Below are 42720 nucleotides of genomic sequence, written 5' to 3' on the forward strand. Positions count from 1 at the left end.
CGGTGGAGGGGCGGGAAGCGGGAATGCTGCACGACTATGCACTCGCCGTGCTGAACTCCGACGACGCCGAGCTCGTCCGGATCAGCGACAAGGCGCTGCGTGGCGGCTTTGTGCTCCTGGCCCTCGAAGCCGCGCAGCAGGCCGAGCGGTGCCTGGCGGAATCCACCGACAAGCGGAGACTGCTCGCAGTCCAGCGCAAGATCCATAACCGGATGACCGCCGCCGGGATGGCTGCCCACATTGACCTCGTTCGTCCGGAGCAAGACGCGGAACTTACCGCCAGGGAATCCGAAATCCTTGACCTGGTGTCCGGCGGAGCCACGAATGCCGAGATCGCCAGCAGGCTCTGCGTGTCCCAGCGGACCGTGGAAGGGCACCTCTACCGTCTCTTCGCGAAGCTGGGCGTCAGCCGGCGCATCGACCTGATGGACACGAGCGGCGATCCGCTCCCGCCCTGATGCCGGCAGCAGATTCCGCGGTCCCGTTCCGTGGGATGATGGATAGTAGTCCATCTAACCCCGATCCGAGGAGGCCAGCGTGGTTTTTGTGCCCACGTCAGAGTCCCAGGCCGTGCTCACGCCTGCACTGACCGACGACGAGGTGCTGCGGATCCGCAACGACTTCCCCGTCCTCTCCCGGTCCGTCGGCGGGCACCCGTTGATCTATCTTGACTCCGGTGCGACGTCGCAGAACCCCCTCAGCGTTATTGAAGCTGAGCAGGAGTTCTATGAGCAGCGCAACGCCGCCGTGCACCGCGGTGCGCACCTGCTGGCTGTGGAGGCCACGGAGTCCTTCGAAGATGCGCGCGAAACTCTCGCTGCCTTCCTGGGCGCGGGAGCCGACGAGATCATCTGGACCTCCAACGCCACCGAGGGCCTGAACCTGCTCAGCTACGCGTTTCTGAACTCGTCCCTGCCGGGCGCCGGTGCTCCGGCCGCACGGTTCGCACTAGGCGCCGGCGACGAGATTGTGGTCACCGAGATGGAGCACCACGCAAACCTCATCCCGTGGCAGCAGTTGGCGGAGCGGACCGGCGCGAGCCTTCGGTTCATCCCGGTCGACGACGCGGGCGTGCTGGACCTCGAAGCTGCCGGCGGCATCATCAGCCCGGCCACGCGGGTCCTCGCCTTCAGCCACGCCTCCAATGTGCTGGGCACGATCAACCCGGTCAAGAAGCTTGTGGCGATGGCCCGCCAGGTGGGTGCCCTTACGGTGCTGGATGCCTGCCAGTCCGCGCCCCACCTGCCGTTGGACGTGCAGGACCTCGGCGTTGACTTCGCGGTCCTTTCGGGACACAAAATGCTGGGGCCCACCGGCATCGGCGTGTTGTACGGCCGGTCCGAATTGCTGAACGCGCTGCCGCCTTTCCTGACCGGCGGATCGATGATCACCACGGTGACGATGGAGCGCGCCGCGTTCCTGCCTGCCCCGCAGCGGTTCGAGGCCGGCACGCAGAAAGTCTCCCAGGCCATCGCCCTCGCGGCCGCGGCGAACTACCTTACCGAGACGGGGATGGACCGTGTCCACGCCTGGGAATCCCTGCTGGGGCAGCGCCTCGTCGAAGGCCTGGCAACCATTCCCGGCGTGCGCGTCCTCGGCCCGGCGCCCGGACAGGAGCGGATCGGCTTGGCGTCCTTCGACGTCGCCGGTGTGCACGCGCACGACGTCGGACAGTTTTTGGACAGCAAGGGAATCGCGGTCCGGGTTGGCCACCACTGCGCGCAGCCGCTGCACCGCCGCCTGGGCCTGACAGCCAGTACCCGCGCCAGCACGTACCTGTACAACACGACGTCCGATGTGGATGCGTTCCTCGCGGCTGTCGCCGGGGTCCGTGCCTACTTTGGAGCCTAAGGACTGCCGCGCATGAGCCTTGAACAGCTGTACCAGCAGATCATTCTGGAACACGCCAAACTGCGTACCGGCAGCGGACTGGCGGAGACGCCGGTTCCGGCCGGGATGCCGTCAGGCCAGTCCCACCAGCTCAATCCTGTCTGCGGGGATGAGATCACGGTCCGCGTGGCGGTGTCGGAGGGAAAGGTCGCCCAGTTGCGGTGGGACGGGGCCGGTTGTTCGATTTCCATGGCGTCGGCCTCCGTGCTGGCCGACCTTGCCGAGGGGATGGAGGTGGGCAGCTTCACGGAGGTCATTGACCATTTCCGCGAAGTCCTTCGGTCCCGCGGGAAACTGGCCGCAGATCCTGAAATCCTCGGTGACGCGTCAGCCTTTGAAGGTGTTTCGAAATACGCCGCCCGGGTGAAGTGCGCCATGATTTCCTGGGTGGCGGCCGAGGACGCCCTCGCCCAGGCGCTGGCCCCCAGCACACCGGCACCCTAGCCAAACACACAACAGCCCGGCGCCCTGTACGGGCGCCGGGCTGTTGTGCTGAAGGCCTGCGGCCCGGGTGATGCCCGGCTAGCCGATGAGGCCGGCAATCCCGATGGCCGCCGTCGCCGCCCCCAGCAGCAGGGAAATGCTGACGAGAACGACGTGGACGGTGAGGAAACGGGTGGCTTTGCCGTTCGCGTCGCGGGATCTGGGGTCCTTCATCACCCGGCGCAGGAACTGCGGCCAGACCGCGAGGGACCACACGCCGGCCACGATCAGGACGACGGACAGGACTGCCGGCAGCTCCATGCGCTAGTGGCTTTCGAGCCAGGCCTGGGCCTGCGTGGACTGGATGTTCAGGGCCTTGCCCACCATCGGTTCGGCCGCTTCGGCGATCTTGCCGCCCAGGAACGGAACCGAGGACGTCACGGTGCCCTCAAGCTCGATCCGTGTGCTGCCGCCGTCGGAGACCAGACGCTGGACGGCGGTGACGTCCAGCGGGGCGCCGGAGACCTTCAGGGTGATGTTGCTGAGCCGGGAGCCATCGGCGGCGGGGGCGTCCCAGGCCTCGAGCTGCGTCACCTTGAGGCTTTCGCCGACGAACTTCCGGGCGAGGTCCGGCATGCGGGTGGTCGGGATGGTACGCACCGTGGTCGTGTTGAAAGCGCCGGCCGTGTCGCCGTCGACGGCAAAGGATTCGAGAGTGCCGCCGACGAGCTCGCTTGTGTGGCGCAGGAAGTCTTCGTTCACGAAAACAGCGGTGACGCGGTCGACGCTGTGCGGAAGGTTGGTGGATGCACTCAAAGCCATAGGGGGTCCTCCGTGGAGTGGAACTGGTCGATTCGGGCTCCAAACATCCTACGCGGTGTGTCCGGCAGGCTCCGATTCGAGATCCCGGAGATCCTTCGCCGCGGCCGTGATGTTGCGCGACATGGCAGGGAAGATGAGGCTGTGGAACGGCAGGACGGCCAGCCAGTACAACCGCCCGCCGAGACCCTTTGGGAAGAAGATCGCCCGCTGCCGGTACCGGCTGCCGGTTCCCTCCGGCTCCACCGAGAGCTCCAGCCAGGCCCGGCCCGGCGCCCGCATTTCGGCCCGCAGCCGGAGCAGCCGGCCGCGGTCGATCCGTTCGGCCCGCCACCAGTCCACCACCTCTCCTTCGGCCAGCTGATGCGGGTGCCGCCGTCCCCGAAGCAGGCCGGCCCCGCCCGTGAGTTTGTCCAGCCAGCCGCGGACGCGCCACGCCAGCGGCAGCGAATACCAGCCGTTGCTGCCGCCAATCCCTTCGATGATGGTCCAGACGTACTTCGGGTCCACCGGACTGGAGTAGGTGCGCTCGTCGAGGTATACGCGGTGACCGGCCCAATCCGGGTCGCTGGGCAGGGGATCGGCGTCCGCCCCCGCGCTGGCCCAGGTTGTCTCCACCTGGCCGTCGCGCTCCTTGCCCAGGGCAAGGGCCACAGCGCGGCGGTAGGGCGTCAGCCCGCCGTCGGGCAGCGGGATGTACGCATCGATATCGTGTTCCCGGGAGACGGCGTCGTGCTGGAGGGACTCCACGAGCGGGAGGGACATCGACAGCGGAATCGGGGTAACCAGCGCAACCCACAGTCCGGCGAGTTTCGGAGCGGGTACCGGTAACGCGAGGACCCAGCGCCGGGGAAGCCCGGCCTCGGCGGCGTATTCCTGCATCATCCCGGCGTAACTGAGGACCTGGCGCGATCCGATGTCAAAAGTGCGGTTAATCGGGCCTTCGAGCGCTGCTGCGCCGACGAGGTAGTGCAACACATCGCGGACGGCGATCGCTTCGATCTTGTTGCGCACCCAGCTGGGGGCGGGCATCACCGGGAGCGTCTCGGACAAGTGCCGGATCATCTCGAACGACGCCGAGCCGGAACCGATCACGACGCCGGCCTGGAAAACGATGGCGTCCACCGGACTGTCCAGGAAGACCTTGCCCACGGCTTCGCGGGACCTCATGTGGGTGGAGAGTTTGGCACTGGCGGGGTGCAGGCCGCCCAGGTAAACGATCCTGCCCACGCCGGCGTCGGCTGCGGCCCGCGCCGCGGTCCCGGCCATTTCCTTTTCCGTGGCTTCGAATCCCGCCCCGGCGGCCATGGAATGGACCAGATAGTAGAGAACGTCGACGCCGTCCAGGGCCTCGCGCAAGGCATCGCCGTCGTCGAGGCTGCTTTGGACCACTTCGACGTCCGCCAGCCAGGGCACCCCGGCGATCTTCGCCGGCGTCCGGGCCAGGACCTTGACCGTGTGCCCGGCGTCCAGCAGCCGGGGTACCAGCCGCCCGCCGATGTAGCCGGTCGCACCGGTGACCAGCACCGTGCGTGGATTGTCGCTCATGGAGTCTCCTCGGAGGTGGTACAGCGTGGACAGCAAGCTTAGCAATCACGGCGCCGGACCGTTCGGCGAAGCCTCGCCCGCTCCTGTGGCTGCTTCGCAGCCAGATCCCATCAGTCACAGGGAGCATTACGTCTTTCTCTACCACCCTCCGCCTCCGTCGGCCCACACGTCCCAAGAATTTCCAAAGGCACCACGACGAGGCTGTGGCCATCCAGTGCACCGAGCGACCACATTCAGGGGGGAGCCGGCATGAGTAAATGGAGGAAGATCATGGCGAAACATCGCAAGACCCGAGGGGGGGTCGGCAATCCCCCGAATAGAGGGAAGGCACCGGGTGTCACGCGCAAGTTCGCGGCCGGTGCCCTCGCTCTCCTGCTAAGCGCGGGGGTTGTGCCGACTGTTCTGGCGCCGGCGGTATCCGCAGCGCCGACCGGTCAAGGATTCACGCTCAATGCCGGTGACATGCGGTTCATTTTGAAACAGATCAAGATCGCCGAGAACCATGCCACCAAGGAGGACGCCCAGGGCAACGATGTCCCGGGCGCGCCGCTGATGGGCTTGGGGCCCAACCAGATTGCCAACCCGCTGCTGCCCTACGGCCTCCGCACCGTAGACGGCACGGAGAATAACCTGGTGGAGGGCCAGAACGATTTCGGTTCCGCAAGCCGGGTCTTCCCGCGCCTCGCGGATCCTGAGTGGCGCACGCCGGCCGCCGGCCAGAACTACAAATCAGTGAATTCCAACGTTACGGACGGCACCCCGCGTTTCGTCAGCAACGTGATCGTGGACCAGACAGTCACCAACCCGGCCGCCGTTGCCGCTTCCGGCAAGGCGCACCGCACGGTCAATGACAGCCCGACGGCGGTGCCCTGCGATGGCGCAGGCTTGCCGGCGGGCTGCGTGGCCGAGGGTGAGACTCTTGACATCCCGAACGTCACCACCGACTTCGGGCTCTCACCGCCCTACAACGGCATGTTCGCCTTGTTCGGGCAGTTCTTCGATCACGGCGTGGACTTCACGAAGAAGACCAAGAACTACGTCATGATGCCGCTGGCCGAGGACGACCCGCTCTACGTTCCGGGCGGGCGCACGAACTTCATGCTGCTGAACCGGGCCGAGAACCAGGCCGGTGCCGACGGGATCCTGGGCAACGCTGACGACGTCCAGGACGCCACGAACACCGATTCGCCGTGGGTGGACCAGAGCCAGACCTACGCGTCCCACCCCTCGCACCAGGTGTTCCTGCGTGAATACGTCCTGGCCGGCAACAAGCCGGTTGCCACCGGCGAACTGATCGAGGGCGAACCGGGCGGCATGGCCACCTGGGCGCACGTCGAGAAGCAGGCCCGGGAGCTCCTGGGCCTGGACCTGTCGGACTATGACGTGGCTGACATCCCCAAGATCGCAACGGACCAGTACGGCCGCTTCCTGCGCGGGCCCAACGGCCTCCCGCAGTACGAGACCGCCACGGGCCGGGTTGAGGGCAACCTGACCACCCCGGTGGCCCCGCCGGCCAACGTCAAGCGCATCGGCATCGCCTTCCTGGACGACATCGCGCACAACGCGGCGCCGTTCAACTCCCAGACCGGTGCTCCGCTGACAGCCGATGGCGATAGTGACCTCAACCCGGTCGCCCAGCCGTTGGCTACTCCGGGAACCTATGACAACGAGCAGCTGGCGGCACATTTCATCGCCGGCGACGGACGCGTCAACGAGAACATCGGCCTGACGGCGATCCACCAGGTGTTCCACTCGGAGCACAACCGGCTGGTCGGCTACATGCAGAACCTGGTCACGACGCAGAACATCGACCTGAACGAGTGGAAGCTCGCCAACGGGGCGTGGAACGGTGAACGCCTGTTCCAGGCCGCGCGCTATGTCACGGAGATGGAATACCAGCACATCGTCTTCGAGGACTTTGCGCGCAAGATCCAGCCGGGTATCAATGGCTTCAACGTGTTCACCCAGTCGGACACCGGCATCGACCCTGCGATCAAGGCCGAGTTCGCCCACGCCACCTACCGGTTCGGGCACTCGATGCTGACCGAGACGATTGACCGGAAGACCAACAACGGCACCGACATCGGCATGCCGCTGCTGGACGCCTTCCTCAATCCGACGGCCTACTACGCCAGCACCGGGGGCACCCTGAACCCGAAGCAGGCTGCGGGGGCCATCGCCATGGGCATGACGGACCAGGTGGGTGCGGAACTCGACGAGTTCGTGACCGACACCCTGCGGAACAACGTCCTGGGCCTGCCCCTGGACCTTGCCTCGCTGAACCTGGCCCGCGGCCGTGATACCGGCATCCCGTCCCTGAACAACTTCCGCTCCCAGCTGTACAAGAGCACCGGCGAGTCCTCGCTGAAGCCGTACACCAGCTGGGTGGATTTCGGCCAGAACCTGAAGCACCCGGATTCCGTGGTCAACTTCATGGCCGCCTACGGCACCCACCCGACCATCACGGCCGCAACGTCGGTCACCGGCAAGCGGGAGGCTGCCCAGCGGTTGTTCGATATGAACACGGGGGACGCCGCGACACCGGCTGACTCCTTCGAGTTCGTCAACAGCACCGGCGCCTGGGAAACACAGCCCACCGGCCTGAATAACGTCGACCTCTGGGTGGGCGGGCTCGCCGAATACCAGAACCTCTTCGGCGGACTGCTGGGCTCGACGTTCAACTACATCTTTGAACGCCAGATGACGGACCTCCAGGACGGGGACCGGTTGTACTACCTTTCCCGCACCTCGGGCCTGAACCTGCGGACCCAGCTGGAAGGCAACTCCCTGTCCGAGCTCATCATGCGCAACACCGATGCATCGGCCCTCAAGGCTGACGTGTTCGGCGTCGCGGACTGCGAGTTCGAGATGGCCAACATCACCGCAACCACCGGCAACTCGGTGGCCGATGATCCGGCCTCGTCCTGCGACGAAGCGGCGCTCCTCATGCGGATGGCGGACGGTACCATCCGTTACCGCGTCAGCAACACGGTTGACCGTGCCGGGCTGAATGCCCAGGCCACCTACAACGGACGGGACGACGCCGCCCCCCAGGATCCCGCACTGGCGGGGGACAGGATCTGGGGTGGCATCGACAACGACACCATCTGGGGCAACGGCGGCAACGACATCATCGAAGGCAGCGACGGCGCCGACGTCGTGCTCGGCGGCGAAGGCAACGACCGGGTCACTGATTCCCACGGCGATGACGTCCTCAAGGGCGGACCCGGCAACGACGCGATCGACGCCGGACCCGGCCTGGACATCGTCATGTCCGGTGAGGGCGACGACTTCTCCAACGGCGGCCTCAACAGCAACGAAACGTTCGCTGGTGAAGGCAACGACCTGGTCCTGTCCGGCGACGGACCGGACGCAGTGTTCGGCGGCGGCGGCGATGACTGGCAGGAAGGCGGAAACTCCAACGACCTGCTGCAGGGTGACAGCGGCGCACCGTTCTTCGACGACATCAACGCTCCGGGCCACGACGTCCTGATCGGTGATTCCGGTGAGGACGACTACGACGCCGAAGGCGGCGACGACATTATGGTCGCCGGCCCCGGCATCGAACGCAACCACGGTGTCTTCGGCTTCGACTGGGTCACCCACGCCCGCTCGATCGAACCGGCCGATTCGGACATGCGCCAGATCATCGTCGACGGGCCGAACGCCCTCAAGGACCGCTTCCTCCTGGTCGAGGCCCTCTCGGGCTGGGACAAGAACGACGTGCTCCGCGGCGACGACGAGGTGCCGTCCGTGCCCAACACCGAGGTCAACGTCGATGGCCTGACCAACACGCTGGACGCGGCGGGCATTGCGCGGATCAACGGACTGGCGGGCCTGCTGCCTGCGGGTGCCACCACCTTCGGCGCTGGCAACATCATCATCGGCGGCTCCGGCAGCGACGAGATCTGGGGCAACGGCGCCGATGACATCATCGACGGCGACAAGTGGCTCAACGTCCGGCTCAGTGTTGTCAACGCCGCGGGCGAACAGGTCAGGACCGTCACGACCCTGACCGGGCTCCAGGCCGACATCATGGCGGGCAGGATCGATCCCGGCAATGTCAGGATCGTCCGGGAGATCCTCTCCACCCCGGGCGCATCCGATGTCGACACGGCCGTGTTCTCCGGGGCGATGGCTGAGTACGACATCAACACCGTCGACGGCGTCACCACCGTGGAGCATGTAGGCGGCAGGGCGGAGGATGGCACTGACCGGATCACCAACGTTGAGAAGCTGCGGTTCTCCGACCAGACCATCGATGTTGTCCCGGCCGCTGTCCAGGCGCCCGCTGCCCCTGCTGCCCCCACGGCAGTTGGCGGCAACACCACGGCGACGGTGCGCTTCGCGGCACCTGCCGGTGCCGAGTCGATCAACATCGTGGTCCGCACAGGCACCACCGATGTCCGGACCGTCGAAGGCATTGCCGCCACGGAAACGAGCCTGGTGGTGGTGGGCCTGAACAACGGCACCGCCTACAACTTCCAGGTTGAGGCAGTCAATGCAGGCGGCACCAGCGCAAGGTCCGCGGCATCGAATGTGGTGACACCCGCTGCGGCGGTCACGGGTCCGGCTGCGATAGCGACACCTTTGATCGCGGCCCGGGCGGCCATCACGCCGAAGCTGGGGGCAGCCACCGGACCGGTGGTCTGTGGCATCAAGGACGGCGGGTGCTACCAGAAGTTCCAGGGCGGCGACATCCACTGGTCGCCGGCCACGGGAGCGCAGGCAACCTACGGAGCGATCAAGACCCGTTGGGCAAGCCTCAGCTACGAGAACGGCAAGCTGGGCTACCCGACAGGTGGCGAGGTCTGCGGCCTGAAGAACAACGGGTGCTACCAGAAGTTCCAGGGCGGCGACATCCACTGGACGTCCGCCACGGGAGCGCAGGCAACNACAGGTGGCGAGGTCTGCGGCCTGAAGAACAACGGGTGCTACCAGAAGTTCCAGGGCGGCGACATCCACTGGACGTCCGCCACGGGAGCGCAGGCAACSTACGGGGCGATCAAGACCCGTTGGGCAAGCCTCAGCTACGAGAACGGCAAGCTGGGCTACCCSACAGGTGGCGAGGTCTGCGGCCTGAAGAACAACGGGTGCTACCAGAAGTTCCAGGGCGGCGACATCCACTGGACGTCCGCCACGGGAGCGCAGGCAACNACAGGTGGCGAGGTCTGCGGCCTGAAGAACAACGGGTGCTACCAGAAGTTCCAGGGCGGCGACATCCACTGGACGTCCGCCACGGGAGCGCAGGCAACATGGGGTGCGATTCGGACCCTGTGGGGAAGCCTCGGCTATGAGAAGGGCCGGCTGGGATACCCCGTCACGGGCGAGAACTGCGGCCTGGCCGGCGGGGGGTGCACCCAGCGCTTCCAGGGCGGCAACATCAACTACACCCCGGCCAGGGGCGCGTACCTCGGCTAGCAGCACTCGACTCCAAGGAGGATAAAAGACAGGCCCCGGAGCTTCCGGGGCCTGTCTTTGTGCGGGCGGGTCCTGGTGCGCTGTCCTAATGCCGCCGCGTCCTGGTGCAGCGGGTCGAGCCGGCGTCGGGTCCGCACCCCGGCGCGTGCCGCCGGGGGTTACGGGGCGGTAGGCTGGGAGCACCCGGGATTCTCGCGAATTTCGGCTATTCGTGTTGCCTGCAACCCCGTGATCCCTCCAGGAGCTTCCGCCATGAGCCTCAACGGCCCCTCACTCACCGGTCTGCGCCGTGTCCTCGCCGAAGACCGGAATTTCGCCCGCGTCCGGGCCGAAGCCGCCCGCGGGTTCGCCGCGCGCAGCGAGGATTATCAGATCAGCGCCCCCGCCGGCCTGCGCTCGGCGCTGCTCGCGGAAATGGCGGACGGGCTGGAAAACACAGCAGGGGACATCCCGGAGGACGGCGCCAGCCGCCGTGCACCCGTCGTCCTGGCCGTCACCGCCACCGGCCGCGAAGCCGAGGACCTCACCGAAGCGCTGCGCGCGTTCCTCCCCGCCGACGCCGTCGCCGAGTTCCCCAGCTGGGAAACACTCCCGCACGAACGACTCTCACCGCGCTCGGACACGGTAGGCCGGCGCCTGTCCGTCCTGCGCCGGCTCGCGCACCCCGAAACATCCGCCAGCGCCCTGCGCGTCGTCGTCGCCCCGGTCCGGGCCGTCGTCCAGCCGATCGTCGCAGGACTGGGCGAACTGGTTCCGGTCACCCTGAAGGTGGGCCAGGACGTCCCGTTCAGCGATGTGGTCCGCAGCCTCGCGGACGCAGCCTACGCCCGCGTGGACATGGTGACCCGGCGCGGCGAATTCGCCGTCCGCGGCGGGATGCTGGATGTTTTCCCGCCCACCGAGGACCACCCCATCCGGGTGGAGTTCTTTGGTGACGAGGTGGACCAGATGCGCTGGTTCGCCGTCGCCGACCAGCGCTCGCTGACAGCGCCCGGGGTGCACCACCCCACCGAACTGCACGCCCCGCCGTGCCGCGAAATCCTCATCACCCCCTCCGTGATGTCGCGTGCCGCGACGCTGAAGTCCCAGCTGCCGGCCGCCGCGGACATGCTGGAGAAGATCGCCGGCGGCATCGCCGTGGAAGGCATGGAATCGCTGGCCCCGGTGCTGGTGGACGCCATGGTGCCGTTCCTGGACCAGTTCCCGGCCGGTTCCATGGCGGTGGTGATCGAACCGGAGAAGGTCCGGACCCGTGCCCATGACCTCGCCGCCACGAACGAGGAGTTCCTCGAGGCGGCGTGGTCAACGGCGTCCGACGGCGGCACAGCACCCCTTGACCTGAGTTCCCAAGCGTCGGCGGCCCTGCACTCCGCCAGCTTCCGCTCGCTCACCGAAACCCGCTCGGCAGCCCTTGCGCACGAGGTGTCCTGGTGGTCCATCACCTCGCTGGCCACCGATGAAGAGCTGCTTCCCGACGTCGACGTCCTGAACCTGCATGCCCGCGAACCCCGCGGCTACCAGGGCGACGTCGCCGAAATGATGGACTTCATCGGCTCCCACGTCCGCGAGCAGTGGCGGATCGTCGTGGTCACCGAAGGCCCCGGCCCCGCCCAGCGGCTCGCGGAACTCTTCCACGACAATGACATCCCGTGCGCCCGGGTGGACACCCTCGACGACGAGCCCACGGCCGGGCTGATCGAGGTGACCACCGCCGCCGTCGGCCGCGGGTTTGTCCTGGAGCCGCTCAAGCTGGCGCTGCTGACCGAGGCTGACCTGCTGGGCCGCACCTCCGCCGGTTCCACGAAGGACATGCGCCGGATGCCGTCGAAGCGCAGGAACGCCGTGGATCCGCTGCAGCTGGTGGCCGGGGACTCCGTGGTGCACGAACAGCACGGCATTGGACGGTTTGTGGAGCTGATCCAGCGCAAAGTTGCTGGTGGCGGGGATGGTGTGCGCGAATACCTGGTCCTGGAATACGCGCCGTCCAAACGCGGCGCCCCGGGCGACCGGCTCTTTGTGCCCACCGACCAGCTGGACCAGGTCACCCGCTACGTCGGCGGGGACACCCCGGCGCTGAGCAAGATGGGCGGCGCGGACTGGGCCAGTACCAAGTCCAAGGCGCGCAAGGCCGTCAAGGAAATCGCCGGCGAGCTCATCCGGCTGTACTCGGCCCGGATGGCCTCCCGCGGTTATGCCTTCGGCGCGGACACGCCGTGGCAGCGCGAGCTCGAGGAAGCGTTCCCGTACGTGGAAACCCCGGACCAGCTGACCACCATCAACGAGGTCAAGGCGGACATGGAGCGCGAGATCCCCATGGACCGGCTGATCTCCGGCGATGTCGGCTACGGAAAGACCGAGATCGCGGTCCGGGCGGCGTTCAAGGCGGTCCAGGACGGCAAGCAGGTCGCCGTGCTGGTGCCGACCACCCTGCTGGCCCAGCAGCACTATGAGACGTTCACGGAACGGTTCTCCGGGTTCCCGCTGGTGGTCAAGCCGCTGTCCCGCTTCCAAAGCGGCAAGGAAGCCAAGGAGACCGCCGAGGGAGTCAAGGCCGGATCCGTGGACGTGGTGATCGGCACACACCGGCTGCTGTCCAAGGACTTCGGGTTCAAGGACCTCGGCCTGGTGATCGTGGATGAGGAGCAGCGTTTCGGCGTCGAACACAAGGAGGCGCTCAAGAAGATGCGCACCAACGTGGACGTCCTGGCGATGAGTGCCACTCCGATTCCCCGAACCCTGGAGATGTCGCTGACCGGCATCCGCGAGACCTCCACCCTGGCCACCCCGCCGGAGGAACGGCACCCGGTGCTGACCTATGTCGGCCCGTACACGGACAAGCAGACGTCCGCCGCGATCCGCCGCGAACTCATGCGCGAGGGCCAGGTGTTCTTCGTGCACAACCGCGTCTCCACGATCGACCGCACCGCCGCGAAGATCCGCGAGCTCGTGCCGGAAGCCCGTGTGGAAGTGGCGCACGGGCAGATGTCCGAGAGCCGGCTGGAGCAGATCATCGTGGACTTCTGGGAAAAGCGCTTCGACGTCCTGGTCTGCACCACCATCATCGAGACCGGGCTGGACATCTCCAACGCCAACACCCTGATCGTGGACGGGGCGGACAAGTACGGACTCTCCCAGCTGCACCAGCTGCGCGGGCGCGTGGGCCGCGGCCGCGAACGCGCCTACGCCTACTTCCTGTATCCCTCGGAAAAGCCGTTGGGCGAGGTGGCGCTGGAACGGCTCAAGGCCGTGGCCACGCACAACGAGCTCGGCGCCGGCATGCAGCTGGCCATGAAGGACCTCGAGATCCGCGGTGCCGGCAACCTGTTGGGCGGCGAGCAGTCCGGCCACATCCAGGGCGTCGGCTTCGACCTCTACATCCGCCTGGTGGGCGAGGCCGTCGCGGAGTACAGGGGCGAGGCCGAGGAGAAGGCCGCGGAAATGAAGATCGAACTGCCGGTCAACGCGCACCTGCCGCACGACTACGTGCCGGGCGAACGGCTGCGCCTCGAGGCCTACCGCAAGCTCGCCTCGGCCATCACCTACGAGGCGATCGAGGAGGTGCTCGCTGAACTCGTGGACCGCTACGGCGAGCTGCCGTTGCCCGCGAAGAACCTGATCGACGTCGCCCGCTTCCGGGTGGGCGCCCGCGAAGCCGGGCTCAGCGACGTGGCGCTGCAGGGCAACTTCATCAAGTTCTCCCCGGCGCAGCTGCCGGAGTCCAAACTCATGCGGCTCACCCGGATGTACCCCGGCTCGCAGTCCAAGCCCGCCCTGGACGCGGTGCTCATCCCGAAGCCCAAGACCGCCCGGATCGGCGGCCGCGACCTGCAGGACGCCGAAATCCTCGAATGGGCCAATGGCGTCATCCGCAACATCTTCTCCGACGCAGCGGTACCCGTCTCGCCGACGGGGGGCTAACCGTTGATGGGAGGACACCACGCCGCGTCGGGAGCCGCGGCGTGGGTGGCTATCGCCTCGGCGGGGCCGTACGCACTGGGCTGGTATCCGCTGGACGCGACCGGGATAGTGATCGGCGGGATGGCGACGGCGGGAACGGCCCTGGTCTGCGACTGGGACCACCGCTCCAGCACGGTGGCGCATTCGCTGCCGCCGCTGTCGAACGTGATCGCCGTCGGGATCGAAAACGTCTCCGGCGGGCACCGGCAGGGCACGCATTCCCTGCTGGGTGCGGCGTTCTTTGTGCTGCTGGCGGCGCTGGCCGGGCAGTTCCAGCTGCAGACGGACTGGGGGCTGCTGTCGGTGGGCGCCGGGCTGCTGTGCATGTTCATGATCAACATCGCCGCGAAGGCCCTCAAGCTGTTCCCCAAGTACGGCTGGATCAGCAACTGGGTTTTTGCCCTCACCATGGCCGGGCTGGTGACCTGGTTCGCGCCGCACCAATGGACCTGGCTGCCGGTCTCGATGCTGACCGGGGTCCTGGTCCACATCGTCGGGGACATGATCACCACCGGTGGAGTGCCGCTGCTTTGGCCCATCGTGATCAAGCCGCCGAAGCTGTTGCGGAAACTGCCGCTGCTCAGGAACGTCTGGAGGGCCAACGGGGCGTTTTCCATCCCGCTGCTGGGGCGTGCCGGCTCGCGGCGGGAATGGTTCGTGCTGATCCCCGTCAGCGCCTACGCCATGATCGGCATGTTCGGCGCGGCGCTGGCGCTGGCCAAGGTGCACTGGCCGGCCGCCGTCGCCATGGGCACCGGCTTGATCAACGGCCTGTTCGGTCTGCTCGCCGCCGCGTAGCCCGCCGCAGTGCGGCCCACACTGCACTCGCTTAAATGACTGAAGCCCCGGAAGATCCGGGGCTTCAGTTATCTAAGGTTTCCGGTGCTTAGAATTCGCCCGCGGAGTCCGAGCGGCCGGTGATGGTCTGCGGAATCCAGAAGGCCAAGGCGAACAGGACCAGGCAGACGGCCATCGGCCACGGGTTGCCCAGCGTCAGGAAGCTCAGCGAGTACAGGGAAGCGCCGAAGAGGACCATCATGAGGACGAACAGCATGATGCTGGAGCCGAGGCTGTTCTCGTTCTGCGGCGTCGTGGCGGTGGTGGTCTTGCTGGACATTCGTTCCTCCTCGGCCCCGTGGGGCTCAAAACTGTGGCAGCTCCGGTTGTTATCGGATAGCAGTCAGTACGCGGACGAACCCTGTTCACCCTTGACAATCGCGATGCCGGAGCTGGCGCCAATACGTGTTGCACCTGCAGCAATCATAGCCTGTGCGTCGGCGAGCGAACGCACCCCGCCGGAGGCCTTGACGCCCAGGTCCGGGCCCACGGTGCGGCGCATCAGCGCGACGTCGTCGGCGGTGGCTCCGCCGCCGTTGAAACCGGTGGAGGTCTTGACGAAATCGGCGCCAGCCTCCACCGCGGCTTCGCAGGCCAGCACTTTCTGGGCGTCATCCAGCAGCGCCGTTTCGATGATGACCTTCAGGATGGCGCCGCCTTCGTGCACGGCGTCGGCGACGGCGGTGATGTCGTCCACCAGGGCGCCCTTGTCGTTGGCCCGGGCCGCGGCAATGTTGATCACCATGTCAACCTCCTCGGCCCCGTCCAGCACGGCGCCGCGGGCCTCAAAAGCCTTGACGTCACTCGGGGTGGCGCCCAGCGGGAAACCCACGACGGAGCAGGTCAGCACGCCTGAGCCCTTCAGGGCCTTCTTGACCGTCTTGACCCAGACCGGGTTCACGCACACCGACTTGAACCGGTACTCGGCGGCCTCGGCGCACACCTTGAGGACCTCGGCCTCGCTGGCCTCAGGCTTGAGCAGGGTGTGGTCGATGTAGGAGGCGATAGTGCTGGTGGTTGCGGAGGTGGTCTCTCCGGCAGTCGCGGCGGCTTCGTTGCTCATGGTGGTCCCTTCGTGGCTTCTCAGGTTGTCTATCTTGCCACAACGGGGCCTGCCGCAACGGGCACCCGCAGAGGGCAGCCGCCGGGGCTCAGGCGGCTTCCGCGAGGGGCTCCGCCAGGCCGGCCTGGAGCAGCTGGGAGGCGCAGACGGACGCTGCGGACGAGGCGGCCACCAGCAGTCCCAGGCGCACGCCGTCGAACACGGCGGCATCCCCGATGGCCCAGATCCCCGGGACGGACGTGCGGAAGTCGCGGCCGATCACGATCCCGCCCTGGCGGGCGGTTTTCAGCCCGGCGCTGACCGCGAGGGCGTCCCGGGCAATCGGCTCCTCGGCCAGCACCACAAGGTCTCCGGCCATGCTGGAGCCGTCCTCGAACACCACCCCCGCAGCCGCGAGAGTGGAGCCCGCGAGGGTGGGAACGACGGCGGCCGGCCGCTGGGTGGTGCGGATGGGGCGGACACCGCGGGCCCGCAGCACGGCCTCGGCCTGGCCGGCCGCCGTCCCGGTGCCCACCAGGATGCCCAGCGGGCGCCGGCCAAGGTCCCGCGTGACATCCTTGACCGCCTCGCCCAGCAGGGCGGCGTCGTCGATGGTGGCGTAGTTCAGGCACCGGCCTTCCCCTGCCAGCGGCGCGCCGGCGGGTGAGGACCCCGTCGCGATGACCAGCTGGTCGTAGCTGAACTCCAGGCCGTCCGCCGTCGTGACGTAGCGGCTGTCCGGATCGATGTAGCTGGCCGGCTGGCCGAAGCGGACGGAGACCTGCGGGAGTGCGGCGATCTCCAGGAGCTCGTCGGGCGCGTCATCCCGGTTGCTGAGCACCGTGATGCCGCCTGCGAAAGGGGTCCGTGTGAGCTGGCGGACGAGGGCCTGCGCGGCCGGGCCGGCCCCGGCGATGACAATCCGGGGCCGGGCTGCGGAGTCGGCGGAGCCGGCTGAAACGGTGGAGGTGGCGGACATGGTGAGGCCCTTTCGCTGGTGGCCCGTGGTGTGGCCTGACTGCTTGATGGTCCCCAGCGTAGGCGGGTGATCTTTCCGGCGTGTTTCCCCCGTGTTGCAGGATTTTCGCGGTCCGTTCGCCAATGTTTACCGGCCAGTAATGGCGTGGGTCACACCCGGATCCGGTAGCCGCGCTTCACCACGGTTTCCACGAGCCGGCCATCCGGCAGGGCCGAACGCAGCCGGCTGACCGTCATGTCCAGGGCATGGACGGAACCGCGGAGTTCCAGCAGCTCGGACAGCGACTCACGGGACAGCACGGCGCCGCCCGCTCCAAGCAGCGCGCGCAGCAGCAGCAGCGGGGCGGGAGCCAGTTCCACGGCGTCGCCGTCGATCCGCAGTGAACGGCCACGGAGTTCCACGCGGCCCGAGGCGGTATCCAGGCGGCGGACATGGTTCAGGGCCAGGTGCTCCACGACCAGCCGGATCAGGGCGCCCATCCGGAACCGGTCCGGGACCAGCGGCTGCAGGCCGGCGTCGATGAGCGGCTGCGCCGTGATGGGGCCGACGACGGCGGTGGCGACGTTGGTCTTCAGGCTGTCCACGAGCTGTTTGTACAGTCCCATCTCGTGCGCGGTGCTCCACATGGCGTCCACCGCGGGGGCGCTGGTGAAGGTCAGCACGTCCAGGTTCCCGCTGCAGGCGGCCTCGATCAGCCGCGGCAGCCGGTCCGCGCCGTCGGGCTTGACCCAGCGGTACGGCGTCACGGTCAGGACCGTTGCCCCGGACATCCGGAGGCGTTCGAGCTGCCGGACGTCTGTGTAGCCGTGCAGCTGCACGGCGACGGTCTTGCCGCGCACGCCCTCGGCGAGGAGCATGTCCACGAGCGTGGCGGTGGTTTCGTCGCTGCTGATCCCGACATCGGCCAGTCCGGCCGCGCGGACGGCGCCGCGGGCTTTGGGCCCGCGGACGAACATCCGGGTGGCGCCGAGGGTTTCGAGCAGCTGCTCGCCGATCCCGAAGGTGTCTGCGGCCTCGCACCAGCGCCGCATCCCGTAGGCGGTGGTGGCGATGCACAGCTCCGGGCGTGCAGCGATGATGGCGCGCGTGTCCTCGATCAGGCTCAGGTCCTCCTGGACCGGGGCGATCTTCAGCGCCGGGGCGTGCAGCACCTCGGCGCCGCGCCGTTCCAAGGCCTCGATCAGGTCCTGCGACCTGCGGTGCGAGGTCACTCCGATCCGGAAGCCCTCCAGCGGCAGCTCCGCGGCCTCCGGTGTGGGCTCGGCTGCCGTTTCGCGTGCTGTTTCGGTGCCGGGCAGCGCCGGTGTGATGGCGTTGAGCGCGCTCAAGGCCCTCACGCCCCCATCAGGGAAGCAGCCAGGCGGTCAAGTTCGGCTTCCGCCTCCGCGCAGCCCCGGTTGGCCTCGGCCACCCGGACGACGTCGCCGATCACCAGCACGGCCGGGTTGGAGCAATCCGCGGCCGCCGTCGTGATGGTGCCCAGCTCGGCGATGGTGGTCCGCTGGCCGGGGCGGTAGCCGCGCTCGACGACGGCCATCGGCATGTCGTCACGCATCCCGGCCCGGCGCAGGCCGGCGGCGAGCTGGCGCAGGGTGCCGATGCCCATCAGCACCACGATCGTCCCGCCCAGCCCCGCGAGGTGGGTGTGTTCCTTCTCGGTCAGCGGGGCGTGGCCGGAGACCACGGTGAACATGTGGCTGACCTCGCGGTGCGTGACCGGGATCCCGGCCGCGGCCGGGACGGAGATGGCGCTGGTGACACCGGAGATCACCCGGACGGGAACTCCGGCCTTCACGCAGGCAGCCACTTCCTCGCCGCCGCGGCCGAACACGTACGGGTCGCCGCCCTTGAGCCGGACCACGTTCTTGCCGGCCAGGGCGGCTTCCACCATGAGGTCCTCGATGCCGGACTGGCTGACCGGGTGGTGGCCGGGGCGCTTGCCCACATCCACCAGCTCGGCCGTGCTCAGCCCGGGCAGTTCCTGATACGGCGCCAGCCGGTCGTAGAAGACCACGTCGGCGTCCCGCAGCGCTTTGACGGCCGCGACGGTCAGCAGCTCGGAGGTGCCCGGCCCGCCGCCGACCAGGGTGACATGGCCGGCGGGCCCGGCGGCGGGTTCTACGGCGACCGGGAGGCCGGTTTCACGGCAGCGCTCCAGCAGGGCGTCCCAGCCGGGCTGGCCGTCGTCGACGGCGGCGACCAGGAAGGGGCGCTCCGGCAGCGGGCCGTCGTGCCCGGCGCCGCCCGGGCTGCTCAGCCGGGAGACCACGGCGCCGGCGGCCCGGTAGCGGCGGACCGCCTGGCGTGAGGCGGCGTCCGAGCCGGTGACGAGGACTTCGCGTCCGGTGAGATCGATGCTGAGCTGCATGGCTATACCTCGTTCTTGTCGAGCAGTTCCGGGGTGGCGGCACGGACCGGAATCGAAGAGCCGATCAGCACGGGTTGCTGAAGGGCCAGCGCCTTTTCTTCGGCCGTGGCCGGTCGCATCTGGCCGCGTTCGTCGGAGACGAACGTGATGGAATCGTCCTTCTGGTCCGGGGCGTTCACGAAGGAGCGGAAGCGGCGCAGGCGCTCGGGATCCTTGAGGGTATCGGCCCATTCGTCGACGTAGGTGTCCACATGCTTGGCCATGGCTGCCTCGAGGTCAGCGGCGATGCCCAGGGTGTCGTGCACCACCACGTCCTCGACGTGTTTGATGCCGCCGTCGAGCTCCTCCTGCCAGCGTGCGGTGCGCTGCAGGCGGTCGGCGGTGCGGATGTAGTACATGAAGTAGCGGTCGATGTACCTGATCAGGGTTTCATCGTCGAGGTCCTTGGCCAGCAGCTGGGCGTGGGCCGGGGTGGCGCCGCCGTTGCCGCCGACGTAGAGGTTCCAGCCGTCCGCGGTGGCGATGACGCCCACATCCTTGCCCCGGGCCTCCGCGCATTCGCGGGCGCAGCCGGAGACGCCCATCTTCAGTTTGTGCGGGCTGCGGAGGCCGCGGTAGCGCAGTTCAAGCTGGATGGCCATGGCCACCGAGTCCTGGACTCCGAAGCGGCACCACGTGGAGCCGACGCAGGACTTCACGGTGCGCAGGCTCTTGCCGTAGGCCTGGCCGGATTCGAAGCCGGCCTCCACCAGCAGCTTCCAGATTTCCGGCAGCTGCTCCAGCCGGGCGCCGAACATGTCGATCCGCTGGCCGCCGGTGATTTTGGTGTAGAGGCCGTACTGCTCGGCGACGGCGGCGATCACTCCGAGCTTCTTCGGCGTGATCTCGCCGCCGGCGATGCGCGGCACCACCGAGTAGGTACCGTCCTTCTGCATGTTGGCCAGGGCACGGTCGTTGGTGTCCTGCAGGGTGCCGCGGCCCGCGTCCAGGACGTAGGCGCTGTTCTGGCTGGCCAGAATGTTCGCGATGGTCGGCTTGCAGATGTCGCAGCCGGACCCGGTACCGTATTTGGCCATGATCTCCTCGAAGGAGGTCAGCTCCAGGACCCGGATGGCGTCGAAGAGTTCCTGGCGGGACAGTTCGATGTGCTCGCAGAGGGCCTTGGAGACTTCGACGCCGGACTTGGTCAGTTCGCCTTCCAGCAGCTTCTTGAGCATAGGCACGCAGGAACCGCAGCTGGTTCCGGCGCGTGTGCAGCCCTTGAGTTCGCCGAGCTCCCGGACCGGTGCGTTGCCCTCGCAGGCGCCGCAGCCGTTGACGGCGTCGCGGATGCTGCCGGCGGCCACGTTGTTGCAGGAGCAGAGGATGGCGTCGTCCGGGAGTTCGGTCTCCGGGGCGTCGCCGCCTCCGGCCGCGGTGAGGTACGCGCCGGGTTCGGCAGCGAGTTCGCGTCCCAGCATGGGGCGCAGGGACGTGTACGGGGCCGCGTCGCCTACGAAGATGCCGCCCAGCAGCGTCTTGGCGTCGTCCGTGGTGACGATCTTCTGGTACACGCCGCGGGCGGGGTCGGCGTAGACGATTTCCAGCGCGTGCTCGGTCCGGGCGAAGGCGTCGCCGAAGCTGGCGACGTCGACGCCGGAGAGCTTGAGCTTGGTGGCGGTGTCGAAGCCGGGGAAGGTCGCGTCGCCGCCGTGCAGCCGGTCCGCGACAATTTCCGCCATCGTGTTGGCGGGTGCCACGAGGCCCAGGCACATCCCGCCGAAGTTGGCGACCTCGCCGATGGCCCAGATGCCGGGGACCTGTGTTTCGCAGCCGTCGGAGATGATAACGCCGCCGCGCGGGCCGAGGTCAAACAGCGGTGTTGTGTCGTTGGCGGTGCGGAACAACTCGTCGCGGGGTTTGACGCCGATCGCGACGATCACCAGGTCGGCGTCGATGATGCGGCCGTCGGCCATGAGCACGCCGGTGACCTGGCCGTCGTCGTCGGAGAGGACCTCGGAGGGGAACACTCCGCCGTGGACGGTGAATCCCTTGGCCTCGATCAGGCGGCCCAGGGCCTGGCCGGCGCCCTCATCCAGCTGGGTGTTCATAAGCCAGGGGGAGCCGTTGATGACAATCGGGGTGGCGCCGAGCTGCTCGGTGCCGGCCGCCGATTCAAGGCCCAGCAGCCCGCCGCCGATGGTGACGGCGTTGACCTTGCGGCCCAGCTTCGCCGTCAGTTCCGCGATGGCCTTGTTGATCGCCCGGACGTCTTCCAGCGTGCGGTAGACGTGGGTAAGTTCGGAGCCCGGGATCGGCAGGCGGGCGGCGTCGGAGCCGGTGGCGACCACCAGTTCGTCATACGGGTACACGGTGCCGGCTGCCGTGGTCACGGTCCTGCCGGCGGTGTCGATGCCTGTGACGCGCTCGCCGGTCTGCAGTGAGAGTGACTCGTGGTCCCACATCGAGGCGGCGCCCAGGGTGAGGTCGACGTCGGCGTCGGTGAGGGCTTTGCTCAACGCGACCCGGTCGTAGGGGAGGTGTGCTTCCTCGGTGAGGACGGTGACGTGCCAGCCGTCGAGGCCCCGGGCGTGCATGGCGTCGGCGAAACGGTGGGCGGCAGGGCCGCCGCCGGCAACCACGACGCGGCGCGGTGCTGGGGTGCGCTCTGCGCCCTGGTTCTGGGGGCTTGAAGTCTGTCCGGTCACTGTGGGCCTTTCGCATGGGCCGCAGTCGGTGCTCTGCAGCCTTCTCAATCGAGGTGTCCACCCAGACTAGGCAAGCGCAGTTTCGCTTCAGTTTCCCTTATGTTTCGTGATCTTAACTTCTGCATCACGGACGCGTTTCGGGCGGCGTGAGGTGTCTTTTACCCGCCGGACACATTCACCGCATGCCGTTGAAACACCCCGGACCTAGCTTGGGTATGTGGCCGCAGGAGCGCCTGAGCCCGTTAGAGATGTATCAGAAAGGGGCCGAAATGACTGCCGTACTTGAGAGCGCAGCACGGAGCTTTGTTGAACACCCCAGCCATGGGACCGGCTGGCACCGTGTGTGCGCCGTGGAGGATCTGGAACCGGCCTGGGGTGAGGCCGCGCTGATTGCCGGCCGCCAGGTGGCGTTGTTCCGCACGGTGTCCGGTGAGGTCTACGCCGTCACCCAGGAGGATCCGGCCACCGGGGCGTACGTCATGGCCCGCGGGATTACCGGATCCCGCGGCTCCCGCCCGACGCTCGCTTCACCGCTGCACAAGGAGGTCTATGACCTTGGGACAGGAGAGTGCCTGGGCACCCCGGAACTCCGGCTCCAAACCTTCGGTACCCGGATTGTGGGCGGGTACATTGAGGTCGAGCTCTAGGAGTTGACCCCGGGTGTTAGAGCCCCAGCGCCTCACGGACGTCCGCCAGGACGGCGTCCAGCGCGGTGCGGGCCTCGTGCCGCGCCTCGGGCAGTTCGGCGGCCGAGCCGACATTGCGGATGACCTCCAGGTAGCACTTGAGCTTGGGCTCGGTTCCGCTGGGGCGGATGATGATGCGGCTGCCGTCCCTCGTGAGGTACAGCAGGCCGTCCGTGGGCGGGAGATGGGCGCTGCCCACGGCGAGGTCCGTGGCGGTCTCGACGGCGGAGCCGCCGAAGGATTCCGGCGGGCTGACGCGCAGCCGGTTCATCATGGCGTCCAGCAGGCCCAGGTCCGCGACCCGGATGCTGAGCTGGTCGCTGGCATGCAGTCCGTGTACCAGGTACAGCTCGTCGAGGGTGTCGAAGATCGTCTTGCCCCCGGCTTTGGCCGCTGCCGCGAATTCAGCGATCAGCACGGCGGCGGAGATCCCGTCCTTGTCCCGGACCAGGGAAGGGGCCACACAGTAACCGAGCGCCTCCTCGTAGCCGTAGAGCAGCCCGGGAACACGGGCAATCCACTTGAAGCCGGTGAGGGTTTCCTCATGGGCGTAGCCCGCGGCAGCCGCGATCCGCGCGAGCAATCGCGAGGACACGATCGAATTCGCGAACACCCCCGTGGCGGTTTCTCCGGCGGTGCCGGTGCCGCCGCCGGCTGCCAGCCGCGCCACGATGTGCGCACCCAGCAGGACGCCCACCTCATCGCCGCGCAGCATGCGCCAGGCGCCGGTGTCCGGATCCTTCGCGGCCACCGCCGCGCGGTCGGCGTCGGGGTCGTTGGCGATCACGATGTCAGCGTCCACGCCGACGGCGGTTTCGAGGGCCAGGTCCAGGGCGCCGGGCTCTTCCGGGTTCGGGAAGGCCACCGTGGGGAAGTCGGGGTCCGGTTCAGCCTGCTCGCTCACCAATGTGACATCGGCAAAGCCGGCGGCGTTGAGCACCGCCACCGCGGTCTCGCCCCCCACGCCATGCATGGGGGTCAGGACGATCCTGAGGTCGCGGGCCGGGAAGTGCTCCGGGACGGCCAGCGCCGCGACGGCTGCCTCGTAGTCGGCCGCGATGGACGGATCCAGGGTGGTCCACCCCTCCGTGGCCAGGGCGACGCCGGACAGCTCACCAACGGCGTCGATCTTGGCGGCGATCAGGGCGTCGTACGGCGCCACGATTTGCGCGCCGCGTCCGCTCTCCTCGACGGCGTGCCGGCCCAGGTAGACCTTGTACCCGTTGTCCTGGGGAGGGTTGTGGCTGGCGGTGACCATCACGCCGCCGTCGCATTCCAGCGCCCGCACGGCATAGGCGAGCAGCGGGGTGGGCAAGGCGGACGGCATCAGGAACGTCTCGACGCCGGCGGCGGTGAGGATGGCCGCGGTTTCTTGCGCAAAGATGTCCGAGTTGTACCGGGCGTCGAAGCCGACGACGGCGCGCGGCCGGGTACCGGGGGCGGCCTGCGCGACGGCGTCGGTCAGGAAGGCGGTGAACCCGGCGGCGGCGCGGCGCACCACCACGCGGTTCATCCGGTTGGGACCCGGGCCGAGGGCCGCCCGCAGGCCCGCGGTGCCGAACTGCAGGGTCCCGCTGAAGCTGTCGGCGAGCTCCTGACGCGCTGCGGCGGTGCCGCCGTCGGCGAGCCGGACCAGTTCGGTCAGGCTGGCGGCGGTGGCGGGATCCGGGTCCTGGGCCGCCCAGGTGCGGGCGTCGCTCAGCAGGCGGGTCAGTTCGGCATCAGAAGACGTCATAGGAACCAAACTAGCGCCAATCGGCGCGGATGCCTTCCTCGACAAGCGAGAGTGCGCCTTACAGATCGATCACGGCCGTCCTGGCCGCCTGCCCTTGACAGCGAATTTTCCGGACACGTAACGTCTGGAATATGAAGATGGGCCGTGGAGTGGAATGGGCGGTGCACAGCTGCGTCAATATGGCGTGGACACCGGCCGGCGAGGCAGTCAACAGCGCCCGGCTGGCGGAGTACTACAAGCTCCCGGGCCCCTACCTCAACAAGCAGCTCCAGGCGCTGGTCCGTGCCGGGATCCTCAGCTCCGTCTCCGGCCCGCGCGGCGGCTTCCACCTGGCGCGCAGGCCGGAAAACGTCACCGTCCTGGACATAGTGCTGGCCCTGGAGGGGCCCGATCCGGTGTTCCGTTGCGATGGCATCCTGGCCAACGTCCCGGACGCCGACACGGAGCAGAACTTCGTCCGGACCTGCCTGATCTCCCAGGCCATGCGCCAGGCCGAACTCGCCTGGCGGCAGGCACTGGCCCGGCAGACCATCGCCGGGATCGCCGACTCGATGGAACGGCGCTTCCCGCAGGACAAGGAAAAGGCCGTGCGCTACCTCGTGCCCGGGAGTTGAGCCGGGAGGAGCTGAGCCGGGAGCCGGGCCCTCAGGGCACGGCCCTTCGAGCGGGACCTCAGAGCTTCGCGATGATCTCCGCGAGCAGCCGGGAGATGCGCGGGCCTGCGGCCTGGCCGGCTTCGAGGACTTCCTCGTGGCTCAGCGGCACGGGGCTGATGCCGGCGGCGAGGTTGGTCACCAGCGAGATGCCGAAGACCTCCATGCCCGCGTGGCGGCCGGCGATGGCCTCGAGCGCGGTGGACATGCCCACCAGGTCCGCGCCGATCCGCTTGGCGTACTGCACCTCGGCAGGGGTTTCGTAGTGCGGGCCGGTGAACTGGGCGTAGACGCCCTCGTCCAGCGAGGGGTCGACTTCGCGGGCCAGGCCGCGGATCCGGGAGGAGTACAGGTCGGTGAGGTCCACGAACGTGGCGCCTTCGAGCGGTGAGGTTGCGGTGAGGTTGATGTGGTCGCTGATCAGCACGGGCGTGCCGGGCGTCCAGTCCTCGTTGAGGCCCCCGCACCCGTTGGTCAGGACGAGGGTCTTGCAGCCGGCCGCCGCGGCCGTGCGGACGCCGTGGACGACGGAGCGGACTCCCTTGCCCTCGTAGTAGTGGGTGCGCGCGCCAAGGACCAGGGCGCGTTTGCCTTCTTTGGTCAGCACGGAGCGGATGGTGCCGACGTGGCCCACCACCGAGGGGGAGGAGAAGCCGGGGACTTCATCCGCGGAAAGGGTGGCGGTGGTCTCGCCGATCAGTTCGGCGGCGTCGCCCCAGCCCGAGCCGAGCACCAGGGCGACGTCGTGCGCGTCCACGCCCGTCTCTTCGGCAATATAGTCGGCGGCGGCGCGGGCGGCGTCGAAGGGGTCTGTGTTCAGGAATTCTGTTGTACTCACCGGTACAAGTTATCGTGCCCGCGGCATGCTGCCCAGCACCCTGCCCGGCCCCGCTCCCGGCGCCCTCCAACCGCGGTGCCCGGTGCCGGGCTGTCCCCGGATTCTTGGTGGTGCCGGTCCGGATGGTGGACAATGGCTGATTGTGACTACGCATCCCGATTTCAGCTCGCCCCGCATCGCTATCCTCGGCGGAGGGCCCGGCGGCTACGAAGCCGCCATGGTCGCCGCCTCACTCGGCGCGAAGGTCACCATCATTGAACGCGCGGGCCTCGGCGGCTCTGCGGTGCTGACCGACGTTGTGCCGTCCAAAACGCTGATTGCGACGGCGGACCTGATGACCCGCGTCGGCGAGGCCGGCGAGCTCGGCGTCAAGTTCGACCTCGACGGCGGCGACTGCACCCCGACGATGCGCGCGGACCTCAAGCACATCAACGACCGGCTGCTGCGGCTGGCCCGTCAGCAGTCCAACGACATCCAGAAGGGCCTGGAGAACCAGGACGTCCGGATCATGATCGGCTCCGGCAGGATGCTGGACAACCACACCATCGAGGTTCTCACCGTCGACGGCACCGAGGTCATCGAGGCAGACGCGATCCTGCTGGCCGTCGGCGCCCACCCGCGTGAACTCCCCACCGCCCGCCCGGATGGCGTGCGGATCCTGAACTGGGCGCAGATCTACAACCTGGACGAACTCCCCGAGGACCTGATTGTGGTCGGCTCCGGCGTGACCGGCGCCGAGTTCGCCTCGGCCTACAACGGCCTCGGTTCCAAGGTCACCCTGATTTCCAGCCGCGACCGCGTGCTGCCCGGTTCCGACACCGACGCCGCCGAGGTCCTGGAGGGCGTCTTCGAGCGCCGCGGCGTCAAGGTCCTTTCCCGGGCCCGGGCCGAGACCGTGGAGCGCACCGACGACGGCGTCATCGTCACCCTCGGCGACGGCTCCCAGGTCACCGGCAGCCACTGCCTGGTCGCCGTCGGGTCCATCCCCAACACCGCCGGGATCGGCCTCGAGGAGGCCGGCGTGGCGCTCACCGAGAGCGGGCACATCAAGGTCGACGGCGTCTCCCGCACCACGGCGCCGAACATCTACGCCGCCGGCGACTGCACCGGCGTGCTGGCGCTGGCCTCCGTGGCCGCCATGCAGGGCCGGATCGCGATCGCCCACTTCCTGGGCGACAGTGTCACCCCGCTGAAGCTGCACCAGGTCGCGTCCAACATCTTCACCTCGCCCGAGATCGCGAACGTGGGCGTCTCCGAGGCGGAGATCGAGTCCGGAAAGTACCAGGCCGACGTCGTGAAGCTCTCGCTGCGCAGCAACGCCCGCGCCAAAATGCGCAACCACCGCGACGGCTTCATCAAGATCTTCGCCCGCAAGGGCTCCGGCACCGTGATCGGCGGCGTTGTGGTGGGTCCGAACGCGTCCGAGCTGATCTTCGCGATCTCCCTCGCGGTCACCCAGAAACTGCACGTCGACGACGTCGCCAGCACCTTTACGGTGTACCCCTCGCTGAGCGGCTCCATCTCCGAAGCTGCACGGCGCCTGCACGTCCATATGTAGCACTACGGAGGCCACCGCCATGCAGAGTCCGCGCACCCTGGCTGAGTCTGTGGAACGCAACCTCGCGCTGCCCTCCGGCCCGGAAGAACGGTTCGCCGGCTACGGCGTTATGGGCGTTCCGTTCAGCTCCGGCTACATCCTCGCCCTGCGGCATTTTCCCGCCTCGTCCGTCGGCCCGGGCTACACCTCGGTCTGGATCCGCGAACCGTCGGGCGCCTGGACGATGCACAGCACCACCGGTCCCGGGTCCTCCTGTCCCCGCTACTTCGGCAACGCCCTCGGATCAGTGTCCACGCGCGGAATCTCCATCCGGTGGCGTGACGACTACTCGTTCAGCGTGGACGTCGGAGACGGGCTGGACTTGAGCTGGGACGTCACGCTGGCCGCAACGCCGATCACCCGGATAATGTCGGCGGTGGCCACGTCGGTGCCGGAGCGGCTGTGGCGCAACAGGATGTTCCTGCGCGCCATGGGGGCTGCGGCAGGACCGGTGCTGGGGGCCGGGCATATCGGACTGACGGGAAGGGTGCCAAACGGCCAGACCTTTGGTGCGCGCCCGCGGCAGATGTGGTTTGTCCGCGGGAGCACAGCGCACTTGCAGGGGCGCAACCTGGGACAGGCCTCGGCGCTGCCCGTTCAGGACAGGCTCGGAGACTTCTGGATCCCGCAGCGCGGCATCTTCATGATCGGCTCGTCAGTGTTCGAGCCCTTCGACCCCGCAGCGTAGGTCTCACCGTCGGGCGGAGTCCGCTTGGGCGCGGGGACGTTCGGCCCTAGCCCTTCTGTGGCCGGCACGGACACCATGGACCATGGCCAACATCTATATCCCGTACGGGACCGTCGAGGGACAGACTGCCCAGATCGCGGAGTACATTGCCGAACTGATCCGGGCCCACGGCCACCTCGCCGACGCGGTGGATCTCAAGCGCTCCGGGGACGCCCTCCCGGACGGCTACGACGGCGTTATCGTCGCGGCGTCCGTGCACATGGGCAAGCACGAAGGCCATGTCACGGACTTTGTGAAGAAGAACCGCGGAGAGCTTGAGCGGCTCCAGTCAGCCCTGGTGTCGGTCAGCCTGGCGGCCCACGGAGACGAGCAAAACGCCGAGGGCTACGTGGAGAAGTTCGAGGAGGAGACGGGATGGCGGCCCGCCCACGTCGGGTTGTTCGCCGGCGCCCTGCTCTACACCCACTACGGCTTTATCAAGAAGCACGTCATGAAGAAGATCGCCAGCGACAAGGGGTCCCTGGACACGGACACCTCCCGTGACTACGTCTACACCGAATGGGACGGCGTCCAGCGTTTCACCGAGGACTTCCTGGCGCGCCTGGCGGCCCCGTCCGGTCAGGCTTGAAGCGTCCGGTCAGGCTTGAGGCGTCGGATCGGGCCTAGGGCGTCGGCTCAGACCAGGCGTACGGCGGGACCGTATCCCCGGCGCTGACGGGCTCGAACCAGTGCTCGACGCCCAGCATGTCGGCGTCGTCCTCGAGGACGTCGAGGTTGTCCGAGTACAGTGCCTGGCTGTCCGCGTCCTCCAGCAGGACTTCCTCAACCTGTTCCCGCCAGTCATCCGGGAGATCGAGTTCGTAGATGTCCTCAGTGATCTCCGCCTGATCGAGCAGGCAGCGGACGGCGAGTTCACCGGCGAGGCAACCTGGGGCAGTCCAGCCCCGGACCAGGGCCGCCGTGACGTCAGCGGCGACGACGATGAACTTCTGGGTGAATTTTGCGTCGTAACTGGCGGCGAACTGCGGCGGCAGCGAGGACAGCACCGAGGTGCCGGCAACGTCGGACGGGGTGACCTCCTCGAGGTCGCTCAGCGTTCCCAGATCGCGGAAGAGCTGGTCGATGAGGATGCTCGACGAGTTCCACAGGAGCCCGGCCAGCAGCCGGGTCTGGCTCACGGACTTTTGGCGGTCTTCCGGCGACACGGCGGCCATCTCGTCCAGGTCCTCCGGCTCGAACTGGAGCCGCTGCTCCGGAGTCATGTCATCCGGGTGCGGGTCGAGTCCCAGCAATTCCAGGCTCAGCCCGGTCAGCTTCGGGGCGTCAGCCAACAGCTCTTCGGTGATGTCGTCGTCGTCGGCGCTCATGGCCCCGATGCTACCCGCCATGCGTGCGAGGCCCGATTCCTGTGACGCGCAGATGTCCGGCCGTTCCTAGGCAGCGGCCGCCCGCTGATTCCCCGGCGACGTGCTGCCGCTCGCCATCCGGGCGGAGACAAGATAGCTGATCCCGGCGATCAGCGGAACCACGCTTGCCGCGGCGAGCGATGAAATCCCGCCCGACCTTCCGATAATCGTGATGAGCAGCGGCAACACACCCAGGGCCACGAGCAGCCAGCCGGCCAGGGCTGCGCGCCGCAGCCCGAGCACAGCGGCCGGGAACGCCAGGGCGACGACGCTGACGGCGATGACGGGACCGTTCTCGCTGATGAACTCGCGCAGGGCCGCGGGATCGAAGGCCAGCCACACGCAGGCAGCGATGAACGCCGAAGCGAGGGCGAGCAGCAGGGGAGCGGTGGGCGCCGGCCAGAACCAGGCCGCGACGGCGAGGACAAGCATCGGCACAACCCACGCGAGAGTCATGAGCAGCCCGGCATTTCCGCCCGGATCCTGCAGGGCGTAGCCGGCAATGAAGATGGCCGCAAGAACCGTGAACACGGCCATTACGGCCGCACCGGTTCGTTGCAGCGCCACGGCCCGCTGCTGGGGATCCTTCTCGCGCGTCATAAACATAACGACTGCGACCACAGCGATCGCGCCGACAGCCAGAATGACCGGGACGTTCATGGGATACCTCCTGCGGATGAACGGAATCTAGACTCAGTAGACGCCGGTGGAGAGGGACTGGCAAGGGGAGAATGGCCCATTTGACCACCGAGGGAAGCCCCCTGAAGTTCCGGGACGCCTCACCGCGGCCAAGCTTGGTGGGGAGCCGATGCTTGCCGGGGATGTTTAGGGCAGACTGGTGCCGTGAGCGGAATCCGGTGGGTGCTGCACGTCGATCTCGACCAGTTCATCGCGGCGGTCGAAGTGCTCCGGCGCCCGGAGCTTGCGGGCAAACCGATCATCGTCGGCGGTCGGGGCGACCCCACGGAACGAGCTGTGGTGTCGACCGCATCCTACGAAGCCAGGGCATTCGGCGTGGGTTCCGGTATGCCCTTGCGCATTGCGGCCCGGAAGGTGCCCGACGCCGTGATCCTGCCCGTCGACCACGAGGCTTACCTCGCGGCGTCCGAGACGGTGATGGCTACCCTGCGCGCGCAGCCCGGCGCCACCGTGCAGGTGCTGGGTTGGGATGAAGCCTTTGTAGGCATTGAAACAGAAGATCCGGAAGCCTACGCCCGGCAGGTGCAGGCCGCTGTCCTGGAGCGAACGCAGCTGCATTGCAGCGTGGGCATCGGCGACACCCTGGTCCGGGCCAAGGTGGCCACCGGTTTCGGCAAGCCGGCCGGCGTCTTCCGGCTCACCTCCGGGAACTGGCTCGACGTCATGGGCAGTCTGCCCACCAAGGATCTGTGGGGCGTCGGAACCAAGGTGTCGGGCCGGCTGGCCAAACTCGGCATCAACACCGTCGCCGAGCTCGCCGCGGCCGACCCCCAGGACCTGGTCCCGGAGTTCGGCCCCAGGATGGGTCCTTGGTACGCGGAGCTCGGACGCGGTGACGGCTCCAGCGTTGTGGACGACACCCCGTGGGTTGCCCGCGGGCACAGCCGGGAGACCACCTTCCAGCGCGACCTGACCGAGCCCGCCCAGGTGGACGACGCCGTGAGGGAGCTGACCGCGCGTGTCCTTGAGGATGTTGTGGCCGAAGGCCGGCCCGTGGTCGGGCTGACCCTCAAGGTGCGGTACGCGCCGTTCTTCACCAAAACCCACGCGAGGAAGATTCCCGAGACCTTCGACCGGAACGAAATCCTCGCGCGGGCCCTGGACCTCGCCGCCGGAATCGAAGCGGGCCGTCCGATCCGGCTCCTGGGCCTGCGGGCCGAAATGGCCATGCCCGACGACGCCCGCAAGGGGCATACGCCGACCCGCGGTGGGTGGTGACGGCGTCGGCAGCCGTCAGGCTACGGCCCCCTGAAAGTGTGTTTCGATGATCCCCTTGATGTCGTCATGGCAGCCGCCGCACCCCGTCCCGGCACGGGTGGCCCCGGAAACCTCGGCCACCGACCCGCAACCACCGGAAACGGCGGAGGCAATGGCCGTCCCGCTCACCCCGGCGCACCGGCACACCGTGCGCTCGGGGTCGGCCGCGCCGGACGCCGCCGCCTGGTCCGGGCCGTCCAGGCGCAGCAGCAGCGACCGGTCCGCCGGGAGCTCCGCACCGCGCTCGAACAGCTGCACCAGCTCGGCCGCCGAGCGGGGCATGCCCACCGACACCAGGCCTTCGAGCACCCCGGCGCGGGTGGTCATCTTCACGTAGCGGCCGTGCTCGGGATCGGCCCACTGGGCGATCTGCAACCGAGGGCGGCCGTCCGCTGCCCCCGCAGACAGCACCTCCTCGTCCCACGGATCCGCGGAAACATCCCCGGCCACGGCCATGTTCATGCCACGGGCCTTGAGCACAATAACGCCTGGCAGTTCCGCCGGCAGTGCCGGCAGCAGCTCAGCCTCCGGAGATCCGGCGGCCAGCAGCGACAGGTATTCGGCGAGCCATTCGGCCTGCCGCCAGCCCGGGCCCACCAGCCCGGACGGACCGCGCGCGGTGCGGCACTCGAGGCAGTCCGGGTCGGGGCAGCGCACTTCCGCGCAGTCGCCGATCGCGAAGATGTGCGGTTCGTGGTGCGCCCTGAGCTTGTGGTCCACCAGGATCCCGGCCGCCGTCGAGAGTCCGCAGCCTTCCGCGAGTTCGGTCCGCGGCCGGACGCCGCAGGAGAGCACCAGCAAGTCGCCGTCGATCGCGGACCCGTCGTCGAGCAGCAGCGCCGAGAAGCCGCCGTCGGGCGCGTTGTGTTCGACGCCGGTGGAGCGGGCGTTGCCGGCCACCCGCACGCCGCAGTTCCGCAGGGACGCGGCGAGCACCGCGCCGCCGCCGCGGTCGATGTTGCGGCCCAGCGGGTGCGGGCCGTTGTGCACCACGGTCACCGTGGCGCCTTCCTCGGCCGCGGCGAGGGCCGTCTCGAGGCCCAGCACGCCGCCGCCGAGGACCACCACGCGCTTGCCGCCGGCAACCGCGGCCTGCAGCACCGAGGCGTCGCGCAGGTCCCGGAGCGCCGTCACGCCGGCCGGCAGCACCGGCGCGGCCGGGTCGGGGTTGAGGCCGGTGAGGTTGGGGATCACGGGGCGGGAGCCAGTGGCGAAGACCAGCCGGTCGTAGCCGGGGGCGGTGCCGTCGCTGAGGACCAGCTGCTGCCGGGCACGGTCCACGCGGCGGACGCGGACGCCCAGCCGGACGTCGACGCCCTCGGCGATCAGCGCGGCGGCGTCGGACAAGGCCAGGGCCGACGCTGTGGTCCGGCCGACCCCGAGGTCCGCCACGAGCACGCGGTTGTACGCGGCCTCGGCCTCCTCGCCGATGACCGTCAGATGGGCGAGTCCGCTGCGGACCGCCGGCAGCAGCTCGTCGACCAGCCGCGCGGCCACCGGACCGAAGCCCACAACAACAATGCGCTCCGTCATGAAGCACCTTCCTTCTGCAGTTCATCGGCGCGGAGAGTGGCGGCGCCGGGCTTGACCCAGACCTGGCTGAACTTGAACTCCGGCATCCCGGAGATGGGATCCGTGGCCGCCTCCGTGAGGCGGTTGGCGCTCTCCAGTTCCGGGAAGTGGAACGGCAGGAACACCGTTTCGGGCCGGATGTCCGTGCTCAGCTCGGCGCGGCAGGAGACTTCGCCGCGCCCGTTGGAAATCGACACGACGTCGCCGTCGGCGATGCCCTGTGCTGCGGCGGCCGCCGGATGGATCTGCAGCCGCGCTTCGGGCTGGGCCGCGGCCAGTGCCGCCACCCGGCGGGTCTGCGCCCCGGACTGGTAGTGCTCCATGAGGCGCCCGGTGACCAGGGTCATTGCCGTTCCGGCGCCGTCCGCTCCGACACGTCCAGCGCCGGCCCGGTGCGCCGCGGCGGACGCGGTGCCCGACGCCGAAGACGACGCACGACGGCGGGGTGTCACCGGAGTGAACACGGCCCGCCCGTCGGCGTGGGCGAAGGAGTCCAGGAACAGCCGCGGAGTCCCGGTGCTGCCGGCGGGGTAGGGCCAGTAGGCCGCTTCGCCCCGGTCCAGCATGGCGTAGTCGATCCCGGAGTAGTCGGCCAGGCCGCCTTGGGACGCCAGCCGGAGCTCCTCGAACACGGTCTCCGGGTCCTCGCTGAACGTGGAGGGGGCTTCCAGAGCCTCGGCCAGCCTGGTCATGATCCACAACTCGCTGCGCACCCCGGGCGGGGGAGCGAGGGCCCGGCGGCGGCGGAGCACCCGGCCCTCGAGGTTGGTCAGGGTGCCTTCCTCCTCCGCCCACTGGGTGACCGGCAGGATGAGGTCGGCCTCGGCGGCGGTCTCGGAGAGGAAGAAGTCGCAGACCACCAGGAAGTCCAGGCTCCGCAGGCCGGCGATCACGGCGTTGGCGTCCGGCGCGGAAACCGCCACGTTGGCGCCGTGTACGAAGAGGCAGCGGACGCCGTCGGGCTGTCCCAGCGACTTCAGCAGCTGTACGGCGGGCAGGCCCGGGCCGGGGATCAGCGCTTCCGGGACGCCCCACACGGCGGCCATGTGGGCGCGGGCGGCGGGATCGGTGATCTTGCGGTAGCCGGGGAGCTGGTCCGCTTTCTGGCCGTGTTCGCGGCCGCCCTGGCCGTTGCCCTGGCCGGTGAGCGTGCCGTAGCCGCTGCGTGCGGCGCCGGGGAGGCCCAGCAGCAGGGCGAGGTTGATGGCGGCGGTGGCGGTGTCCGTACCGTCGACGTGCTGTTCCACGCCCCGGCCTGTGAGGATGTAGCTGCCGCCCCGGCGGGAGCCGTCGGCCAGCCGGCGGGCGGTGTCGCGGATCAGCGCGGCCGGGACGCCGGTGAGGGACTGTACGCGCTCGGGCCAGTAGGAGGCCACGCTGCGGACCAGGGCGTCGTAGCCGGCGGTGCGGGCCGCGATGTAGCCGGCGTCGGCGAGGCCCTCGTGGATCACCACGTGGGCGAGCCCCAGCAGCAGGGCGAGGTCGGTGCCGGGCAGCGGCTGCAGGTGCAGGCCGCCGCCGTCGGAGGTGAACGCTGCGGTGGCGGAGCGGCGGGGGTCCACCACCATCAGGCCGCCGGCGTCGCGGGCGCCCTGCAGGTGCTGGACAAACGGCGGCATGGTCTCGGCGACGTTGGAGCCGAGCATCAGGATGGCGCTGGCGGAATCGAGGTCTGCCAGCGGGAACGGCAGGCCGCGGTCCAGGCCGAAGGCGCGCATCCCGGCCGCGGCGGCAGAGGACATGCAGAACCGGCCGTTGTAGTCGATCCGCGATGTGCCCAGCGCCAGCCGGGCGAACTTGCCCAGCTGGTACGCCTTCTCATTGGTCAGCCCGCCGCCGCCGAAGACTCCGACGGCGTCCGCCCCATACCGGGCACGGGTTGCCTTCACCGCGCCCGTGATGCGGTCCAGGGCCTCGTCCCAGCCGATCGGGCGGTGGACGCCGTCGGCGCCCTTGAGCAGCGGCTCGGTGACACGGCCGGGATGGTTCAGCAGCGACGCCGAGGTCCAGCCCTTGCGGCAGAGTCCGCCGCGGTTGGTGGGGAAGTCGCGTCCGGAAACCTCGAGGAGAGGTGCGTCTGCAAGAGCGGCGGCCGGCTGCTCCGGCACGGGGCCCGACCCTGGCTGCGAAGCCGGGGTCAGGCCTGCTGGGGTGCTCAGCGTCATGGCGCACTGCAGAGCGCAGTAGGGGCAGTGCGTGGCGGCGCCGTTGGTCATATTAGACGTGTCCCATCGCGTTTCGGTTGGCGTTGCGGATGTAGCAGAACCAGCAGACGGCCAGCATCACGACGTACGCGCCGACGAAGCCGTAGAACGCCGGGGTGTAGGAGCCGCTGGCGGTGTTGGAGGCATTGAGGACCTGCGGGATGACGAACCCGCCGTACGCGCCGATGGCCGAGATCAGGCCCAGGGCCGAGGAGGCCAGGCGCTGGGTGGTGACGGTGCTGGCGCCTGACTTTGCGGCCCGGCTGGAGGTGGCGAAGATGATGGGAATCATCCGGTATGTGGCACCGTTTCCGAAGCCGCTGGCCGTGAAGAGCAGCAGGAACAGGCCCAGGAAGAGCCAGAAGTTTTTTAGCGGCAGGGTCCAGACCATGGTCAGAGTGATGACGGCCATCGCGGCGAACGCGGCGACGGTCATCCGGGCGCCGCCCATGCGGTCCGCCATGCGTCCGCCGTAGGGGCGGGCCAGCGAGCCGACCAGCGGGCCGAGGAAGGCGAGGGACAGTGCCACGGTTCCGACTTCGATAGAGGAGAAGGCCGGGAAGTAGTCCTTGATGAGCTTGGGGAACACACCGGCGAAGCCGATGAACGAGCCGAAGGTGCCGATGTACAGCAACGCCATGATCCACAGGTGCGGTTCCTTGAGCGCGGCGAGCGAGCCGGCGACGTCGCCCTTGGCGCTGGTGAGGTTGTCCATGTACTTCCAGGCGCCGAACGCGGCGATCAGGATGAGGGGAACCCACATCCAGCCGGCCATCGGCAGGTTGACGGTGCCGGCGGCCAGGAGAGTGATGGCAATCGGGACGGCAAGCTGCGCGACGGCGGCACCGAGGTTTCCGCCGGCGGCGTTCAGTCCCAGCGCCCAGCCCTTCTCGCGGGCCGGGTAGAAGAAGGTGATATTGGCCATGGAGCTGGCGAAGTTGCCGCCGCCGAAGCCGGCCAGTGCCGCCACGAACAAGATGACGCCGAACGGGGTCTCGGGGTTGGAAACGCACAGTGCCAGCCCGATCGACGGGATGAGCAGCAGCAGGGCCGAAACGATCGTCCAATTGCGGCCGCCGAAGCGGGGGACCATAAAGGTGTAGGGGATCCGGAGGGTGGCGCCCACCAGGCTGGGCATGGAGATCAGCCAGAAGATTTCCGACGTGGTGAAGGTGAAGCCGGCCGCGGGGAGCTGGACCACCACGATTGACCACAGCTGCCAGACCACGAAGCCCAGAAACTCGGCGAAGATGGACCAGTTCAGGTTGCGCCGGGCGATGGAGCGGCCTTGGGACTCCCACTGTTCCTTGTTTTCCGCGTCCCAGTTGGCGATCCAGCGGCCGGGGCGGAATTGAAGGGCGGGACCGCCGAGGGTGGTGCCGGCAGAAATGGAAGGGGCAGTACCGGCGGAAATGCCGGTTGGGGCATCTGCGGTGCGTTCAACAGTCACGGGGACCTCCTTGGGGATGTTGTCCTTCCAAGTTAGGGATGCCGCGTTTCCGGGACCGTCGCTGTTTGTTAACGTGCTGTGACGTTTGCCTATCGGCGCGTTTGTGACGGGGTGAGGGCCGGAAGCGGGGCATAGTGTGATGACCACCACGTGAGACAACGCTGTATGTCCAAATAGTGGAACATTTGTCCATTGACTGGACGCCCGGAACTAATATGTAAGCATACGTATCCTTATCCGGGCGGCTTCGAGCAGCACCAGTCCGGTCTTCATGAAAGCGCTACTACATGTCATCCACTGCTACATCCACGGAGCATGGGTCCGCCAAACAGGTGAACTCGCGCGGCCGCGTCATCGTCGCCAGCCTGATAGGCACCACCGTTGAGTTCTACGACTTCTACGTGTACGCCACCGCCGCTGTGCTTGTCTTCCCCCGGCTGTTCTTCCCCGGGCAGAATGAAACCACCCAGCTGCTGAGCTCCTTCGCAGTGTTCGGCGTCGCATTCATCGCCCGTCCGCTTGGGTCCATCGTTTTCGGTCACTTCGGTGACAAGTTCGGCCGCAAGGGCACCCTGGTGGCGTCGCTGCTGACGATGGGTATCGCCACCTTCCTTATCGGCTGCCTCCCGACGGCGCTCGTCCCGGGCTGGGAGTTCTGGGCGCCGGCGCTGCTGGTTGTGATGCGCTTTGCCCAGGGCCTGGCCCTCGGCGGCGAATGGAGCGGCGCGGCCCTGCTGGCCACGGAGAACGCCCCGGCCAACAAGCGCGCCATCTACGGCACGTTCCCGCAGCTGGGTGCGCCGATCGGCTTCATCATTGCCAACGTGATCTTCCTGGTCTTCAGCTACGCCCTGACCCCCGAAGCCTTTATGGAATGGGGCTGGCGTGTGCCGTTCCTGCTCAGCGCGGTCATGGTCATCATTGGCCTCTACGTCCGGCTCAAGCTGATCGAAACCCCCGCCTTCACCAAGGTCCTCGAATCCAAAGAGGTCGCCAAGCTGCCGCTCGCCCGGGTCTTCAAGACCAGCTGGCGCCAGCTGATCCTGGGCACGTTCATCATGCTCGCCACGTACGTGCTCTTCTACCTGATGACCACGTTCACGCTGACCTACGGCACCCGCGCCTCCAGCCTGGATGCCGCCAAGGCCGCCGCCGAGAAGGCCGGCAAGCCGATGACCGAGGCCGCCGCGGCCGCATTTGTCCCTGGCCTGGGCTACACCCGCAACGACTTCCTCTGGATGCTGATTGCCGGCGTCGTGTTCTTCGGCATCTTCACCCTGGTGTCCGGACCGTTGGCCGAAAAGTACGGACGCCGCAAGATGCTGATCGCCGTGACCTTCGGCATCTTCGCCTTCGGCCTGCTCTTCGTCCCGCTGTTCAGCGCAGGCTTCGTGGGCACGATGGCCCTGCTGATCATCGGCTTCTCCCTGATGGGGCTGACCTTCGGGCCCATGGGTGCGCTGTTGCCGGAACTGTTCCCGACCAACGTCCGGTACACCGGCTCCGCCATCAGCTACAACTTCTCCAGCATCCTGGGCGCGGCCGTGGCCCCGTTCATCGCCGTCTGGCTCTGGGAGATGGCGAAGGGCAGCCCCGTGCTGGTGGGCGTCTACCTCGCCTCCATGTCCGTGCTGACGCTGATCGCCCTGTTCGTGAGCAAGGAAACCCGCGACCTGGACTACACCAACAACGTAGCCTGACGCAGGTTCCCGGGCCGGGGCTGACGCTCCAGCCCGGTTGTTAACCGAGATGCCCGGTGTGTTCGCTGAACACGCCGGGCATTTCCGTGTCGTCGGACGCGTGCCGGGTAGGCGCGGTTAGCCCGCGTAGAGCTCCACGAAGTTCCGGAGGATCTTCATCGGTTCGGTGGCGGAGAACCGGCGGGCGTCCTCCATCAGCATTTCGGCCGATTCGGGCGGGAAGTAGCCGGCGTGGCGGTAGATGTCGATCCTGGTGACCAGCCCTTCCGCGTCCAGCTCCGGGTGGAACTGGGTGGCGTACAGGTTGGTCTTGATCCGGAACATGTGCACGGGGCACGCGGCGGAACTCGCCAGAAGCACCGCATGGGAGGGCAGAAGGGTGCAGGCTTCCTTATGGCCGGTGAAGGCCGTAAAGGTATCCGGCAGCCCGCGCAGGAGCGGATCCACCAGACCCTCGTCCGTCAGCTTGATGGTCACGCCGCCGAGGCCCTCGCCGTACGTCCGGTCGATCACGGCCCCCTGGTGCCGGCCGAGCGTGCCCACCCCGTAGCAGGCGCCGAGGAAGGGGAAGTCCTGGGCCACGATCCGGTCCAGGAGGGCGGCAAGCTCACGCTCCACCCGGTGCTGGACATCGCTTTTGTGCCCGGCGGGGTCGCTGGAGGTGAACGGGCTCCCGCCCACAATCACGCCGGAGTAGTCGGAGAGTTCCAAGTCCGGCAGCGGTCCCGCTTCCATCCGGATCCGCCTCAGCTGCGAGGGCTCAAGTCCGCCGTAGCGCAGGTAGGCCTCGTACTCGTTCTCGGCGGCGGCATCCTCGGCCCGGGAGGCGAGAAGCAGGAATGGTTTCACATACCAAGTCTGCACGGGCGGGACGCGCGGGCACCAGAGGCGCGCCCGCGCCCCGCCCGCGCGTCCGTCCCGCCGGTGCTGCTACTCGGCGGCAGCGTCCTCGATCAGCGCGATGACGGCGCCGGCAGAGACCGTCTCGCCGGCAGCGGCGGTCAGTCCGATCACGATTCCGGTGCGGTGCGCGGTGAGCGGCTGCTCCATCTTCATGGCCTCGAGCACAACCACAAGGTCGCCTTCGGTCACGAGGTCACCCTCGCCGACAGCCACCTTCACGATGGTGCCCTGCATGGGGGAGGTCAGCGCGTTGCCGCTGGCAGCCGCGACGGCGCCGCCGCTGCGGGAACGCTTCTTCGCCTTGGCCGGCTTGGCGCCGGCTGAGCCGCCGCCGGTGCCCAGCGACGCCGGGAGGACGACCTCCAGGCGTTTGCCGCCTACCTCGACGACGACGCGCTGGCGTTCGCCGGCGTCGGGCGCTTCAGCGTCCGTTCCGGTGGGGGTCCAGGCGGGGATGTCGTTGACGAAGGCCGTCTCGATCCAGCGGGTGTGGACCTTGAACGGACCCTCGGCCGGAGCGAAATCGGGGTTGCTGACGACGGCGAGGTCGAACGGAATGACGGTGGGGATGCCCTCCACCACCATCTCCTCGAGGGCGCGGCGGGACCGCTGCAAAGCCTGGGTGCGGGTGGCGCCGGTGACGATCAGCTTGGAAAGCATGGAGTCGAAGTTGCCGCTGATGACGTCGCCCTGTTCCACGCCGGAGTCGATCCGCACACCGGGGCCGGTGGGGTTTGACAGCCGCGTGATGGTGCCGGGGGCGGGCATGAAGTTCCGGCCCGGATCCTCGCCGGTGATGCGGAACTCGATCGAGTGGCCGCGGACCTCGGGGTCCCCGTAGCCGAGCTCCTCGCCGCGGGCCAGCCGGAACTGTTCGCGGACGAGGTCGATTCCGGTGACTTCCTCGGACACGCAGTGCTCCACCTGGAGGCGGGTGTTGACCTCGAGGAAGGAGATGGTGCCGTCCTGGCCCACGAGGAACTCGCAGGTGCCGGCGCCAAGGTAGCCGGCTTCCTTGAGGATGGCCTTGGAGGATTCGTAGAGCCGGCGGTTCTGCTCCTCGGTGAGGAACGGGGCCGGGGCTTCCTCGACGAGTTTCTGGTTGCGGCGCTGCAGCGAGCAATCGCGGGTGGAGACCACCACCACGTTGCCGTGGGCGTCGGCGAGGCACTGGGTTTCGACGTGCCGCGGGGCGTCCAGGAAGCGCTCGATGAAGCACTCACCGCGGCCGAAGGCGGCGACGGCCTCACGGACGGCGGACTCGAACAGTTCGGGGATTTCCTCGCGGGTGCGGGCCACCTTGATGCCGCGTCCGCCGCCGCCGAAGGCCGCCTTGATGGCGACCGGCAGGCCGAACTTGTCAACGAATTCGAGGATTTCCTCGGCCGACTCCACCGGGTCGGCCGTGCCGGGAACCTGCGGCGCACCGACCTTCTCGGCGATGTGGCGGGCCTGGACTTTGTCGCCCAAGGCGGAGATCGCGGCGGGGGAGGGCCCGATCCAGGTGATGCCGGCCTCGATCACCTTGGCGGCGAACTCGGCGTTCTCGGCCAGGAAGCCGTAGCCGGGGTGGATGGCGTCGGCACCGGAGCGGTGGGCCACCTCGATCAGCTTGTCCATCACGAGGTACGACTCGGCGGCGGTGTTGCCGCCCAGCGCGTAGGCCTCGTCGGCGAGCCTGACGTGCAGGGCGTCGCGGTCCGGATCCGCATAGACCGCCACGGAGGCGATGCCCTCATCGCGTGCGGCCCGGATGATGCGCACCGCAATTTCGCCGCGGTTGGCGATCAGCACCTTGCTCAGGGGACGTGTGGCTGCGGCGGTGCCTTCTTGGGCTGATCGCTGCACGGGATTTGCGGATTGCTCCGAATTTGCTGACAAGGCGTCTCCTTCTTTCCTTCAGGGAGCCTAGCGCGGTTTTGTGGGTTCCGCCGATATTACTTGCGGATTCCGCGCGTAAAGCGCCCAGCCTTTGTAGGGTTGCTACAAAGGCTTGCGAATTAGCTCACTCCGCCCGCAATACCGCGGGATCTGCGGCGCCGGTGGTCCACAGTTGAGTGATGCCCACCTGCGCCTGGCCCAGCAGCCCTCGGAGGGTGGAAATGGACAGCCCGACGACGGCGTGCGGGTCGCCGTCGACCTTGCGGATGAAGGCCCCGCCGTAGCCGTCGATCGTGAACGAGCCGGCGCACTGCAGCGGTTCGCCCGTGGCGATGTAGGCGTCGATTTCCTCGGTGCTCATCTCCATAAAGTGGACCTCGGCGGAGGTGACGTGTCCGAGGGTTGCGCCGGAACCGGCGGTCCCGGACTCCCCGGGCTCTTCGGTGTCGCGGCAGTCGACGAGCCAGTGGCCCGTGTGCAGCACGCCCTTGCTACCGCTCATCCGGAGCATCCGCTCCCGGGCGACGTCGGCCGTGTACGGCTTGCCGTGCGCCTCGCCGTCGAACTCGAACACCGAATCGCAGCCGATCACCAGCGCGCCGTCGGCGTCGGGCAGGGAGGCGACGGCCTCGGCCTTGGCCCGGGCCAGCAGCAGGGCGGTGTCGTGCGGATCCGTGACGCCGTAGCGGGCCTGGACGGCGCCCTCGTCGACATCGGAGACGAGGATCTCGTGCCGGATGCCGGCGTCGGTGAGCAGCTTGGTGCGGGCGGGGGACTGGGAGGCAAGAATGAGGCGGGTCACCGCTCCAGCCTAGTTCCTAGGGCTCCTCGCCGCGCCCTTTCTTGTCAGAGGTCGCTGGGAGAGTGGGTTCATGGACGGGAACCAGGGGCCGGAAGAACTCCGCAGCGTGCTGGCGATGTGCGGCCGCGCGCTTGAAGACGTTACTTTGCCCAAGAGCAACGTAGGACGGATTGAATTGTTGCGGCGGGTGAAGGAGCTGAGCTTCGCGTCGGCCACAGTCAAGACCCGACTTGAAGGTGGGTTAGTCCTTAGCCGTGTGCCGACGTCTCCGACCCATATGGGAAGCTCCCCCATGGCCTCCGACGCGGTTGACCGGCTTCTCTTGGCCGCCAATAATGTCATAGCCTTCCGGGACACTTGAGCTATGGACGGGACTCAGTCAACCGCGTGGGCTCTGGCAGAAGTGGCGTGTGACTACGCCTCTGCCGGCCTGGCGCTGGGCGGCGACGTGGCTGAGCTGAACGGTGCGCAATTGATTGCTGAAATCCGGGCCCTGGAAGACGCGAAATCCGCCCTGGCTGCCCGTCAGGCACGTTTGTCCGTCGCGTTCGATCTGCTGCAGCGCCGTGAACAGGCCGACGCCGGGATGCCGGCGGCCGAGCTCGGGGCCGGGGTCGGCGCGCAGATCGCCCTGGCCCGGCGCGAATCCCCGCCAAGGGCGGCAGGCTCCTCGGCCTG

The 42720-nt window shown here is 68.2% G+C and carries 33 protein-coding genes and 3 pseudogenes (1 of these 36 only partly in view); 17 read left to right on the top strand and 19 right to left on the bottom strand.

Annotated elements, in window-relative coordinates:
• From ASE96_RS17085 to sufU, 3 genes are all read left to right on the top strand, one after another.
• Positions 1 to 458: the end of a helix-turn-helix transcriptional regulator gene (locus ASE96_RS17085; protein WP_162238835.1), read on the top strand. It extends 2245 nt beyond the left edge of the window; 458 of the gene's 2703 nt are visible here — the last part of the coding sequence; its start codon lies off the left edge, out of view; the stop codon is at positions 456 to 458.
• Between the two features lie 88 nt (positions 459 to 546).
• Positions 547 to 1851 (top strand): SufS family cysteine desulfurase, encoded by a 1305-nt coding sequence (locus ASE96_RS17090; protein ID WP_442853913.1) that lies wholly within the window; start codon positions 547 to 549, stop codon positions 1849 to 1851.
• A 12-nt stretch (positions 1852 to 1863) separates the two neighbouring features.
• Complete coding sequence (gene sufU, locus ASE96_RS17095; protein WP_056433202.1) at positions 1864 to 2334, top strand: Fe-S cluster assembly sulfur transfer protein SufU; 471 nt, start codon at positions 1864 to 1866, stop codon at positions 2332 to 2334.
• A 78-nt stretch (positions 2335 to 2412) separates the two neighbouring features.
• On the opposite strand, the gene ASE96_RS17100 is transcribed toward sufU, so the two are convergent.
• Genes ASE96_RS17100 through ASE96_RS17110 form a run of 3 tightly spaced genes read right to left on the bottom strand, consistent with a single transcriptional unit; the run spans position 2413 to position 4680 of the window.
• Positions 2413 to 2634, bottom strand: a complete 222-nt coding sequence (locus ASE96_RS17100) for an SCO4848 family membrane protein (protein ID WP_056433203.1) — start codon at positions 2632 to 2634, stop codon at positions 2413 to 2415.
• Between the two features lie 3 nt (positions 2635 to 2637).
• Entirely contained in the window at positions 2638 to 3135 is a 498-nt protein-coding gene (locus tag ASE96_RS17105) for a DUF2505 domain-containing protein (RefSeq protein ID WP_056433204.1), read from the bottom strand.
• Positions 3136 to 3183: 48 nt separating this feature from the next.
• Positions 3184 to 4680: an SDR family oxidoreductase gene (locus ASE96_RS17110; protein WP_082492820.1), complete on the bottom strand. Its 1497-nt coding sequence runs from the start codon at positions 4678 to 4680 to the stop codon at positions 3184 to 3186.
• Between the two features lie 1314 nt (positions 4681 to 5994).
• Between ASE96_RS17110 and ASE96_RS17115 the strand changes: the two genes are divergently transcribed.
• From ASE96_RS17115 to ASE96_RS17125, 5 genes and pseudogenes are all read left to right on the top strand, one after another.
• Positions 5995 to 9575: peroxidase family protein (locus ASE96_RS17115; RefSeq protein WP_326952802.1), on the top strand; the 3581-nt coding region annotated here is incomplete at its 3' end.
• Position 9576: 1 nt separating this feature from the next.
• A pseudogene (locus ASE96_RS19840) lies at positions 9577 to 9836 on the top strand (LGFP repeat-containing protein); the annotation flags it as partial.
• Between the two features lies 1 nt (position 9837).
• Positions 9838 to 10101, top strand: a pseudogene (locus ASE96_RS19845) (LGFP repeat-containing protein); the annotation flags it as partial.
• A 252-nt stretch (positions 10102 to 10353) separates the two neighbouring features.
• A complete protein-coding gene (gene mfd / locus ASE96_RS17120; protein ID WP_056433210.1) occupies positions 10354 to 14019 on the top strand; it encodes a transcription-repair coupling factor in 3666 nt (1221 codons plus the stop codon).
• Between the two features lie 6 nt (positions 14020 to 14025).
• A complete protein-coding gene (locus ASE96_RS17125) occupies positions 14026 to 14856 on the top strand; it encodes a metal-dependent hydrolase (protein ID WP_056433211.1) in 831 nt (276 codons plus the stop codon).
• A gap of 88 nt (positions 14857 to 14944) precedes the next feature.
• On the opposite strand, the gene ASE96_RS17130 is transcribed toward ASE96_RS17125, so the two are convergent.
• The 6 genes from ASE96_RS17130 to nirB all read right to left on the bottom strand — a co-directional run bounded on the left by ASE96_RS17130 (position 14945) and on the right by nirB (position 21971).
• Positions 14945 to 15175: a hypothetical protein gene (locus tag ASE96_RS17130; RefSeq protein ID WP_056433212.1), complete on the bottom strand. Its 231-nt coding sequence runs from the start codon at positions 15173 to 15175 to the stop codon at positions 14945 to 14947.
• Positions 15176 to 15238: 63 nt separating this feature from the next.
• Positions 15239 to 15958, bottom strand: a complete 720-nt coding sequence (gene deoC / locus ASE96_RS17135) for a deoxyribose-phosphate aldolase (protein WP_056433213.1) — start codon at positions 15956 to 15958, stop codon at positions 15239 to 15241.
• Positions 15959 to 16046: 88 nt separating this feature from the next.
• Complete coding sequence (locus ASE96_RS17140) at positions 16047 to 16916, bottom strand: FAD-dependent oxidoreductase (RefSeq protein WP_056433214.1); 870 nt, start codon at positions 16914 to 16916, stop codon at positions 16047 to 16049.
• A gap of 149 nt (positions 16917 to 17065) precedes the next feature.
• Complete coding sequence (locus ASE96_RS17145) at positions 17066 to 18214, bottom strand: uroporphyrinogen-III synthase (RefSeq protein WP_156367653.1); 1149 nt, start codon at positions 18212 to 18214, stop codon at positions 17066 to 17068.
• Between the two features lie 35 nt (positions 18215 to 18249).
• Positions 18250 to 19284, bottom strand: coding sequence for a uroporphyrinogen-III C-methyltransferase (cobA, locus tag ASE96_RS17150; RefSeq protein ID WP_056433217.1), 1035 nt, complete (start codon positions 19282 to 19284; stop codon positions 18250 to 18252).
• Positions 19285 to 19286: 2 nt separating this feature from the next.
• Positions 19287 to 21971 (bottom strand): nitrite reductase large subunit NirB, encoded by a 2685-nt coding sequence (gene nirB, locus ASE96_RS17155; RefSeq protein ID WP_056433220.1) that lies wholly within the window; start codon positions 21969 to 21971, stop codon positions 19287 to 19289.
• 269 nt (positions 21972 to 22240) lie between these two features.
• Here nirB and nirD point away from each other — a divergent pair, with 269 nt between their 5' ends.
• The gene (nirD, locus tag ASE96_RS17160) at positions 22241 to 22618 is read left to right on the top strand and encodes a nitrite reductase small subunit NirD (RefSeq protein ID WP_056433222.1); all 378 of its coding nucleotides are present in this window, start codon (positions 22241 to 22243) and stop codon (positions 22616 to 22618) included.
• Positions 22619 to 22634: 16 nt separating this feature from the next.
• Here nirD and ASE96_RS17165 read toward each other — a convergent pair whose 3' ends face one another.
• Positions 22635 to 24392, bottom strand: a complete 1758-nt coding sequence (locus ASE96_RS17165; protein WP_056433225.1) for a phospho-sugar mutase — start codon at positions 24390 to 24392, stop codon at positions 22635 to 22637.
• Between the two features lie 131 nt (positions 24393 to 24523).
• Between ASE96_RS17165 and ASE96_RS17170 the strand changes: the two genes are divergently transcribed.
• Entirely contained in the window at positions 24524 to 25006 is a 483-nt protein-coding gene (locus ASE96_RS17170) for an RrF2 family transcriptional regulator (protein WP_056433228.1), read from the top strand.
• A 58-nt stretch (positions 25007 to 25064) separates the two neighbouring features.
• Here the strand turns inward: ASE96_RS17170 and ASE96_RS17175 are convergent, their stop codons facing one another.
• On the bottom strand, positions 25065 to 25883 hold the full coding sequence (locus tag ASE96_RS17175; protein ID WP_056433231.1) for a purine-nucleoside phosphorylase: 819 nt from the start codon (positions 25881 to 25883) through the stop codon (positions 25065 to 25067).
• 142 nt (positions 25884 to 26025) lie between these two features.
• On the opposite strand from ASE96_RS17175, the gene ASE96_RS17180 reads away from it, so the two are divergent.
• From ASE96_RS17180 to ASE96_RS17190, 3 genes are all read left to right on the top strand, one after another.
• Positions 26026 to 27441 carry an NAD(P)H-quinone dehydrogenase gene (locus ASE96_RS17180; protein WP_056433232.1) on the top strand — a complete coding sequence of 472 codons (1416 nt, stop codon included), beginning with the start codon at positions 26026 to 26028 and terminating at the stop codon, positions 27439 to 27441.
• Between the two features lie 19 nt (positions 27442 to 27460).
• Positions 27461 to 28168: a hypothetical protein gene (locus ASE96_RS17185; protein ID WP_056433237.1), complete on the top strand. Its 708-nt coding sequence runs from the start codon at positions 27461 to 27463 to the stop codon at positions 28166 to 28168.
• Positions 28169 to 28250: 82 nt separating this feature from the next.
• On the top strand, positions 28251 to 28796 hold the full coding sequence (locus tag ASE96_RS17190) for a flavodoxin domain-containing protein (protein ID WP_056433238.1): 546 nt from the start codon (positions 28251 to 28253) through the stop codon (positions 28794 to 28796).
• A 34-nt stretch (positions 28797 to 28830) separates the two neighbouring features.
• On the opposite strand, the gene ASE96_RS17195 is transcribed toward ASE96_RS17190, so the two are convergent.
• Together ASE96_RS17195 and ASE96_RS17200 are read right to left on the bottom strand one after the other, a co-directional pair.
• The gene (locus ASE96_RS17195) at positions 28831 to 29535 is read right to left on the bottom strand and encodes a hypothetical protein (protein WP_056433288.1); all 705 of its coding nucleotides are present in this window, start codon (positions 29533 to 29535) and stop codon (positions 28831 to 28833) included.
• A 66-nt stretch (positions 29536 to 29601) separates the two neighbouring features.
• A complete protein-coding gene (locus tag ASE96_RS17200) occupies positions 29602 to 30234 on the bottom strand; it encodes a hypothetical protein (RefSeq protein ID WP_056433239.1) in 633 nt (210 codons plus the stop codon).
• A gap of 183 nt (positions 30235 to 30417) precedes the next feature.
• Here ASE96_RS17200 and ASE96_RS17205 point away from each other — a divergent pair, with 183 nt between their 5' ends.
• Entirely contained in the window at positions 30418 to 31491 is a 1074-nt protein-coding gene (locus ASE96_RS17205; RefSeq protein ID WP_442853910.1) for a DNA polymerase IV, read from the top strand.
• Positions 31492 to 31506: 15 nt separating this feature from the next.
• On the opposite strand, the gene ASE96_RS17210 is transcribed toward ASE96_RS17205, so the two are convergent.
• The 3 genes from ASE96_RS17210 to ASE96_RS17220 are packed head-to-tail and all read right to left on the bottom strand — an operon-like array spanning position 31507 to position 36756.
• Positions 31507 to 33063, bottom strand: coding sequence for an FAD-dependent oxidoreductase (locus ASE96_RS17210; RefSeq protein WP_056433240.1), 1557 nt, complete (start codon positions 33061 to 33063; stop codon positions 31507 to 31509).
• Positions 33060 to 35318, bottom strand: coding sequence for a molybdopterin oxidoreductase family protein (locus ASE96_RS17215; RefSeq protein ID WP_056433241.1), 2259 nt, complete (start codon positions 35316 to 35318; stop codon positions 33060 to 33062). Before ASE96_RS17215 ends, ASE96_RS17210 begins: the two co-directional genes overlap by 4 nt.
• A gap of 1 nt (position 35319) precedes the next feature.
• Positions 35320 to 36756 carry an MFS transporter gene (locus ASE96_RS17220; RefSeq protein WP_056433242.1) on the bottom strand — a complete coding sequence of 479 codons (1437 nt, stop codon included), beginning with the start codon at positions 36754 to 36756 and terminating at the stop codon, positions 35320 to 35322.
• Positions 36757 to 37043: 287 nt separating this feature from the next.
• On the opposite strand from ASE96_RS17220, the gene ASE96_RS17225 reads away from it, so the two are divergent.
• On the top strand, positions 37044 to 38456 hold the full coding sequence (locus ASE96_RS17225; protein ID WP_056433244.1) for an MFS transporter: 1413 nt from the start codon (positions 37044 to 37046) through the stop codon (positions 38454 to 38456).
• Between the two features lie 117 nt (positions 38457 to 38573).
• Here the strand turns inward: ASE96_RS17225 and ASE96_RS17230 are convergent, their stop codons facing one another.
• The 3 genes from ASE96_RS17230 to ASE96_RS17240 form a co-directional block, all read right to left on the bottom strand.
• On the bottom strand, positions 38574 to 39305 hold the full coding sequence (locus tag ASE96_RS17230; protein ID WP_056433245.1) for a glutamine amidotransferase: 732 nt from the start codon (positions 39303 to 39305) through the stop codon (positions 38574 to 38576).
• 81 nt (positions 39306 to 39386) lie between these two features.
• Complete coding sequence (locus ASE96_RS17235) at positions 39387 to 41207, bottom strand: acetyl/propionyl/methylcrotonyl-CoA carboxylase subunit alpha (protein WP_056433294.1); 1821 nt, start codon at positions 41205 to 41207, stop codon at positions 39387 to 39389.
• Between the two features lie 157 nt (positions 41208 to 41364).
• Positions 41365 to 42042, bottom strand: a complete 678-nt coding sequence (locus ASE96_RS17240; RefSeq protein ID WP_056433246.1) for a Maf family protein — start codon at positions 42040 to 42042, stop codon at positions 41365 to 41367.
• A gap of 70 nt (positions 42043 to 42112) precedes the next feature.
• Between ASE96_RS17240 and ASE96_RS17245 the strand changes: the two genes are divergently transcribed.
• Positions 42113 to 42403 carry a hypothetical protein gene (locus ASE96_RS17245; RefSeq protein WP_056433247.1) on the top strand — a complete coding sequence of 97 codons (291 nt, stop codon included), beginning with the start codon at positions 42113 to 42115 and terminating at the stop codon, positions 42401 to 42403.
• Positions 42404 to 42406: 3 nt separating this feature from the next.
• A pseudogene (locus ASE96_RS17250) lies at positions 42407 to 42720 on the top strand (HNH endonuclease); the annotation flags it as partial.

Source organism: Arthrobacter sp. Leaf69, assembly GCF_001422645.1.
Taxonomy (GTDB): Bacteria; Actinomycetota; Actinomycetes; order Actinomycetales; family Micrococcaceae; genus Arthrobacter.

Excerpts from the sequence above, each read along its gene's own strand:
- ASE96_RS17165 (WP_056433225.1), bottom strand. The coding sequence starts at position 24,392 with ATGACGTCTTCTGATGCCGAACTGACCCGCCTGCTGAGCGACGCCCGC.
- ASE96_RS17245 (WP_056433247.1), top strand. The coding sequence starts at position 42,113 with ATGGACGGGAACCAGGGGCCGGAAGAACTCCGCAGCGTGCTGGCGATG.
- ASE96_RS17200 (WP_056433239.1), bottom strand. The coding sequence starts at position 30,234 with ATGAACGTCCCGGTCATTCTGGCTGTCGGCGCGATCGCTGTGGTCGCA.
- nirD (WP_056433222.1), top strand. The coding sequence starts at position 22,241 with ATGACTGCCGTACTTGAGAGCGCAGCACGGAGCTTTGTTGAACACCCC.
- ASE96_RS17190 (WP_056433238.1), top strand. The coding sequence starts at position 28,251 with ATGGCCAACATCTATATCCCGTACGGGACCGTCGAGGGACAGACTGCC.
- ASE96_RS17100 (WP_056433203.1), bottom strand. The coding sequence starts at position 2,634 with ATGGAGCTGCCGGCAGTCCTGTCCGTCGTCCTGATCGTGGCCGGCGTG.
- mfd (WP_056433210.1), top strand. The coding sequence starts at position 10,354 with ATGAGCCTCAACGGCCCCTCACTCACCGGTCTGCGCCGTGTCCTCGCC.
- ASE96_RS17210 (WP_056433240.1), bottom strand. The coding sequence starts at position 33,063 with ATGACGGAGCGCATTGTTGTTGTGGGCTTCGGTCCGGTGGCCGCGCGG.
- ASE96_RS17110 (WP_082492820.1), bottom strand. The coding sequence starts at position 4,680 with ATGAGCGACAATCCACGCACGGTGCTGGTCACCGGTGCGACCGGCTAC.
- ASE96_RS17185 (WP_056433237.1), top strand. The coding sequence starts at position 27,461 with ATGCAGAGTCCGCGCACCCTGGCTGAGTCTGTGGAACGCAACCTCGCG.
- ASE96_RS17195 (WP_056433288.1), bottom strand. The coding sequence starts at position 29,535 with ATGAGCGCCGACGACGACGACATCACCGAAGAGCTGTTGGCTGACGCC.
- ASE96_RS17125 (WP_056433211.1), top strand. The coding sequence starts at position 14,026 with ATGGGAGGACACCACGCCGCGTCGGGAGCCGCGGCGTGGGTGGCTATC.
- ASE96_RS17140 (WP_056433214.1), bottom strand. The coding sequence starts at position 16,916 with ATGTCCGCCACCTCCACCGTTTCAGCCGGCTCCGCCGACTCCGCAGCC.
- ASE96_RS17170 (WP_056433228.1), top strand. The coding sequence starts at position 24,524 with ATGAAGATGGGCCGTGGAGTGGAATGGGCGGTGCACAGCTGCGTCAAT.
- ASE96_RS17130 (WP_056433212.1), bottom strand. The coding sequence starts at position 15,175 with ATGTCCAGCAAGACCACCACCGCCACGACGCCGCAGAACGAGAACAGC.
- sufU (WP_056433202.1), top strand. The coding sequence starts at position 1,864 with ATGAGCCTTGAACAGCTGTACCAGCAGATCATTCTGGAACACGCCAAA.
- ASE96_RS17225 (WP_056433244.1), top strand. The coding sequence starts at position 37,044 with ATGTCATCCACTGCTACATCCACGGAGCATGGGTCCGCCAAACAGGTG.
- cobA (WP_056433217.1), bottom strand. The coding sequence starts at position 19,284 with ATGCAGCTCAGCATCGATCTCACCGGACGCGAAGTCCTCGTCACCGGC.
- ASE96_RS17105 (WP_056433204.1), bottom strand. The coding sequence starts at position 3,135 with ATGGCTTTGAGTGCATCCACCAACCTTCCGCACAGCGTCGACCGCGTC.
- ASE96_RS17215 (WP_056433241.1), bottom strand. The coding sequence starts at position 35,318 with ATGACCAACGGCGCCGCCACGCACTGCCCCTACTGCGCTCTGCAGTGC.
- deoC (WP_056433213.1), bottom strand. The coding sequence starts at position 15,958 with ATGAGCAACGAAGCCGCCGCGACTGCCGGAGAGACCACCTCCGCAACC.